The sequence below is a fragment of the Achromobacter insolitus genome (genome assembly GCF_002209555.1).
Classification (GTDB): Bacteria; Pseudomonadota; Gammaproteobacteria; order Burkholderiales; family Burkholderiaceae_B; genus Achromobacter; species Achromobacter insolitus.
This window is the reverse complement of record NZ_NJIF01000002.1, coordinates 394,910-451,413: the sequence shown is the minus strand read 5'-3', so window position 1 is coordinate 451,413 and position 56,504 is coordinate 394,910. Positions and strand designations below refer to the sequence as shown.

At 64.8% G+C, this 56,504-nt stretch carries 56 protein-coding genes (2 of these 56 running past the window's edge); 12 read left to right on the top strand and 44 right to left on the bottom strand.

All coding sequences use genetic code 11. The annotated features are described in order from the left end of the window. The 14 genes from CEY08_RS07620 to CEY08_RS07555 form a co-directional block, all read right to left on the bottom strand. Positions 1-987, bottom strand: the start of a protein-coding gene (locus CEY08_RS07620) for a primosomal protein N' (RefSeq protein ID WP_076817133.1). 1,101 nt of this gene lie to the left of the window's left edge; only the first 987 of its 2,088 coding nucleotides appear in the window; its start codon is at positions 985-987; the stop codon falls past the left edge of the window. Between the two features lie 304 nt (positions 988-1,291). Beyond that, positions 1,292-2,365 (bottom strand): uroporphyrinogen decarboxylase, encoded by a 1,074-nt coding sequence (gene hemE, locus CEY08_RS07615; protein ID WP_063639305.1) that lies wholly within the window; start codon positions 2,363-2,365, stop codon positions 1,292-1,294. Positions 2,366-2,540: 175 nt separating this feature from the next. Beyond that, positions 2,541-3,407, bottom strand: coding sequence for a helix-turn-helix domain-containing protein (locus tag CEY08_RS07610; RefSeq protein WP_232033782.1), 867 nt, complete (start codon positions 3,405-3,407; stop codon positions 2,541-2,543). Positions 3,408-3,593: 186 nt separating this feature from the next. Then, positions 3,594-4,019, bottom strand: a complete 426-nt coding sequence (locus CEY08_RS07605; protein WP_013391134.1) for a F0F1 ATP synthase subunit epsilon — start codon at positions 4,017-4,019, stop codon at positions 3,594-3,596. A gap of 9 nt (positions 4,020-4,028) precedes the next feature. Continuing rightward, a complete protein-coding gene (gene atpD / locus CEY08_RS07600; RefSeq protein ID WP_042795567.1) occupies positions 4,029-5,429 on the bottom strand; it encodes a F0F1 ATP synthase subunit beta in 1,401 nt (466 codons plus the stop codon). Positions 5,430-5,470: 41 nt separating this feature from the next. Further along, a complete protein-coding gene (gene atpG, locus CEY08_RS07595) occupies positions 5,471-6,376 on the bottom strand; it encodes a F0F1 ATP synthase subunit gamma (protein ID WP_042795568.1) in 906 nt (301 codons plus the stop codon). A gap of 98 nt (positions 6,377-6,474) precedes the next feature. Next, positions 6,475-8,016, bottom strand: coding sequence for a F0F1 ATP synthase subunit alpha (gene atpA / locus CEY08_RS07590; RefSeq protein ID WP_042795569.1), 1,542 nt, complete (start codon positions 8,014-8,016; stop codon positions 6,475-6,477). A gap of 28 nt (positions 8,017-8,044) precedes the next feature. Beyond that, a complete protein-coding gene (locus CEY08_RS07585; RefSeq protein ID WP_063639303.1) occupies positions 8,045-8,584 on the bottom strand; it encodes a F0F1 ATP synthase subunit delta in 540 nt (179 codons plus the stop codon). Positions 8,585-8,596: 12 nt separating this feature from the next. Next, positions 8,597-9,067, bottom strand: a complete 471-nt coding sequence (locus tag CEY08_RS07580; protein ID WP_013391129.1) for a F0F1 ATP synthase subunit B — start codon at positions 9,065-9,067, stop codon at positions 8,597-8,599. A gap of 144 nt (positions 9,068-9,211) precedes the next feature. Further along, complete coding sequence (gene atpE, locus CEY08_RS07575; RefSeq protein WP_003815363.1) at positions 9,212-9,454, bottom strand: F0F1 ATP synthase subunit C; 243 nt, start codon at positions 9,452-9,454, stop codon at positions 9,212-9,214. A gap of 118 nt (positions 9,455-9,572) precedes the next feature. Continuing rightward, entirely contained in the window at positions 9,573-10,454 is an 882-nt protein-coding gene (gene atpB, locus CEY08_RS07570) for a F0F1 ATP synthase subunit A (RefSeq protein WP_042795571.1), read from the bottom strand. An 84-nt stretch (positions 10,455-10,538) separates the two neighbouring features. Further along, positions 10,539-10,955 carry an ATP synthase subunit I gene (locus CEY08_RS07565; protein ID WP_076818091.1) on the bottom strand — a complete coding sequence of 139 codons (417 nt, stop codon included), beginning with the start codon at positions 10,953-10,955 and terminating at the stop codon, positions 10,539-10,541. A 467-nt stretch (positions 10,956-11,422) separates the two neighbouring features. Next, a complete protein-coding gene (locus tag CEY08_RS07560) occupies positions 11,423-12,973 on the bottom strand; it encodes a DUF1254 domain-containing protein (RefSeq protein WP_063961368.1) in 1,551 nt (516 codons plus the stop codon). 252 nt (positions 12,974-13,225) lie between these two features. Beyond that, on the bottom strand, positions 13,226-14,002 hold the full coding sequence (locus CEY08_RS07555) for an enoyl-CoA hydratase (RefSeq protein WP_006386761.1): 777 nt from the start codon (positions 14,000-14,002) through the stop codon (positions 13,226-13,228). Positions 14,003-14,033: 31 nt separating this feature from the next. Here CEY08_RS07555 and CEY08_RS07550 point away from each other — a divergent pair, with 31 nt between their 5' ends. After that, positions 14,034-15,812, top strand: coding sequence for a M61 family metallopeptidase (locus CEY08_RS07550; RefSeq protein ID WP_408609557.1), 1,779 nt, complete (start codon positions 14,034-14,036; stop codon positions 15,810-15,812). Positions 15,813-15,962: 150 nt separating this feature from the next. Here CEY08_RS07550 and CEY08_RS07545 read toward each other — a convergent pair whose 3' ends face one another. Further along, a complete protein-coding gene (locus CEY08_RS07545; RefSeq protein WP_076817129.1) occupies positions 15,963-16,844 on the bottom strand; it encodes a LysR substrate-binding domain-containing protein in 882 nt (293 codons plus the stop codon). Between the two features lie 236 nt (positions 16,845-17,080). On the opposite strand from CEY08_RS07545, the gene CEY08_RS07540 reads away from it, so the two are divergent. Further along, positions 17,081-17,842 (top strand): maleate cis-trans isomerase family protein, encoded by a 762-nt coding sequence (locus CEY08_RS07540; protein ID WP_042795572.1) that lies wholly within the window; start codon positions 17,081-17,083, stop codon positions 17,840-17,842. A gap of 16 nt (positions 17,843-17,858) precedes the next feature. Here the strand turns inward: CEY08_RS07540 and CEY08_RS07535 are convergent, their stop codons facing one another. The 11 genes from CEY08_RS07535 to CEY08_RS07485 form a co-directional block, all read right to left on the bottom strand. After that, the gene (locus CEY08_RS07535; RefSeq protein WP_042795573.1) at positions 17,859-18,488 is read right to left on the bottom strand and encodes an ANTAR domain-containing response regulator; all 630 of its coding nucleotides are present in this window, start codon (positions 18,486-18,488) and stop codon (positions 17,859-17,861) included. Further along, positions 18,488-19,642, bottom strand: a complete 1,155-nt coding sequence (locus tag CEY08_RS07530; protein ID WP_042797434.1) for a transporter substrate-binding domain-containing protein — start codon at positions 19,640-19,642, stop codon at positions 18,488-18,490. Before CEY08_RS07530 ends, CEY08_RS07535 begins: the two co-directional genes overlap by 1 nt. 97 nt (positions 19,643-19,739) lie before the next feature. Continuing rightward, a complete protein-coding gene (locus CEY08_RS07525; protein WP_232033781.1) occupies positions 19,740-21,719 on the bottom strand; it encodes a nitric oxide reductase activation protein NorD in 1,980 nt (659 codons plus the stop codon). Between the two features lie 2 nt (positions 21,720-21,721). Continuing rightward, the gene (locus tag CEY08_RS07520) at positions 21,722-22,528 is read right to left on the bottom strand and encodes a CbbQ/NirQ/NorQ/GpvN family protein (RefSeq protein WP_042795575.1); all 807 of its coding nucleotides are present in this window, start codon (positions 22,526-22,528) and stop codon (positions 21,722-21,724) included. 69 nt (positions 22,529-22,597) lie between these two features. Further along, positions 22,598-23,635 (bottom strand): aliphatic amidase, encoded by a 1,038-nt coding sequence (locus tag CEY08_RS07515; protein ID WP_042795576.1) that lies wholly within the window; start codon positions 23,633-23,635, stop codon positions 22,598-22,600. 25 nt (positions 23,636-23,660) lie between these two features. Continuing rightward, positions 23,661-24,350: an urea ABC transporter ATP-binding subunit UrtE gene (urtE, locus tag CEY08_RS07510; protein WP_063639296.1), complete on the bottom strand. Its 690-nt coding sequence runs from the start codon at positions 24,348-24,350 to the stop codon at positions 23,661-23,663. Positions 24,351-24,365: 15 nt separating this feature from the next. Further along, complete coding sequence (urtD, locus tag CEY08_RS07505; protein ID WP_084738691.1) at positions 24,366-25,127, bottom strand: urea ABC transporter ATP-binding protein UrtD; 762 nt, start codon at positions 25,125-25,127, stop codon at positions 24,366-24,368. A gap of 32 nt (positions 25,128-25,159) precedes the next feature. Further along, positions 25,160-26,206, bottom strand: a complete 1,047-nt coding sequence (urtC, locus tag CEY08_RS07500; protein ID WP_063639295.1) for an urea ABC transporter permease subunit UrtC — start codon at positions 26,204-26,206, stop codon at positions 25,160-25,162. Positions 26,207-26,210: 4 nt separating this feature from the next. Then, positions 26,211-27,113, bottom strand: a complete 903-nt coding sequence (gene urtB, locus CEY08_RS07495; protein WP_063961375.1) for an urea ABC transporter permease subunit UrtB — start codon at positions 27,111-27,113, stop codon at positions 26,211-26,213. A 72-nt stretch (positions 27,114-27,185) separates the two neighbouring features. Next, positions 27,186-28,379, bottom strand: a complete 1,194-nt coding sequence (urtA, locus tag CEY08_RS07490) for an urea ABC transporter substrate-binding protein (protein ID WP_042795579.1) — start codon at positions 28,377-28,379, stop codon at positions 27,186-27,188. 354 nt (positions 28,380-28,733) lie between these two features. After that, on the bottom strand, positions 28,734-29,657 hold the full coding sequence (locus CEY08_RS07485) for a LysR family transcriptional regulator (protein WP_076817124.1): 924 nt from the start codon (positions 29,655-29,657) through the stop codon (positions 28,734-28,736). Between the two features lie 101 nt (positions 29,658-29,758). On the opposite strand from CEY08_RS07485, the gene pcaD reads away from it, so the two are divergent. Then, positions 29,759-30,556: a 3-oxoadipate enol-lactonase gene (pcaD, locus tag CEY08_RS07480; RefSeq protein ID WP_076817122.1), complete on the top strand. Its 798-nt coding sequence runs from the start codon at positions 29,759-29,761 to the stop codon at positions 30,554-30,556. Between the two features lie 11 nt (positions 30,557-30,567). On the opposite strand, the gene CEY08_RS07475 is transcribed toward pcaD, so the two are convergent. The 5 genes from CEY08_RS07475 to CEY08_RS07455 form a co-directional block, all read right to left on the bottom strand. After that, on the bottom strand, positions 30,568-31,530 hold the full coding sequence (locus CEY08_RS07475) for a Bug family tripartite tricarboxylate transporter substrate binding protein (protein WP_042795582.1): 963 nt from the start codon (positions 31,528-31,530) through the stop codon (positions 30,568-30,570). A gap of 29 nt (positions 31,531-31,559) precedes the next feature. Beyond that, positions 31,560-32,255 carry a 3-oxoacid CoA-transferase subunit B gene (locus tag CEY08_RS07470; protein ID WP_076817120.1) on the bottom strand — a complete coding sequence of 232 codons (696 nt, stop codon included), beginning with the start codon at positions 32,253-32,255 and terminating at the stop codon, positions 31,560-31,562. A gap of 1 nt (position 32,256) precedes the next feature. Beyond that, entirely contained in the window at positions 32,257-32,922 is a 666-nt protein-coding gene (locus CEY08_RS07465) for a 3-oxoacid CoA-transferase subunit A (RefSeq protein WP_076817117.1), read from the bottom strand. Next, complete coding sequence (locus tag CEY08_RS07460; protein ID WP_088607622.1) at positions 32,923-33,891, bottom strand: Bug family tripartite tricarboxylate transporter substrate binding protein; 969 nt, start codon at positions 33,889-33,891, stop codon at positions 32,923-32,925. Positions 33,892-34,080: 189 nt separating this feature from the next. Beyond that, a complete protein-coding gene (locus CEY08_RS07455) occupies positions 34,081-34,983 on the bottom strand; it encodes an NAD(P)/FAD-dependent oxidoreductase (RefSeq protein WP_063961387.1) in 903 nt (300 codons plus the stop codon). Positions 34,984-35,107: 124 nt separating this feature from the next. Between CEY08_RS07455 and folB the strand changes: the two genes are divergently transcribed. Then, on the top strand, positions 35,108-35,467 hold the full coding sequence (gene folB, locus CEY08_RS07450) for a dihydroneopterin aldolase (protein WP_008164827.1): 360 nt from the start codon (positions 35,108-35,110) through the stop codon (positions 35,465-35,467). 2 nt (positions 35,468-35,469) lie between these two features. Beyond that, entirely contained in the window at positions 35,470-36,438 is a 969-nt protein-coding gene (gene ttcA, locus CEY08_RS07445; protein ID WP_042795586.1) for a tRNA 2-thiocytidine(32) synthetase TtcA, read from the top strand. A 65-nt stretch (positions 36,439-36,503) separates the two neighbouring features. Here ttcA and CEY08_RS07440 read toward each other — a convergent pair whose 3' ends face one another. The 5 genes from CEY08_RS07440 to apaG form a co-directional block, all read right to left on the bottom strand. Beyond that, a complete protein-coding gene (locus CEY08_RS07440; RefSeq protein ID WP_076817115.1) occupies positions 36,504-37,460 on the bottom strand; it encodes a D-2-hydroxyacid dehydrogenase family protein in 957 nt (318 codons plus the stop codon). A gap of 62 nt (positions 37,461-37,522) precedes the next feature. Beyond that, positions 37,523-38,320 carry a DsbC family protein gene (locus tag CEY08_RS07435; RefSeq protein WP_076817113.1) on the bottom strand — a complete coding sequence of 266 codons (798 nt, stop codon included), beginning with the start codon at positions 38,318-38,320 and terminating at the stop codon, positions 37,523-37,525. A 147-nt stretch (positions 38,321-38,467) separates the two neighbouring features. Further along, positions 38,468-39,637, bottom strand: a complete 1,170-nt coding sequence (locus CEY08_RS07430) for a UbiH/UbiF family hydroxylase (protein WP_063639285.1) — start codon at positions 39,635-39,637, stop codon at positions 38,468-38,470. Further along, the gene (mltA, locus tag CEY08_RS07425) at positions 39,634-40,935 is read right to left on the bottom strand and encodes a murein transglycosylase A (RefSeq protein WP_063639284.1); all 1,302 of its coding nucleotides are present in this window, start codon (positions 40,933-40,935) and stop codon (positions 39,634-39,636) included. Before mltA ends, CEY08_RS07430 begins: the two co-directional genes overlap by 4 nt. A 38-nt stretch (positions 40,936-40,973) precedes the next feature. Next, complete coding sequence (gene apaG, locus CEY08_RS07420; RefSeq protein WP_039882644.1) at positions 40,974-41,348, bottom strand: Co2+/Mg2+ efflux protein ApaG; 375 nt, start codon at positions 41,346-41,348, stop codon at positions 40,974-40,976. 129 nt (positions 41,349-41,477) lie between these two features. Between apaG and rpe the strand changes: the two genes are divergently transcribed. The 7 genes from rpe to CEY08_RS07385 all read left to right on the top strand — a co-directional run bounded on the left by rpe (position 41,478) and on the right by CEY08_RS07385 (position 48,122). After that, positions 41,478-42,206 (top strand): ribulose-phosphate 3-epimerase, encoded by a 729-nt coding sequence (rpe, locus tag CEY08_RS07415; protein ID WP_042795590.1) that lies wholly within the window; start codon positions 41,478-41,480, stop codon positions 42,204-42,206. Between the two features lie 15 nt (positions 42,207-42,221). Continuing rightward, positions 42,222-42,929, top strand: a complete 708-nt coding sequence (locus CEY08_RS07410) for a phosphoglycolate phosphatase (protein ID WP_042795591.1) — start codon at positions 42,222-42,224, stop codon at positions 42,927-42,929. A 260-nt stretch (positions 42,930-43,189) separates the two neighbouring features. Then, positions 43,190-44,788 (top strand): anthranilate synthase component I family protein, encoded by a 1,599-nt coding sequence (locus CEY08_RS07405; RefSeq protein ID WP_088607621.1) that lies wholly within the window; start codon positions 43,190-43,192, stop codon positions 44,786-44,788. 56 nt (positions 44,789-44,844) lie between these two features. Beyond that, positions 44,845-45,411 (top strand): aminodeoxychorismate/anthranilate synthase component II, encoded by a 567-nt coding sequence (locus CEY08_RS07400; RefSeq protein ID WP_042795593.1) that lies wholly within the window; start codon positions 44,845-44,847, stop codon positions 45,409-45,411. A 12-nt stretch (positions 45,412-45,423) separates the two neighbouring features. Beyond that, positions 45,424-46,455 carry an anthranilate phosphoribosyltransferase gene (trpD, locus tag CEY08_RS07395; protein WP_063639282.1) on the top strand — a complete coding sequence of 344 codons (1,032 nt, stop codon included), beginning with the start codon at positions 45,424-45,426 and terminating at the stop codon, positions 46,453-46,455. After that, on the top strand, positions 46,452-47,240 hold the full coding sequence (trpC, locus tag CEY08_RS07390; RefSeq protein ID WP_042795594.1) for an indole-3-glycerol phosphate synthase TrpC: 789 nt from the start codon (positions 46,452-46,454) through the stop codon (positions 47,238-47,240). The genes trpD and trpC overlap by 4 nt, the downstream gene beginning before the upstream one ends. Before the next feature lie 18 nt (positions 47,241-47,258). Further along, positions 47,259-48,122: a LysR substrate-binding domain-containing protein gene (locus tag CEY08_RS07385; RefSeq protein ID WP_042795595.1), complete on the top strand. Its 864-nt coding sequence runs from the start codon at positions 47,259-47,261 to the stop codon at positions 48,120-48,122. Positions 48,123-48,131: 9 nt separating this feature from the next. Here the strand turns inward: CEY08_RS07385 and CEY08_RS07380 are convergent, their stop codons facing one another. The 8 genes from CEY08_RS07380 to CEY08_RS07345 form a co-directional block, all read right to left on the bottom strand. Then, on the bottom strand, positions 48,132-49,304 hold the full coding sequence (locus tag CEY08_RS07380) for a thiolase (protein WP_076817111.1): 1,173 nt from the start codon (positions 49,302-49,304) through the stop codon (positions 48,132-48,134). Beyond that, on the bottom strand, positions 49,301-49,690 hold the full coding sequence (locus CEY08_RS07375) for a Zn-ribbon domain-containing OB-fold protein (RefSeq protein WP_042795596.1): 390 nt from the start codon (positions 49,688-49,690) through the stop codon (positions 49,301-49,303). The genes CEY08_RS07380 and CEY08_RS07375 overlap by 4 nt, the downstream gene beginning before the upstream one ends. Then, positions 49,687-50,931 carry a CaiB/BaiF CoA transferase family protein gene (locus tag CEY08_RS07370; RefSeq protein WP_076817108.1) on the bottom strand — a complete coding sequence of 415 codons (1,245 nt, stop codon included), beginning with the start codon at positions 50,929-50,931 and terminating at the stop codon, positions 49,687-49,689. The genes CEY08_RS07375 and CEY08_RS07370 overlap by 4 nt, the downstream gene beginning before the upstream one ends. 35 nt (positions 50,932-50,966) lie before the next feature. Next, on the bottom strand, positions 50,967-53,045 hold the full coding sequence (locus CEY08_RS07365) for a 3-hydroxyacyl-CoA dehydrogenase NAD-binding domain-containing protein (protein ID WP_042795598.1): 2,079 nt from the start codon (positions 53,043-53,045) through the stop codon (positions 50,967-50,969). 39 nt (positions 53,046-53,084) lie between these two features. Then, positions 53,085-54,062, bottom strand: coding sequence for a Bug family tripartite tricarboxylate transporter substrate binding protein (locus CEY08_RS07360; RefSeq protein WP_126389504.1), 978 nt, complete (start codon positions 54,060-54,062; stop codon positions 53,085-53,087). Positions 54,063-54,100: 38 nt separating this feature from the next. Continuing rightward, positions 54,101-54,493: a MaoC family dehydratase gene (locus CEY08_RS07355; protein ID WP_076817103.1), complete on the bottom strand. Its 393-nt coding sequence runs from the start codon at positions 54,491-54,493 to the stop codon at positions 54,101-54,103. Between the two features lie 10 nt (positions 54,494-54,503). After that, on the bottom strand, positions 54,504-54,938 hold the full coding sequence (locus CEY08_RS07350) for a MaoC family dehydratase (RefSeq protein ID WP_076817101.1): 435 nt from the start codon (positions 54,936-54,938) through the stop codon (positions 54,504-54,506). Positions 54,939-55,104: 166 nt separating this feature from the next. Continuing rightward, positions 55,105-56,504, bottom strand: the 3' portion of a protein-coding gene (locus CEY08_RS07345) for a sigma-54-dependent Fis family transcriptional regulator (protein WP_076817099.1). Its footprint extends 463 nt past the window's final position; the window shows 1,400 of its 1,863 coding nt (coding positions 464-1,863); the start codon falls outside the window, past its right edge — the gene reads right to left on this strand; the stop codon is at positions 55,105-55,107.

The following is a 56,504-nucleotide window of genomic DNA, read 5'->3' as shown; positions in this document are numbered from 1 at the left end:
CAAGTAGCGACCGCGCTCGGCGTGCTGCCAGGTTTCCAGCGACGGCGTGGCCGATCCCAACACCACCGGAATACCCAGGTCATGGGCGCGCCACACGGCCAGGTCGCGCGCCGAATAGCGCAGGCCGTCCTGCTGCTTGTAGGACGCATCGTGCTCCTCGTCCACCACGATCAAGCCCAGCTGGCTCAGGGGTGCGAACACCGACATGCGCGTGCCCAGCAGCATGCGCGCCTCACCGCGTTGGGCGCGAGCCCAGGCCTGCAGCCGTTCACCGTCGGACAGGCCGCTATGCATGACCGCCAGGCCCTCGGGTCCGACCAAGGCCTCCAGGCGAGCGCGTAGCGCGTTTTCCAGCTGCGGCGTCAGGTTGATTTCGGGCACCATCAACAGTACCTGGCGCCCGGCCGCCAGCACCTTCTCTGCCGCCCGCAGGTACACCTCGGTCTTGCCGCTGCCGGTCACGCCGTGCAACAGGACGGGCTTGAATCCTTCCAGGGCGCCGATGGTGTCCACCGCCTCGCGCTGGGCATCGTTGAGCGCCGGCGGCTGGTCAGCCTGGGCTGGCGTCCTCGCGGCTTTGCGCTTGCGCGAGTCCAGCCTCGCCACCGGCCCGCCAGCGGAACGCTTGCCCTGGTAGGCCGTGGGCTTGCGCAACGGCGGCGGCAGGGTCGGCAGCATCACCTCGCCCAGTGGCCGCTGATAGTAGTCCGCCGCAAAGCGCGCCAGACGCAGCCAGTCCTCGTCGAAAGGCGGCAAGTCATCCAGCACCTCTTCGATCGGCCGGATTTGCTTGGGATCGAAAGACGGCTCGGCCGGGTTATCCACCACTACGCCAATCAACTTGCGGCGACCGAAAGGCACGATGACCCGCAGGCCCACCGTCACCGGCGCCTCGCTGCGATAGTCGAAGGGGCCTGGCAGCGGCACGTCCAGCGCCACCCGCACCCAGCAAACCGCGGAGGGCGTATCCGGCAAGGCGTCAGACATGGGTGCTAGGACGGAGCATGTAGAAGGATGATCCCGGATGATGCCGGCGTGCTCCGTCCCTGGCCTGTGGATAACTTTGGGGAAAAGGCTGGAGCAACATCGGAAATTGGAATTTGACAAGATTGCGCAAACTTGCGAAATCTTGTGGAAAACCGACTTTTCATTATTAAAAACAATAACTTATGACGGCTTCCAAGATTGTAAACTAGCTTCTAAAGGGTTTTCCCCGAGAGCAATCCTGCTGTGCACAAGTGCCTAACGGGGCCCTCCCGCTTCGGCCCTCGGGACCGAAGCGTCCACTCACTTACCCCCGCAGCGAACGGCTGTGCCGGTGGACTTCATCCACCAATTCGGCTACTGCTTCTGGCGGAGTAAAGCGGGAAATGCCATGACCCAGATTGAACACATGGCCGCCCTTGCCCACCGGTCCAAAGGCGTCCAACACCCGCCGCGCCTCGGCGCGGATGGCGGCGGCACCACCGAAAAGCGCCATGGGATCCAGGTTCCCCTGGAACGCCACCGAATCCCCTGTGCGACGGCGCGCCGCGGCCAAGTCCACCGTCCAGTCCAGGCCCACGGCGTCCGCGCCGCAAGCGGCGATCTCTTCCACCCACTGGCCGCCACCCTTGGTAAAGACAATGGCTGGCACGCGGCGGCCTTCGTGTTCGCGGGTCAGGCCGGCCACCACCTTCCGGGTGTAGGCCAGCGAGAACTGCTGGAACAAGCCGTCGGCCAGGACTCCGCCCCAGCTGTCGAACAGCATCACGGCTTGAGCACCCGCGGCGATCTGCGCATTCAGATACTGCAGCGTGGCTTCGGCGTTGATTTCGAGGATCCGATGCAGCAGGTCGGGCCGGGAGTACAGCATGGTCTTGATCAGGCGGTAGTCATCGCTGCCCTGGCCTTCCACCATGTAGCAGGCAATGGTCCACGGGCTGCCGGCAAAGCCGATCAGCGGCACTTTGCCGTCCAGGTCGCGCCGGATCGTGCGCACGGCGTCGAAGACATAGCGCAGCTTGTCCATATCCGGCACTTCCAGGCGCATCACGTCTTCCTCGGTGCGCACCGGCCGGGCGAAACGCGGCCCCTCGCCTTCTGCGAAGTCCAGGCCCAGACCCATGGCGTGGGGCACCGTCAGGATGTCCGAGAACAGGATCGCGGCGTCCAGGTCGAAGCGCTCCAGCGGCTGCAACGTGACTTCCGAGGCGTAGTCCGGATTCTGAGCAAGGCCCATGAAGGAACCCGCGCGGGCACGCGTCTGGCGGTACTCGGGCAGGTAGCGGCCGGCCTGGCGCATCAGCCAGATCGGGGTGTAGGGCACGGGCTCGCGCAGCAGCGAGCGCAAGAACACATCGTTCTTCAGTACGGAAGCAGACACGACTATCCTCGATGATCGGAAGCCGTGATTTTACTTCCCCTGGCTGACAAGTCGTGGGAAGCCTTAGCGCGGGACTTGCCCGCGCGCAAGCGAGGCGCTTTCAATGTGCGAGGGCGGGCCCCAAGCCAAGAATAGCGCCCTGCCGTGCCGGGGAATCGCGACGCCGGCCCATGTGTCAGGCTTCCCGCTCCTGCGCCGCCTGGCGGTATGGCGCCGCCTCGATGCCGTGCTTGCGCATCAGCGCCCAGAACGCCCGACGGTGCTTGCAGCAAGCCCTTGCCGCCTGCGCCACGTTGCCGCCGTGGCGAGACAACGCAAGCCGGATGTAATCGCGCTCGAAGCCGTCCACCACCCGCGCCTTCGCCGTTCTGAAGGATTCATGCGCGGCGCGCAGATGCTGATGGCGCCAGCCGGCCAGAGTCTGCTCGACCAGATCAGGCGACACCCGGGCACGCAAGGCCCCGGGGCGCTGCGCTCCCGCCGTACCCGGCCGTGGCGCAGACTCTCGGTAGGCGGCCGCCGGCTCGCGTATGCCTGCGTGCGGCACGCCACGCCGATGCGCGTGGCTGGCCAAGCGACCAAGGCGCACCCGCAAGCTTTCAAGGCAGACCGGCTGCGCCACGAAATCTGAAGCGCCAAGGTTCAACAGGTCTTCGATGGCGGGGGCCTTTACGTCCGAAATCAGCAGCAGCACCGGCGTGGCCAGCGCGGGCTGCGCTTGCTGCAAGGCCGTCCGCGCCCAGGACAACGAGGCCGGCGCGACCGGCAGGATGCAGCAGTCATAGCGCTTGAGCGCCACCGCCAGCCGGGCCAGCGCCTGCACATCCGCGCCCGCGGCTAGGCTGTCCACCGGAGCCTCGACATCCGCCGCGGCGGCCTCCCCCTCAGGCGCCTGACCGGCAGCCGCGTAACGAATCGGACTCAGCGACACCAGGTGCAGCCGCACACGCGTCTGTCTGGCCGGATGCCTCGCGACCAGGTCGCGCATCGCCCCTTCGTGACCAGGCGCCAACAGGACTCCGCAATCCAGGACTTCTCGCACGCTTTCCTCCTCTGCTTGACCAGGAAAGCTGAAGGCTACTGTTGCGACTGTCGCCTCGCCATTCGTAGTGGTCGCATTGCGGCTAGCGCAAGCGTGCCCGCAATGCCGGGCGGCGGGCATGAAAAAAGCGGCCCGGGGGCCGCCTTTTTCGAATCCGGGGCGAACCCCGGGGCACAGCTTCGCCGCTTAGTGCGAACGGCCGCCTTGGCGCAGCTTGCGCGCCGCGATGGCTTGCGCAGCCAGCATGGCGAGTTCGGCTTCGACCACGGCGATGTCGGCCTTGTCCTTGGCGTTCGCCAGGGCCTGTTCGGCCTTCTGGCGCGCTTCCAGGGCGCGGGCTTCGTCCAGGTCGGCGGCACGGATGGCCGTGTCCGCCAGAACCGTCACGCTGCCCGGCTGCACTTCCAGAATGCCCCCGGCGACGAAGATGTTCTCCTCGCCTTGGTCGGCACGAACGATCTTGACCGTCCCGGGGCGTATGCGCGAGATCAGCGGGGTGTGGCCGGGCAGAATGCCCAGTTCACCCGCTTCGCCAGGCAGCACCACGAACTTCGCCTCACCGGAGAAGATCGCTTCCTCTGCGCTGACGACATCCACATGCAGGGTAGCCATATCGGTTCCTTATTGCAGTTTCTTGGCCTTCTCGAAGGCCTCGTCGATCGAGCCGACCATGTAGAAGGCCTGTTCCGGCAGCGCATCGCACTCGCCGTTCACGATCATCTTGAAACCACGGATGGTTTCGGCCAGCGGGACGTACTTGCCGGGCGAGCCGGTGAACACTTCCGCAACGTGGAACGGCTGCGACAGGAAGCGCTGGATCTTACGGGCGCGGGCCACGGCCTGCTTGTCTTCCGGCGACAGTTCGTCCATGCCCAGAATCGCGATGATGTCGCGCAGTTCCTTGTAGCGCTGCAGCGTTTGCTGCACGCCACGGGCAACGGCGTAGTGCTCTTCGCCCACGACTTGCGGGTCGAGCTGGCGGCTGGACGAATCCAGCGGATCCACGGCCGGGTAGATACCCAGGGCGGCGATGTCACGCGACAGCACGACGGTCGAGTCCAAGTGCTGGAAGGTCGTGGCAGGCGACGGGTCGGTCAAGTCGTCCGCAGGGACGTACACGGCCTGGATCGAGGTGATCGAGCCGGTCTTGGTCGACGTGATGCGCTCTTGCAGCTTACCCATTTCTTCGGCCAGCGTGGGTTGGTAACCCACCGCCGACGGCATACGGCCCAGCAGTGCGGACACTTCGGTACCGGCCAGGGTGTAGCGGTAGATGTTGTCCACGAAGAACAGGATGTCGCGGCCTTCGTCGCGGAACTTCTCGGCCATGGTCAGGCCGGTCAGCGCCACGCGCAGACGGTTGCCCGGGGGTTCGTTCATCTGACCGAACACCATCGCAACCTTGTCCAGAACGTTCGACTCTTCCATTTCGTGGTAGAAGTCGTTGCCTTCACGGGTACGCTCACCCACGCCGGCGAACACCGACAAGCCGCTGTGCTGCTTGGCGATGTTGTTGATCAGTTCCATCATGTTGACGGTCTTGCCCACGCCGGCGCCGCCGAACAGGCCGACCTTACCGCCCTTGGCGAACGGGCAGACCAGGTCAATAACCTTGATGCCGGTTTCCAGCAGTTCCACCGACGGCGACAGTTCGTCGAAACGGGGAGCCGGCTGGTGAATGCCACGCTTTTCGTCGTGCTGGATCGGGCCAGCTTCGTCGATGGGACGGCCCAGCACGTCCATGATGCGGCCGAGCGTGCCGGTGCCGACGGGCACCGAGATCGGGGCGCCCGTGCCGGTGACTTTCATGCCGCGACGCAGACCGTCGCTGGAGCCCAGCGCAATGGTACGCACCACGCCGTCGCCCAGCTGCTGCTGCACTTCCAGCGTCAGACCCTTTTCGGCGAACGAGGAACCCTCGTCGGCCAGAGTAAGCGCTTCGTAGATCTTGGGCATTTGATCGCGGGGGAACTGAATATCCACCACGGCGCCGATGCACTGAACGATGGTTCCGTTGCTCATGTCGATTCCTTGCTTGATAGCTTTTGACGGGATGCCGCGCCTCAAACGGCGGCGGCGCCCCCTACGATTTCCGAAATTTCTTTGGTGATCGCGGCCTGACGGGTCTTGTTGTAGACCAGTTGCAGATCGCCGATGACCTTCTTGGCGTTGTCCGACGCCGCCTTCATGGCGACCATCCGGGCCGACTGCTCCGAAGCCATGTTCTCGGCCACGGCTTGGTACAGCAGGCCTTCAACGTAACGCTGCAGCAGGTCGTCGATCACGCTACGGGCGTCGGGTTCGTAGATGTAATCCCAGCTGTATTCCGACTTCACTTCCGAGGTCTTGGCCAGGTTCTCAGCACCCGTCTGGTACGGATCATCCAAACCGCTGGCCAACGGCAGCAGGCGCAAGAACATCGGCTCCTGCTTCATCGTGTTGACGAAGCGGGTCGAAGCGACGTACAGCGCGTCGATGCGGCCTTCCAGGTAGGCGTCCAGCTGCACCTTGATCGCGCCCAGCAGGCGGTCGAGTTGCGGCTTGTCGCCCAGTTGCACTTCCTGGGAAACCAGTTTGGCGCCGATGCGGGTCAGCACGCCCACGCCCTTGTTGCCGAAGGCGGTCGCTTGCACGGCGATGCCGTTCTTCTCGAACTCTTTCAGCTTGGCCAACGTCACGCGGGTGATGTTGGTGTTCAAGCCGCCGCACAGGCCCTTGTCGGTCGTGACCATGATCACGCCGACCGCCTTGACGTCGCGCTCGACCAGGTACGGGTGGCTGTATTCGGGGTTGGCCTGCATCAGGTGCGCAGCAATCTCGCGCACCTTGGTGGCGTACGGACGGCCAGCACGCATCCGTTCCTGCGCCTTGCGCATCTTGGATGCGGCGACCATTTCCATCGCCTTGGTGATCTTGCGCGTGTTTTGCACGCTCTTGATCTTGGTTCGGATTTCCTTAATTCCGGGCATTGCGCTTTCCTGTGAAGACTGGCCGATGGGTTCCGCTGGCGCCTCATCCATCCGGGAAGGATGGGTGAGGCGTCGCGGACGCCTAACCCATCACTTTCTTAAAAAGCACCGTGCTTCTTGAATTCCTGGATGGCGGCGGCCAATTCGGCTTCGTCATCCTTGGACAGTTCCTTGGTGTCTTCGATGCGCTGGATCAGGGCCGCATGCTTGGCCTTCAGTTGATCCTTCAGCGACTTCTCGAACGACAGCACTTGGGCCACGTCCACTTCATCCAGGTAGCCGTTGTTGACCGTGTACAGCGTGACGGCCAGTTCCCACACTTGCAGCGGCTGGTACTGGGGCTGCTTGAGCAGTTCCACCACGCGCTTGCCGCGTTCCAGCTGGCGACGGGTCGCGTCGTCCAGGTCGGAAGCAAACTGCGCGAAGGCGGCCAGTTCACGATACTGCGCCAAGTCGGTACGGATACCGCCGGACAGCTTCTTGACGACCTTGGTCTGAGCAGCGCCACCCACACGCGACACCGAGATACCGGCGTTGATAGCGGGACGGACACCGGCGTTGAACAGGTCGGTTTCCAGGAAGATCTGGCCGTCGGTGATCGAGATCACGTTGGTCGGAACGAAGGCCGAAACGTCGCCAGCCTGGGTTTCGATGATCGGCAGCGCGGTCAGCGAGCCGGTCTTGCCCTTGACGGCGCCTTCGGTGAACTTCTCGACGTACTCTTCGTTCACGCGGGCAGCGCGTTCCAGCAGGCGCGAGTGCAGGTAGAACACGTCGCCCGGGTAGGCTTCGCGGCCCGGCGGACGGCGCAGCAGCAGCGAGACCTGGCGGTAGGCCCAGGCTTGCTTGGTCAGGTCGTCATAGACGATCAGGGCGTCTTCGCCACGATCGCGGAAGTATTCGCCCATCGTGCAGCCGGCGTAGGCGGCCAGGTACTGCATGGCGGCCGAGTCGGAGGCCGAAGCGGCCACGACGATGGTGTATTCCATCGCGCCGTGCTCTTCCAGCTTGCGGACCACGTTGTTGATCGTGGAAGCCTTCTGGCCGATAGCGACGTACACGCAGGTGACGCCCTTGCCCTTCTGGCTGATGATGGTGTCGACAGCGACGGCGGTCTTGCCGGTCTGGCGGTCGCCAATGATCAGTTCGCGCTGGCCACGGCCGATGGGAACCATCGAGTCGATAGCCTTGATGCCGGTTTGCAGCGGCTGCGACACCGAGCGGCGGGCGATAACGCCAGGCGCCACTTTTTCGATGATGTCGGTAGCCTTGGCATTGACCGGGCCCTTGCCGTCGATCGGCTCGCCCAGCGTGTTGACCACGCGGCCCTTCAGTTCCGGACCGACCGGGACTTCCAGAATGCGGCCGGTCGTCTTGACCTGGTCGCCTTCGGAAACGCCCGTGTAGTCGCCGAGAATAACGGCGCCGACGGAATCACGCTCGAGGTTGAGCGCCAGACCGAAAACGTTGTTGGGGAATTCGAGCATTTCGCCCTGCATCACGTCGGACAAGCCGTGGATGCGGGTAATACCGTCGGTCACGGACACGACGGTGCCCTGAGTACGGACATCAGCCGAAGCGCCCAGGCCCTCGATGCGGCTCTTGAGCAGTTCGCTGATCTCGGAGGGATTGAGTTGCATATTGACTCCTGGAATCCTGTTAGTTGCCTTAAGCGGCGAGCTGATCGCGCATGCGGGCCAATTGGGCTTGTACGGAAGTATCGAGCACCTGGTCACCGACGGCCACGCGCACGCCGCCGATCAGCGACGGATCAACGGTGACGCTGGGCTTGAGCTTGAGGCCGAATTTTTGTTCGAGCGCGGTAACCAGCTCTTTGACCTGGGCATCGCTCAACTCGAACGCGCTGGTGATTTCCGCCTGCGCCGTGCCGTCGTGACGATTCCGCAGCGCCGCGAATTGCGTGGCGATGTCGGGCAGCAGCAGCAGCCGGTCGTTTTCGACCAGCAGCTCGATGAAATTGCGGGCGGCTTGAGGCAGTTCGGCCTTTACCAGGCCGGAGAACAGCTCGACGCGCTGCTTGTCGCCCAGACGCGGGTCGGCCATGGCCTCGCGCACATCGGGGTTGGAGGCGACCTGCGACAGTTCGCTGACCAGGTCGGACCAGGCCGGCAAGCCGGCCTTGTCGTCGCATGCCGCGCTGAAGAGCGCTTCAGCGTAGGGCCGGGCAACAGTGGAAAGTTCAGCCATGACGGTCCCGGATTAAAGCTGCGCGCGGAGCTGGTTCAGCAGCTCGGCGTGTGCGCGGGCGTCAACCTCGCGCTTGAGGATCTGTTCAGCACCCTTGACGGCCAGCGCAGCGACGTCGTCGCGCAGCAGGTCGCGGGCGCGCTGGACTTCCTGCGCGGCATCCTGGGCAGCCTGAGCCACGATACGGGCGCGCTCGGCTTCCGCTTCACGGCGGGCCTGCTCGATCAGGGAGGCGGCTTGCTTCTCGGCCTCGATGATGCGGGCGTGGTTTTCGGACTTGGCAGAAGCCTCGATCAGACTAACGCGCGCCTGGGCTTGAGCCAGATCGGCTTTACCCTTCTCGGCGGCGGCCAGGCCGTCGGCGATTTTCTGGCGGCGCTCGTCCATCGCCTTCGTCAGGGGAGGCCACACGAATTTCATCGTGAACCAGCCCAGAACGAAGAACACGAGCATCTGGAAAATGATCGTCGCGTTCAGATTCACGGTCGTTCCTTTAACACCTTGCGGCTCCGACCGCACCCGGAAAGGGGCGTCACGGAGCACTCGATACTTTGCTTGGCGGCGACGGAGCTTGCACCCGCATCGCCGCCAGCGTCATGACCCGCCTTTTCGCCGGCGGGCGGTGCCTTAGCCGACGAACGGGTTGGCGAAGGCGAACAGCATGGCGATACCCACGCCGATCAGGAATGCCGCGTCGATCAGGCCAGCCAGCAGGAACATCTTCGTTTGCAGAGCGTTCATCAGTTCAGGCTGACGAGCCGAGGCTTCCAGATACTTGCCGCCCATCAGTGCGATGCCGATGCAAGCGCCGATAGCGCCCAGACCGATGATAAGACCGCAAGCGAGGGCAACGAAAGCGACGTTGGTCATGACAACTCCTTGGTTAGAAATCTGAAGTCAAAAATTGAAAAATAAGGGGTACTGCTCAATGCAAGATAATCTTGCTATCCCGTGCTGGCCGGATGGCCAGCGCGGGAAATTCGGGGGATCAGTGGCCTTCGTGAGCCTGGCCGAGGTAAACCAGCGTCAGCATCATGAAGATGAAGGCCTGCAGCAGGACGATCAGGATGTGGAAGATCGCCCAGATGGAGCCGGCCAGGATGTGGCCGACGCCCAAGCCGATGCTGGAGGCGTTAAAGCCGGTCCAGGCGCCGCCCAGCAGGGCGATCAGCATGAAAATCAGTTCGCCGGCGAACATGTTGCCGAACAACCGCATGCCCAGCGACACGGACTTGGCGGCGTATTCGATCAGGTTCAGCAGCAGGTTGAACGGGGCCAGCACGATGGCGCCGATACCGTGCGCGTGGAACGGCGCGGTGAACAGTTCCTTGACGAAGCCGCCCGGGTGCTTGATCTTGATGCCGTAATAGAACATCAGCAGCAGCACGCCCAGCGACATGCCCATCGGCACGTTCAGGTCGGCGGTCGGCAGAATGCGGTGGTAGTAGAGCGGGTCGCCGTGCTCAGCGCCCAGGCCGGTGAGGCGCCAGATGGAGGGCAGCAGGTCGACAGGCAGCAGGTCCAGCGCGTTCATCAGGATGATCCAGAGGAACACGGTCAGGGCCAGCGGGGCGATGAAGAGGCGGCTCTTGGCATTGTGGACGATGCCCTTGGCCTGGTCGTCGACCATGTCGACGATCATTTCCACGAAGGCCTGGAAACGGCCCGGAACGCCACTGGTGGCGCGGCGCGCGGCGCGCCACAGGAAGAAAATGACGATCAGACCCATCAGGCCCGACCAGAACAACGAGTCGTAGTTGATGATGTCGAACTGAGCGATAGCGCTCTGTTTCTCACCCGTATTGTTCAGATGCACCAGGTGGTGCTGAATATACGCGGACTGAGGCGACACGTCGCTGGCAGCAGCCATTTGAATCCTACCCTATTTGCTGTATGCCCGGCCCTTGCGAACCGGACGATTCCACGATTTCGTTTGCCGCAAACCTGCTCGGCGCTATGACAACTTGCGGAACATCATGAGCAGGAGATATCCCTTCAAGGTGAGTATCAGACCGAGCAGCACGGCAGGCCATACGAGGCTATCCTGCGCCACACGCGAAAGCAGCCACAACAGCAATGCCGTTGCGAACAACTTGATCAACTCACCAGAGAGAAAGGTAAAGGGACTGGCTTTACCGGTCCGTACGCTGACAGCAAGGCGCAATGCGAACAACGCATTGGGAATGAAATACGCTCCCGCCCCCGCCAGCGCCGACCAACCCGCCGCCGCCCCTCCGACAACCCCCGCAATCACTGCTGCTGCGAGCCCCATGGCACCTTGCGCTGCCAATGCCAACAGGAGCCCGCGGCTTGCTTGAGCATCCAGCGCCACGCGATCCGCGTCACTGAGAACCAGAACTTTATCCGTCATGTCGTGGTCAAACACTGCTTGCCTATGACCGTGACCTTCAACCGGACCCTGCCGCACTTCCTGCTGCATGGAGTTCTGTTGCATCAAACTTCCTCGCTTTGCTTCTTGCCCCTATCAGAACCGGCGCTGCCTTGCTGCCTGTAGCTGCTGCCCGTAGCTGCCTCCCATAGCCGGCGTGCCGTGCTCTTGCACTGGCTTTCGCATTGATTCCAAAAGCATTTTCAATGCGCCACCCGCTACTTGTCAGCCGCTACGTGTTCTTATCCCGCAAGCGTCAAACCCGCAGAGTATAGCGTGATTCTTTTTACCCTAGCAAATGAACTTTCGGCCGTTTGTAAGGTGCAAACAACGCTTGGTTGGAACGAAATTAGGGACGCGAATCAGCTTGCGCGGCCTGCTGCGCACACCCTGCGCGATGCAACGCGGCCTCCGCAATGGAGGCCGCGCTTTTTACCATCAAAACGGGATCAATCTTCCTTGACCGGCGGCGGCGCCCACTGGCCGTCCAGCGCCGTGTCCTGGGGCGAATACAGACGCATGCTGAGCAGGAATGGTGCATCGGCGGCAGGCGAGGCGATCCAGTTCGAGCGTTTGCGCTCGCCGGGATCGCGGCGCTGGATGTAGATATCCAGCGAACCGTCGGCGTTGTACTTCAGGCCGTCGGTGCTGCGCAGCACATAGCGGTTGGCCGGATTGTCGGCGAAGCCGTGCTTTTCGTCGTAGACGTGCAGCGACCAGAAAGCATTGGCCGGCGGCAGTTGCCCCTTGTCGAAATGCAGCACGTAGTCCTCATTGGAGTTCAGCGCGCGGCCCTTGGAATCCGACACGGTCACCGGATACAGCACATCCTCGGGCGTGGGCGCGCCCAGGCCTGCGTAGGCAATGGCGGCGCGGCGCGTGTAGTCCGTGCCATAGGTGCCGATCCCCGACAGGACCGTGCTCCAGCCGTTCATGGGCGTGCCCAGGCGCGACACTCCGTCGGCGATGCGCCGGCCCGCCAGCGGCTGCGCCTGCGTCAGGGCCTGCTGCACTGCCGGGCTCAGGCGGCCGTAGGAAAAAGGCTGCCGGCCATCCAGGCCGATGCGACGCATGCGGTCCAGGATCGGCGTGTCATTGGCGTGCGGCGGGTTGTTGCGCAGCACGTCGAAGAACAGCGTGAAGAACGAGGCTGCGTCCATGCCGGCGGCCTGTTCGGCCGGCGTGCCGTCGGGCACGGTCACGGGCATGGGCGGCGGCAGGTCGCTGCCGATCGGCGCCGAGCCGACGCCAGGCCCGGTCTGCGGATAGGCGCTACGGGAATTGCGCATGCCGGCGGGCCGGGTCGTGACGGTTGCAGCCAGCGGGCTGGCGGTCATGCCGGCCTGGATCTGGTTCACGGCCGCATAGTCCTGCGGACCGCCCGCCTGGGTCCAGCCGATCAGCCAGCCGGTGGCGGTGGGGCTATGGATCACGTCCATGCCGGGCGGCACGCTGCCCTGCCAGCCCGGACCGACGATCACGAACGACTGGGCGCCATTGCCATTGGTCCGCGTGCCGCGCGAGGCGAACACGTCGCTCCACATGTCCAGCGCCGACAACACTATATAGCGGTCGCCGGTCGCGGGCAGGTTCACGATCAGCGGCGCGCGCGACACGTCAAACCACAGACTGGAATACAACGCGTCGGCGCTGGGCCAGGGCGTGTCGCCCGCGCGCGGATCGGGGAAGGCGGCCTTGTGGCCGAACTGATTGACCGGCGCCTTGCCATCCAGCGGCGTCTGCACGGCCGTCGCCTTGCGGCGGGCCAATTCCATCAGGACCATCGGATAGGCGTAGACATAGGCGTCGATGGCGATGTCGCGCAGCTCTTGCTCGCTCATCTGCGGCGCGGGCGCGGAGGCCGCCGGGTACGGCGTCTCGGACACCAGGCGCAGGGACGGACGCGGCGATTGCGCCTGGGCGGCGCTCAGGAAGCAGGCGCTCAGCGCACCGGCAAGGACCGCGGCGGACCACCGGCGGGTAGCGATAGATGTACGCATGCAAGGCTCCTTATTGATTTTGTCTGCAAGCGAGCCGCCGCGCCGGACTTGCCAGTTCGGGCAAGCCTCTCTGGCGCGGCACCTCGAGGTGACGCTTTTTCAGGATAGGACCGAACACTGCAACAAGGTGCTGCCGAACCGTTTCAAGGCGCAACGCCCGGGCGAGGGGTCGCGCAAAAGAAAACGCGCCCTGGCAGGGCGCGCGGGGCAAATCCAGAGTCGCCCGGGCAGCGGACCCGGGCGTAACAAGGATTAACGGTGTTTGAAGTCCGGTTTGCGCTTTTCGGTGAAAGCGGCCATCCCTTCCTTCTGGTCTTCCGTGGCGAACAGCGAATGGAACACGCGGCGCTCGAACAGCAGGCCCTCGTTCAGCGAACCCTCGAATGCGCGGTTGACGCATTCCTTGGCCATCATGACCGACGGCAGCGACATCGAGGCGATGACGGTGGCCGCGTCCATGGCCTCTTCCATGAGTTTGTCGGCCGCGACCACGCGCGACACGAGGCCCGCGCGTTCCGCTTCCTCGGCGCCCATCATGCGAGCGGTCAACGCCAGATCCATGGCCTTGGCCTTGCCCACCGCGCGCGGCAGGCGCTGGGTGCCGCCGGCGCCCGGGATCACGCCCAGCTTGATTTCGGGCTGGCCGAACTTGGCGGTATCGGCGGCGATGATGATGTCGCACATCATGGCCAGTTCGCAGCCGCCACCCAGGGCGTACCCGGCCACGGCGGCGATCACGGGCTTCCTGATGCGCTTGAGCGTTTCCCAGTTGCGCGTGATGTATTCGCTGCCATACACATCCATGTAGGACCAGTCTTTCATGGCGCCGATGTCGGCGCCGGCGGCGAAGGCCTTTTCGCTGCCGGTGATGACGACGGCGCCGATATCGGCGTCGGCTTCAAACGCCAGCAGCGCCGCGCCGAGCTCATTCATCAGTTGATCGTTCAAGGCGTTCAGGGCCTTGGGGCGGTTCAGCGTCAGCAGGCCGACGCGGCCCCGGGTTTCGACCAGCACAAACGACTCGCTCATTGATGTCTCCGAAGAAGTATGAAAGTAAGATATGGCCATGGAAAAAGACAACGCTCTGCCGCTACTTTACCGCCTTGCGCCCCACGATCCGGCCGGACACCGCTACCGGATAACCCTAAGCATCGCAGCCCCCTCCCCCGACGGTCAGCGCCTGTCGCTGCCGGCCTGGATTCCGGGCAGCTACCTGATCCGGGATTTCTCCCGCCAGATTGAATCGCTGACGGCCCATTCGGGCACGCGACGCGTGCCTGTCGACAAGATCGACAACCACACCTGGCAAGCCGCGCCCTGCGAGGGTCCGCTGCGCGTGGAGTATGAGGTTTACGCCTGGGACCTGTCGGTGCGCGGCGCGCATCTGGATGAAACCCACGGCTTCTTCAACGGCACCAGCGTGTTCCTGCGCGTACACGGCCAGGACCATCTGCCCTGCCTGATAGACCTGGCACCGCCACGCTCGACTCCAGACTGGAAGGTCTATACCAGCCTGCCGGAAGCCCGCGGCCACAAGGGCGCCGCCCGCCGTCACGGCTTCGGGCTTTATCTGGCACCGGACTACGACGCGCTGATCGACCATCCGGTGGAAATGGGCACGCCCCAGGTGTCGCGCTTTGTGGCGCACGGCGCCGAGCACGAACTGGTGTTCACCGGGGTCGCGCCCAATCTGGACCTGGCCCGCATCACCGAAGACGTGCGCAAGATCTGCGAAACCCAGATCGCATTCTTCGAGCCGCGCAGCAAGCGCGCCCCCTTCCTGGACAGTTCAGACCGCTACGTATTCATGACCATGGTCACGGGCGACGGCTATGGCGGACTGGAGCATCGTGCCAGCACGGCGCTGATGACCGCCCGCAAGGACCTGCCCGTGATCGGCCAACAGGGTCAGGGCGAAGGCTACCGCGGCTTTCTGGGCCTGGTGAGCCACGAGTATTTCCATACGTGGAACGTCAAGCGGATCAAGCCCGAAGCCTTTGTTCCCTACGATCTTTCGCAACCCGACCTGACGCGGCTGCTGTGGGTGTTCGAAGGATTCACGTCTTATTACGACGATCTGCTGCTGCTGCGTTCGGGCGCGATCACGCAACCCGACTACCTGCGCCTGCTCGCCAAGACCATCACCAGCGTCGCGCGCACGCCGGGCCGCAAGAAACAATCGGTGGCGGAGAGTTCCTTCGACGCCTGGACTCGCTATTACAAGCAGGACGAAAACTCGCCGAACTCCCTGGTCAGCTATTACACCAAGGGCGCGCTGGTGGCGTTGGGACTGGATCTGCTGATCCGCCGGGAAACGGACGGCGCGCGCTCGCTGGACGACGTGATGCGTCTGCTGTGGAGCCGCTATGGGCGTGACTTCTACCAGGGCAAGCCGCAAGGGTTGCCGGAGGATGGACTGCCGGCGCTGATTCTGGAAGCCACGGGCGTGGACACGCGCCGCTTTATCGCGCGCCACGCCTACGGGACCGCGGATGTGCCTTTGGCGGAACTGCTGGAGCCCCAGGGCATCAAGCTGCAATGGAAGCCCACGGCCAATATTCCTTCACTGGATGTGCGTACGCGCAAGCAGGGAGAATCGCTGGTGCTGGCCACGGTGCTGGAAGGCGGTGCGGGGCACAAGGGTGGATTGTCGGCCGGGGATGTGCTGGTGGCGGTGGATGGCTTGCGGGTGGATGCGCCGGCCGGGCTGGAACTGCTGTTGGCGCAGTACCGGGCGGGGGATCGCGTGACCGTGCATGTGTTCCGGCGGGATGAGTTGCGAGAGTTCCGGGTGCGGTTGGGTGCGCCGGAGGCGTTGGATTGTGTGTTGACGAGTTGAGATTGCGGGTTTTTTGGGAGGGTCCGTCTTTGGGCGGCCCTTTTTTCTTGGTCCGTCCGGCACGGCGGCCCGCCCCCGGCCGGCCGCGCGGGCGGCCTTTGGGGGCTTACGCAATGTCTTGCAGTTTCGGAGGACGCTGCGCGGTTGCCATCATGCCTCCTTCATTTGCGCGGCGGTTTGCAGGAATGTATCCAGCGCTCGTCTACGTCCTTGCCGACGGGTCACGGCGTAGACCATGGCGCGGGCGATGTCGGCGGGCAGCGTGCAGACGGCAATGCGGTCGGTAGTGTGGCGGCACGTGGAGCGCGGGACCAGGGCCACCCCCAAGCCTGCGGCAACCAAGGCCAGTTGCGCCGGGACTTCGGCGACCGTTTGCGCGACTGACAGGGTCACGCCAGCGCGGGCGCAGGTCTGGGCCAGAGCTCGGGCAAACGCGGAGGTGTCCTGGCGCAGCATGACGAAAGCGTCGCCCGCAAGGTCGCTCAGTTCCAGCCGCTTGCGTGTCGCCAGAGTATGGCCCTTGGGGAGCACGGCCACGACGGGATCGGGCCATAGGGGGATGGACTGCAGTTCCTCGTCGTCGACGGCGGTGCGGGAGATGCTGACGTCGATGCGGTGCCCACGCAGCGCGTCCAGTTGCGCGGCGGGGTTCATTTCGTTGAGCAGGACCGAGACCTGGGGATGGGAGGCTTTGTAGCGGGCGATCAGCGCCGGCACGGGGCCCATGAAGTGCGAACCGGACAGGCCGACCTCGATGCGGCCGGCCAGGCCCTGGTCCACGGCGCGGGCACGCACGGTAGCGTCTTTCAGGCTGGTGAGCAGCGCGCGCACGTCGTTCAGGAAGGCTTCGCCGGCCTCGGTCAGGGTTACGCGACGGTTGTTGCGGTCGAACAGCTTGACCTCGAGTTCGCGCTCCAGTTGCGCGATCTGCAGGCTGAGCGGCGGTTGCGAAATATGCAGGCGCGCCGCGGCCCGGGTGAAGTTCAGCTCTTCGGCCAGCACGGCGAAATAACGGAGTTGGCGGATTTCCATGGCGGCCAGTTATTTGGAAAAGATATCAAACCAGATAAAAACTATATTGGAAAATATCGTTCCCGGCGACCAGAATAAGTCTTGCCAATAGCGCACACGACAACATCCGGGGACCCTGCAACAAGACAAGCGCGTGCCGTCGCAGGCACTGGCCCCGGCTGATACCCGCATTTCGCAGCTGGCTGCCCGCGCACCGCGGCGAGCCGGCCCTCTTACGCCTTCCGAGGAGCATCGCCATGACCACATCTCCCCGCGCCCTGCGCATCGGCCAGATCGTGCCCAGTTCCAACACCACCATGGAAACGGAAATCCCGGCCATGTTGCGCCTGCGCGAGACCATCGCGCCCGAGCGCTTCACGTTTCACTCCAGCCGCATGCGCATGAAACAGGTGACGGCTGCGGAACTGGCTTCGATGGACCGCGAGTCCGACCGTTGCGCGCAGGAGTTGTCCGACGCGCGCGTGGACGTGCTGGGTTACGCCTGCCTGGTGGCGATCATGAGCCAGGGCCTGGGCTACCACCGCGTTTCGCAAGAGCGCCTGCACCAGGCCACCGTGGACAACGGCGCGCCGGCGCCGGTGATCTCCAGCGCCGGAGCGCTCGTAGAGGGCCTGCACGCCATTGGCGCGCGCAAGGTCTCCATCCTGACGCCTTACATGAAGCCGCTGACCAAGCTGGTGGTGGACTACATCGAAAACGAAGGCATCGAAGTGCAGGACAGCCTGTCTCTGGAAATTCCCGACAATCTGAAGGTCGGCGCGCAGGATCCGATGGCGCCGGCCAGCCATGTAGAGCGCCTGAACACGCGCGGCGTCGATGCCGTGGTGCTGTCCGCCTGCGTGCAAATGCCATCGCTGGCGTCGATCCAGCCGGTACAGGACCGCCTGGGCCTGCCGGTGGTGACCGCAGCCGCGGCGACGGTCTACCGGATGCTGAAGGTGCTGGACCTGGAAGCGCGCGTGCCCAACGCGGGCGAACTGCTCACGGGCAAGTACTAAGCCCGCGCGGCGCGTCCTACTTGCCCAGCGACAGGATCTCGTTGGCGTTGACGATGGCGCCCGCGATCTCCTCGGTGGTGACGCGCTTATTCATGGCTTGCTCGCGGATCAGGTCGTAGGCCTGGTCCTCGGTGACGTTGCGCGTGCGCATGAGGATGCTCTTGGCTTCCGCGATGCGGCGCACGCCCAGGAGCTTGCCCTCGAGCTTACGCAGGCGCCGGGCATGCGACTTGATGTCGTCGTATACCTGGCGCGCCACCACCAGCGAAGACAAGAGGCCGAATGAGCGCACCGGCGACGGCAACACCGCCTTTGCGCCGATGCGCAGCACCGCCTCGACGATGGTCGGATTCTCGTAGGTGACAATAGCGATGACCATGGGCGCGTCTTCGCTCTTGGCCCATTCGAACCCCAGGTCTATTACGTCAGGACGCACTGCCAGGAACACGGCATCCAGCCCCACCGGCAACGTGGGCGCCGGCGGCCAGAAGGTCTGGACCTGGCAGCCTATCCGTTGCAACTGCTGCGTCAATTGGCGGCCGTCGGCATCGTCGGGATGATAGACGGCGATCCGCAGCGTGCGCAGGTCCTTGAGCAAGGAAGGCGTCGCGCGCTCCGCGCGTTGGCGGCTGGCGGTATCGCCCATCAGATATCCAGCGAGCTCAAGGTGGCCGTCCAATCGCCCAGCGAATGGGTGACCAGGTACGGATCGGGATGCACGGGCCGCGTAGCCTCGCGCACGATGGTGAACTGGCCCTTGGCGTTGACCCGGCCGACACGGGGATACAGGCAGGTGTGGTGATTGGTCGGGTCGATGCGCACGCGGCCTTGCGGCGCCTGGAATTCGCTTTGCAGCACGCGCGGCAGAATCTGCGCGATTTCGTCGGTGCCGGTGTCGCGAAAGGCGTTGGCGAAGATGTGCATCTGGAAATATGCCGCTTCCCAACAAAGGTTGGGCACGCAGTCGTGGCCGAAGCGCCGGCGCAAGCGTTCCAGGCAACGCCGATTGATGTCGGAATCAATGGACTGGAAGTAAGGCGCGGAGGTGAAGTGGCCGGCCGCCACCTCGGGTTCCATCTGGGAGATTTCCGCCTCGGACGTCGTCAGGCTGGCGATAGGCATCGTCTTCGGATCGAAGCCCGCGTCCGCGTAGGCGCGATACAGGCAGGCCGTGGAGTTACCCACCACGGTGGAGAAAATGAAGTCCGGCCGCTTGTTGCGGATGTCGTCCAGGATCTCCCGGTAATCGCGTTCCGTCGCGGTCAAGGGCACGTAGCGTTCGCCGAGCTTGGCGCTGTCCTGCCGTTGCAGCACCAGCTCGCCCATGATGCGATTGGACTCGTAGGGATAGATGTAGTCCGACCCGATCAGATAGACCCGGGCGCCGAAGTTCGCGGTCATGAACTCCGCCAACTGCACGCTGTTCTGGTTCGGCGCGGCGCCGGTGTAGATGATGTTGTTCGAGAACTCGAACCCTTCGTACAGGGTCGGATAGAACAGCAGGCGGTTCCACTTTTCGACCACGGGCAGCACCGCCTTGCGGCTGCTGGACATATAACAGCCGAATATGACGTTCACGCGGTCTTGCGTGATCAGTCGTTCCGCCAGCACGCTGTAGGTGGCGGGATCCGACCTCGGGTCGTACCGCAGCGGCACGATTTCGCGGCCATCGACCCCGCCCGCCTCATTGATCTCGTCGATGGCCAGCAAGGTGCCATGCAATTGGGACCGGCCTATGGTCGATGTGGCCCCTGTTTCGGAAAACAACACGCCTACGCGGATAGGATCTTTGTTTGCCATGATCGAGACGGCCGCTGCCGCGGCCATCCATCCTTTTTCGAGTTCATCAGTTTCAGCACAGTCGCAGCCGCCGTCAACACGTGGATTCCTGGGGTCGTCATTGCGCTGTCCTGGCATACGCACGAACCAAAGCCTGCGGCAACGCCGCCGGATTCGTCACGATGCGGTAGCCGCGGAACCCGAACATGGCGCGTAACTGGGGCTCGGCTTTCGCGTCCAGCGCCACGCAATACACGCTCACCCCCTGGCGGCGCAGGTCCAGCACCGCCTCGCGCGCGTCGTCCGTCAGATAGCGCGGATCATGCGCATCGACATCGGAAGGCTCGCCATCGGTCACGACGATGATGGCGCGCCGCTCTCCCGGAACGCGCAGCACCTGCGCGCCGGCATGCCGCAACGCTGCGCCCAGGCGCGTCGAGTAGCGGGCCTGGGCCGCGCCAATGCGCCCCAACGCCGCGGCTGCGAGGTCGCCGGCATCCAGCAAACGGTAGTAGTACACGGCCGACCGCGTATCCGAGCAGAATCCATGCACGGCGATCCGGTCGCCTTCTCCGGATGTCGCCTGCGCCAGCAACATCGCCGCCTGCTTCTCCAGGTCCAGCACCGTGACGCCGCCATCCGCCGCCCGGTCATTGGCGGAGGCCGAAAGATCCAACAGCACCAGGGTGCTGCTGGCGCAGGGCTGGCTCCCTGGCCGCATGAAGAAACGCGCGTCCGGGGCCAGATCCAGGCGCCGGTCGATAAGGACCTCTATCGCGGCGTTCAGGTCGATATCATCCCCTTCCCACTGCCGCCTCAGGCGGCGCGCGCGGCTCAGCCGGCGCGACTGCGGCAAGGCCAGGCGGTGAGCGCGACCGGCCGGCGTGGGCGGCGAAGCGCCACTCCAACCAGGCAGCTTCTCGATCACGGTGCACCAGTCCGGGCGGTTGCGACCCAGCTTGTAATCCCATTCGGGATAGCGATAGCGGCCCAACTCCGTTTCTCCGCCGGCTTGCGGAAGGCCCTCCTGGTCCTGCGGCGCCGCATCGCCACGCTGGGGCGCGATCCCTTGCGTGCCCAAGGCCAGCGCGGGCGGCGGCTCGGCCGCATCCCCGTAATTCCACAGATAGGCGTTGTCGTCACGGTAGGGAACCGGCACGGCGTACTGCTGCGGATTGAAGCGCACCCGCATCTGGCCCAGATCGTTCGCGAGTATCGACGCCAGGCCACGAAAAGCCGCCACATCGCGCAGATTGGCTGACTGCGCCTCGAACAGCATCCGCGCCTTGTTCACCCAATGGTTGTCATCGCGCAGCGTCGGGTCCATCAACAGCCGGCTCATGCGTTGCACCAGCGCTGCGAACCCCAGGTCGGCCGGCTCGGGCGGAGGCGGCACGAAAGGCAGGAACCAGCGGCGCACGCCGGGATAGTCCGCCATCAGCAGCCGCTCCACCCGCGCATCCTCGATGGCGGATACCACCGCCACGCCCATCGGTTTCAGGCTCAGGACCGGCTGAGCCGCCGGCGAGTAACGCAGATGGGCCGCTGCATGCGCGACGGCGGCGCGATACAGCGCCCAGCGGTCGGCGCCGTCCAGCACGGTATAGCTGTCCGGCACCAACAGGTGGGCCTGCGCAAGAATGGGACGCGAGGGCGGACCGTCCAGCGCCGGACGCCTCAAGGCCTCGACGGTCATCGCCCTGCCCGACAGGCCGCACAGCAGCCATGACAGCCTCGCCTGCGCGGCTTCCAGCTCCTGCGCGCCCGCCTCGCCATTCAAGGCCTCGCGGGCGTAGGCGTCGCGCAACTCGAAGTAGGCGCGCAAGGGGCCAGGCTGACGTTCATAGCGTCTCAGGCCTGCCAGCATCCAGCGCCCCAGCCCGCCGGCCGTAAGCGTGGCCATCAGCTGGTCAAGCCGGTCAACCACCGCCGCGCCGCATTCGGCGTCCTCTTTGTACAGCGCTTCAATCCAACGTCGAGCCTCGGCCGCCTGATCCTCGCCGCTGCGCGCAGCCAGGCGACGCAGCTTTTCGTCCAGCGCGCCTGTCAGGCGACCGCCGGCGCCGGCCCCTTCCCCCTGGGACAGGACGATTCGCATGTTCATTCCAGGTTTGCGTCGACCAGCGCGCTCAGCGCCGCCGCCATGTCAGGATCATCGGTCAGGGCACGCGTCATCGTCATGTCGCAGCTCTCGGCGGGGCTGACGCCGTCGCGGATCAAGATGCCGGCGTAGATCAGCATGCGGGTCGATACTCCTTCGTCCAGGCCGTGGCGCTTGAGCTCGCGCGAACTATGCGCGATCCGCACCAACCGGTCCGCCAGCTCGGTATCGATGCCGGCTTCGTGCGCCACGATTTCCGCCTCGCGCGCGGGCTCCGGATAATCGAAATCCAGCGCGACGAAGCGCTGCCGTGTGGAAGGCTTGAGATCCTTGGCGCTGCTCTGGTAGCCAGGGTTGTACGAGACCACCAACTGGAAATCCGGATGGGCCCGCACCACCTCGCCCTTCTTGTCCAGGGGCAGGATGCGCCGCGCATCGGTCAGCGGATGGATGACCACCGTGGTGTCCTGGCGAGCTTCAACAATCTCGTCCAGGTAGCAGATGCCGCCATGGCGCACCGCCAAGGTCAGCGGGCCGTCGTGCCACGCGGTACCGTCCGCATCCAGCAGATAGCGGCCGACCAGATCCGAGGCCGTCATATCCTCGTTGCATGCCAGCGTGACCAGCGGACGGCCCAGCTTCCAGGCCATGTATTCCACGAAGCGTGTCTTGCCGCAGCCGGTGGGCCCCTTCAGGATCATGGGCAACCGATGCGCGTATGCATGCTCATACAGCGCGGTTTCCCGCCCCGTGGAGCGATAGAAGGGTTCTTGCGCAATCCGGTAGGTATCGAGCGGAGACGGCACGGTTCAAGTCCTTGGCAAGCGCCCGTCCAGCGAGGGAGGCCGGACGGACGGGATAGTGGGCAAGCGCGCCTAGCGATGCTTGGCGGCCTCGTTGGGAATGCCGTCCATGGGGCACTCCGGCGTGCCCACCGTGGACCGGGTGAAGGACTCGACCATCTTGCGCGTGCCCTCCGGATCGTTGATCCAGTTGGCGTAGAAGTTGTATGGGCAGGCCGCGACGCCTGTGGCTTCTTCGCCCGAATTGATCTTGCCGGTGTAGCCGCGGTGCACCAGCTTGAACAGATGGTTCTGCGACTGCATGTTCTTGCGCGCGTCGCGAATCAGGCTGGTGGAGAGCTCCGCGTACTGCACGCCCATGTCTTCCTCGCCGCATTCGCCCAGCGTGCGGCCGTCAAAGCCAATGATGGCGGAATGGCCGAAATAGGAGTAGACGCCGTCGAAGCCGGCGGCATTGGCCACCGCCACGTAGACGTTGTTCATCCACGCCATGGCCTTGGACACCATGACCTGCTGGTCCTTGGCGGGGTACATATAGCCCTGGCAGCGCACGATCAGTTCGGCGCCGCGCATGGCGCAATCGCGCCAGATCTCCGGATAATTGCCGTCGTCGCAGATGATGAGGCTGATCTTCAGGCCTTTGGGACCTTCCGATACATAGGTGCAGTCGCCCGGGTACCAGCCCTCTATCGGCACCCACGGCATGATCTTGCGGTACTTCTGCACGATCTCGCCCTTGTTGTTCATCAGGATGAGCGTGTTGTACGGCGCCTTGTTCGGATGCTCTTCATGGCGCTCTCCCGTCAGCGAGAACACGCCCCACACGTTGGCCTTGCGGCAGGCATCGGCGAACACCGCGGTCTCTTCGCCCGGAATCGCCGACGCGGTTTCGTACATTTCCTTGGCGTCGTACATGATGCCGTGGGTGGAGTACTCGGGGAAAATGACCAGGTCCATTCCGGGCAGGCCGCGCTTCATGCCCACGACCATGTCGGCGATCTTGCGGGCGTTCTCCATCACCTCCGCTCGGGTATGCAGCCGCGGCATCTTGTAGTTCACGACGGCCACGCCCACGCAATCGTTGCTGCTGGAGATATCTCCGTGTCTCATGACAATGCTCCTCGGTGATTGACGGTCATACCGTCAGGAAAGATCTGACTTTGTCCTGGTCGAGGCTCTCGCGGCAGGCCTCGTGCACGATTCGGCCCCGGTCGATCACCAGGAACCGGTCGGCCAGATCCAAAGCGAAACTCAGCATCTGCTCCGACACGACGATGGCGAAGCCGCGCTCCTCGCGCAACGCGTTCAAGACCCGCGCGATGTCCTTGATGATGGAAGGCTGGATGCCCTCGGTGGGCTCGTCCAGGATCAGGACGCGCGGGTTAGAAATCAGCGCCCTGGCAATCGCCAGTTGCTGTTGTTGTCCTCCGGACAGATTGCCGCCCTTGCGCCGCCGCATCTCCTGCAACACAGGGAAAAAACGGTATAGGTACTCCGGCACGGCTTTCAGTCCACTGCGTTCGGCGCCGGCCAGGATGTTCTGCTCCACGGTCAGGAACGGAAAGATCATCCTGCCCTGAGGCACGAAGGCCAGGCCGTTGCGCACGCGCTGGTAGCTCTCCATGCCCGCCAACTCCACGCCGTCCAGCCGTATGCTGCCCGAGCCCGAGCGCAGCATGCCGATCAGTGCCTTGAGCAAGGTTGTCTTGCCCATGCCGTTGCGGCCCATGATGGCCACGGATTCCCGCGGCGCCACGTCGAAGCACACGTCGTGGACGACATGGGACTCCCCGTAACTCACGTTCAGCCTGTCGATCTGAAACATGGCGCATCCTCCTCTTCAATGGCCCAGGTACACGTCCAGTACGCGGGGATCGGCCTGCACCTCGGCCACCGTGCCCTCGCTCAGCAAACGCCCCTGATGCAACACGGTGACTTTGTGCGCGATGCGCTTGACGAAGTCCATGTCATGTTCGATGACCACCATCGATCTGCCGCGCGAGATACGCGCCAGCAATTCCGCCGTCTGTTCGCGTTCGCGCGGGCTCATGCCGGCCACGGGCTCGTCCAGCAACAGCAACTGCGGGTTCTGCATCAGCAGCATGCCGATCTCCAGCCATTGCTTCTGGCCATGGCTAAGCCGTCCCGCCTTCTCCGCCAGGCGGTCTTCCAGGAACACCTGTCCAGCCATGTCCTGAATGCGTTCGCGGATTTCCTGCGTGCGCCGAAACCGCAGCGAACGAACCACCCCGTGCGCGTTAGGCAGCGAGATCTCGAAGTTCTCCAGCACCGTCAGGTCCTCGTAGACCGAGGGCGTCTGGAACTTGCGCCCCACGCCGGCGCGCACGATGTCGAATTCCGCCATCCGCACCAGGTCGCGGCCCTGGAACATCACGCGGCCCGCGGACGGCCTGGTCTTGCCGCAGATAATGTCCAGCAGCGTGGTCTTGCCCGCGCCATTCGGGCCGATGATGACGCGCAGCTCATCCTGCGCCACACGCAGGCTCAGGCCGTCCACTGCCCGGAATCCATCGAACGAAACGGTCAGCTCCTCGACGCTCAGGATGGCGCCAGGCGCCGGGCGGTCGCTGCTCATATTCATGCTGGCGGGCTCCTGCAGGTCCAGGGTGGCGCTCATCGTGCGCTCCCCGCGGCGCGGCGCGCCTGAATCTGGCCGAATACGCCGGCCAGCCCATTAGGCATGATCACGACGACCGCGATGAAGATGGCTCCCAGGAAGTAAAGCCACACTTCTGGAAAGGTCTCGGACAGATAGGACTTCAGGAAGCCGATCAGCAAGGCACCGACCACGGCGCCCGGAATCGACAGGCGGCCGCCGACCGCCGCATAGATCACCATCTCTATCGAGGCCACCACGCCGATCGCTCCCGGAGAGATCAGCCCCACCTGCAAGGTGAAGAAGGCGCCGCCGATGGAAGACAGGACGGCGGCCACGCAAAAGATGCAGGCCTTGACGTGCGCCGTGTCGTAGCCTGAGAAGCGCACGCGGTCCTCGCGGTCGCGGATCGCGATCAGGATCTTGCCGAGCCGGCTGCGCACGATCGCCAGCGCCGCCAACATCGCCACGACCAGCGCTCCGGCCTCGATGAAGTACAAGCCCAGCTTGCCCTCGTCGCCGACGATGTCCCACCCCAGGAGCGTACGGAAGTCGGTGATACCGTTGGCGCCGCCAGTGTCTCCCTGCTGGCCGACGATCAGCACGGTAAGCGTCATCGCCAAGGCCAGGGTCACAATGGCGAAATACACGCCGCTTACCCGCTTGCGGAAAATGGCCAGCGAGAAAAGATAGGCGGCCAGGCCAGGCAAGGCCACGATCAACAGCAGCGTCAAGGTCAGCGAATGAAACGGCTGCCACCACACTGGCAGGCTTTCCACGCTGCTCCACACCATGAAGTCGGGCAGTTCGGGCGCGGAGGCCTCCAGCTTCAGGAACATGGCCATCATGTACCCGCCCAGGCCGAAGAATATGCCTTGTCCAAGGCTCAGCACGCCGCTGTAGCCCCAGGTAAGCACGATGCCGATGGCGACGAATGCGAACGCCATGTACTTGCCGACCAGATTCAGCCGGAACGGATCCAGCGACAGCGGCAGGACGGCCAGGATCAACGCCGCGACCAGCAGGATCGCGAGTTCTTCGGTTCTCCGATGCAGGGCCTTCATTGCGTCACCCCCGAGTCTTGTTGGCGAACAGCCCGTTCGGGCGGAAATAGAGCACGAGGATCACCAGGACCAGGATCGTGACCTTGGCCATCGAGCCGCTCATCAGGTATTCCAGCGTGGTCTGGGATTGCGCGATGGCCAGGCCGGAAAATGCCGTTCCCAGCAGGCTTTGCACGCCACCGAACACCACCACGATGAACGAATCGACGATATAGAGCTGGCCAGTGCCGGGATTGGTCGACCCGATCATGGTGAAGACGCACCCGGCAATGCCCGCCAGCCCGGAGCCCAACGCGAAAGTCAGCGCATCCACGCGCCGCGTGTTGATGCCGACAGCGCCCGCCATGGCACGGTTCTGGGTGACGGCGCGCACGCGCAGTCCCCACGCGCTGCGGTAGAGCAACAGATACACGCCTACGGCCACCAACAGTGTGAGGCCCAGGATGAAGATGCGGTTCAGCGGAAACTGGAGATCGGGGGTCGGCTCCCATGCGCCGCTGAGCCAGGAAGCCAGCGGCACGCTGACCTCCTGCGCCCCGAATATCGAGCGGTAGGCCTGTTGCAGGATCAGGCTTAGCCCCCAGGTCGCCAGCAGCGTGTCCAGCGGACGGTTGTAGAACCAGCGGATGAAGCCGCGTTCCAGCACATAGCCGAATGCGAACGTAACCAGGAATGCCAGCGGAATGGCCGCGAACAGATAGACGTCCATCCAACCCGGCGCCCAGTGCTGGAACGCGACCGAAACCAGATAGGTCGTGTAGGCTCCCATGGCCATCAACTCGCCATGCGCCATGTTGATGACGCCCATCAGCCCGAACACAACGGCCAGGCCGATCGCCATCAGCAGGAGAATGCTGAACAGGCTGATCCCGTTGAAAAGCTGCATTGCGGCGATATCGAGATTCATGGTCGGGTTCCTGGCTGCGCCGGCGGCAAGGCCGCCGGCCAAGGGCCTGGCGCATATCCGCGCAGGCGTGGTCTACAGCTTTGGGAAGGGATTGGGTTCGATCAGATCCGCCGACTCCCAGACGATGTCGAACTGCCCATCGGGCCGCGCCCGGCCCACGCGCACCTTCTTCCAGACGTGATGGTTGGTTTCATGCACGCGCACGGTGCCCTCGGGCGCCTGCAGCGTGAGCCCCGCCGATGCCGCGATCACCTTGTCGGGTTCGAAGGAGCCGGCCTTCTCCACGCCCAGCTTCCACAGGTAGACGCTGTTGTAGGCGACCTCCATGGGATCGCCGATGACGCGGTCCTGGCCGTACTTTGCTTTGAAGGCCTTGACGAATTTTTCGTTGGCCGGATTCTGCAGGCTCTGGAAATAGCCCATGCAAGCGTAGTAGCCCGCGGCATTGTCCTTGCCGATGCCTTCAATCTCATTCTCGGAAACCACCGTGGATAGCAGCACGACACGCGTGCCATCCAGGCCGGCTGCGCGCAGCTGCTTGTAGAACGCCACGTTAGAGCCGCCCACCACCGTGCTGTAGATGCACTCTGGCTTGGCTGCCTTGATCTTGTTGATGATGGAAGAGAACTCAGTATGTCCCAGGGGTGCGTATTCTTCACCCACCACCTTGGCGTTCATGCGGGCGATGGCCGGCTTGGCGATCTTGTTGCAGGTGCGCGGATAGATGTAGTCGGAGCCGACCAGGAAGAAGGTCTTGCCCTTTTCACGCGCCATCCATTCCACTGCCGCGATCACGGACTGCGTGGCTTCCTGCGACGGGTAGAACACTCGCGCGTCCTGCTCCTGTCCCTCGTAATAGGTGGGGTAGTAAAGCAGGCCCTTGCTGCGTGACAGCACTGGCAGCAGCGCCTTGCGCGAGGCCGAGGTGTAGCAGCCCACGATGGCCGCGACTTTGTCCCGGTCCAGCAGCTTGCGAGCCTTTTCGGCAAACACGGCGTTTTCACTGGCGCCGTCCTCGACCACCGGTTCGATCTTGCGGCCCATCACGCCGCCAGCGGCGTTGATCTCTTCAATCGCCAATTTCTCCGCATCCACCAGAGACGCCTCGGCAATGGCGATGGTGCCGGACAGCGAATGCAGCAGGCCCAGTTTGACGGTGTCTTGGGCGTATGCCTGGCGGGGCAAGGCTGCCATCCCCGACGCGGCGCTCAGTATGACCATGGAGCCGCTGTGCTGCAGAAAGCGGCGGCGGTTGTATACGCTCATCATTGCGCTCCTGTGCGTTTCTGAAGGCAAGCCTCCGGCTAGGGCTTGCAAGCAAGCCCTGAGCTGCCCGGGATTGGGCAGGCGCCTTTGCCGACCACATCACGACGACTGCCGTCCGCCCGCAGCGTCCTCGTTTCTTCAGGCAAAGCTCCGCCCACGGCGCATCGAAACGCCATTCGAAGAAAAGCGATAGACAAACGGAAAACGAAAAGGCCCGAGCCGGATATTCCGGCTCGGGCCCTTTTGCCCTACGCCTGACTGGCAACACTGGCAGTCGGCGAAAATTTGAAGACGAACTCGCGTCTGGAAGGCATTCTGAAGAAGCGTGTGGCGCTATGCCATGCGTATTTTCCCTTAGCGGCCGCGGCTCGATGCCAACGCGCGGCGCAGCGCTGGCGCGGCGTCCCGCAGGTATTGCCACAAGCGGGTCGAGACCGGGCCTTGCGCCCGGTCCGCGCGCCGCGCCATGACCAGTTCTTCGACGCTGCCCGGCAGTTGGCGGTTTGCAATGGAAAGCAAGCTACCATCACGCAGCTCGTCTTCGATGAGAAAACGCGGCAAGTGCCCCCAGCCCATGCCCTGCAGGATGATCTCTTTTTTCATCAACTGATCCGCCACCGTGCATTGGCGCGCGCCTTCCACCGTGAAGTAGTCTTGCGGCGGCGTGTGCCTCGCGGTATCACGCATGACGCATTGCGTATAGTCGCGCAGCAGCGCGGGCCGGAGGACGCGTGGCACGGACTCGCGCAGAAAGCCCGGCGCTACCACGGGCACGAAAGACACCTTGGCGAGGTCCACCCATTCGATGCGGGCATCCTTCTTGTCCACGCGATGCAGGATAAGGTCGGCCTCGCCGTCATGAAGGCGTTCCTGCGGGCCGGACACCGCCTCGAAGTAAAGATCCAGGCGCGTGGCGGGGCAGTCCGCAAAAAAGCGGCTCAGCAAACCCAGCACATACGGGCGCGGACAGAAATCGCCGATCACGACACGAAGCTCGGTTTCATCTCCCATGGCGAGCTGTTCGGCGTGCGCGCGCAAAGCTGTCAGCTCATGCAGCAGCGACTGCGCGCGCGCATGGAAGGACTGCCCCGCGGCAGTCAGGGCCACGCGATAGCCACTGCGGTCCAGCAGGGCCAAGCCCAACTGCCGCTCCAGCTTCGCGATCGCGGCGAATACGGCCGGATGCGACCGGTGCAGCGATGTCGCGGCCGCCTGGAAGCCACCGGCGCGCACCACAGCGTCGAAGCATTGGAGATCATGCAACGTGAATTCGCTCATGTCCGTTTTCCAAACAATGATTTTGCGAACTTTGTAATTTTTTCTTTTAGGGCGCGCAACTACGATTTGCCTCACACCTGTCAAACGCGAGGTACACCATCATGCAAGACGTTTCCTTCTTCACCGCCGGCGACGGCGCCCGCATCGCCTACCGTTACGAAGGCCGCGCAGACCTGCCCACGCTGGTGCTGGCCAACTCCATCGGCACCAGCCTGCATATGTGGGATGCTCAGATCCCGGCCCTGACCCGTCATTTCCGCGTGCTGCGCTACGACTACCGCGGCCATGGCGCATCCAGCGTGCCTCAGGGCCCCTACTCGCTGGACCGCCTGGGCCGCGACGTGCTGGAGTTGCTAGATGGGCTGAGCATCGCGCGCGCCCATTTCCTGGGGCTATCGCTGGGCGGCATTGTCGGCCAGTGGCTGGGGGTGCATGCGCCGGAGCGCATCGACCGCCTCATCCTGAGCAATACCTCGGCCTATCTGGGGCCGGCGCCGCAATGGGACGAGCGCATCGCCGCCACACTACGGGCTCAGGACATGTCGGAAACGGCGCAGACCTTCCTCAAGAACTGGTTTCCCTCGTCATGGATCGAAGCCGGCCACCCCGCCCTGGAACCGTTCCGCGCGGTGCTGCTGGGCATCGACAAGCATGGCTTGGCGGGTGCGTTTGCCGCCGTGCGGGACGCCGACCTGCGCCGCACCGTCGCCCTTATTCCCAACCCGACACTGGTCATCGCTGGCCAGCACGACACGGTCACCGCGGCCAGTCATGGAGAGCAGATAGCCGCGACCATCCCCGGCGCCAAACTGCTGACGCTGCCGGCCGTGCATATGCCGAACATCGAAGTGCCGGAGGCGTTCGAGACCGCAGTGGTGGAGTTTCTGCTCGCGGCCTGAGCCCACGCCGATCAGTTCAGCTTGGCGCCCGAGGTTTCGACTGCCTGTTTCCAGGTTGCGAGTTCACGGTTGATGTGGTCGGCAAACACTGCGGGCGAGGAGCCCACCACCTCATACCCGTAGCCCTCCACCTGCTGCTTCAATGCGGGTACTGCCAGTGCTTCGGCCATGCCGCGGCTCAGGATGTCTATGATTTCGGACGGCGTTCCGGCTGGCGCCAACACGCCGTACCAGCCGTTGACGACGAAGCCAGGCACGCTTTCGGCCACCGTCGGCACATCGGGCAGCAGGGGGGAGCGGCGCTCCCCCGTCACGGCGATGGCCTTCAGCTTTCCTGCTCGAACTTGAGGCAGCGACGTCGAGATGCTGTCGAACATCAGTGACACCTCGCCGCCCAGCAAGGCCACCACGGCGGGGCCGCTGCCCTTGTACGGCACGTGCATCATGTCGACTCCCGTCTGGTTCTTGAACATCTCGGCAGCCAGGTGACTGGTATTGCCGTTGCCCGCCGACGCGAAGCTGAGTTTGCCCGGATGGGTTTTGCCATAGGAAACCAACTCGCCAATGGTATTGGCCGGCGTGCTCAACGGCGCCGCCACCAGCATCGGCAACGTGGCCACCAGCGACACCGGCGCAAAATCACGACGCGTGTCGTAAGGCAGGGACGGATACAGGCTGGGGTTGATCGCGTGAGCTGCGAGCACCATCAGCAGCGTGTAGCCATCGGGCTTAGCGCGCGCCAACTGCGCGGACGCGATGGTTCCGCCGGCGCCGGGCTTGTACTCCAGCACGACGGGTTGACCCCACTTCTTCTGCAGCTCCGCGCCCAAGGGACGCGCCAGCATATCCGCGCTGCCGCCGGGCGGATACGGGATCAAGAGAGTGATCGGCTTGTCGGGATACGAGGGTGCGGCATGCGCCGCGGCCAGGCAGACCACGCCGAGCAGCGCTGCTGCCGATAGGGAACGGATCATCAGGATCTCCTTGGTCCGGGGTCCGGACATCAGGCGTAGCGGGGCGTGCCGACAGCATCCAGCACGATGCGGCGCGGCGCCGAAAAATGCAGCCGCGCCTCGGTAGCCGAACGCAGGAAGGCTTCATCAATGCCAAAATGCATGGCGTGGACATTCAGGCCTTGCGGCGTCACGTCGATTACCGCCAGGTCGGTGTAAATGCGCGCGACCACCCCCTTGCCCGTGAGCGGATACGAGCATTGCCTCACCAGCTTCGGCGAGCCATCGCGGCCGCGATGCTCCATCATGACCCACACTTGTCTCGCGCCAACCGCCAAGTCCATCGCGCCGCCCACGGCAGGAATGGCGTCTTTCGCGTCGGTCTTCCAGTTGGCCAGGTCGCCTCGTTCCGACACCTGAAACGCGCCAAGCACCGCATAGTCCAGGTGGCCGCCGCGCATCATGGCGAAGGAGATCGTGTGCTCGGTGATGGATGCGCCTTCCCGCAGCGTGACCGGCTGACGGCTGGCGTTTATCAGATCCGTATCCACATACTGACCGCTGGCGGCGGCGCCCATGCCCAGGATTCCGTTTTCACTGTGCAGGAGTATGTCCTTGTCCGGCGGCAGATGGTCGCCCACCAGGGTCGGCATGCCGATGCCCAGGTTGACGATGGAGCCGTCCGGCAGATCGCTGGCCAGCAGCTGCGCGATCTGCTGTCGGGTCAGGCCGATGGTTTCTTGCATGTCAGGCCTCCACGCGTACGACGGACTTCACGAAGATTCCCTGCGTCATGACCTGTTCGGGCACGAAGGTCCCGAGGGGCACCACCTCATCGACCTGCGCGATGGCATGCCCTGCAGCCATGCACATCACCGGGTTGAAGTTGCGCGCGGCGTGCCGATACATCAGGTTTCCCCAGCGATCGCCCTGATGGGCGCGGATCAGCGCATAGTCACCGCGCAGCGGCTGTTCCAGGACGTAGCCCACCCCGTCGATCACCTCCTGGCGGCGGCCTTCGGCCAGTTCGGTGCCGTAGCCAGTAGGCGTGTAGAAAGGCCCCAACCCCGCGCCCGCAGCGCGCAGGCGTTCGGCCAAGGTGCCTTGCGGCACGCATTCGAGTTCGACTTCGCCGGCACGGTAGGCGCGCGCGAAGACTTCGGAATTGGGCGGACGCGGGTGCGAGCAAATGATCTTGCGCACTTGCTTGCGGATCAGCAACGCGGCAATACCGCGTTCGAACGTACCTGCATTGTTCGAGATGATGGTGAGTTCGCGCCGCCCCAGTTCTGCCAGGCAATGAAGCAGTTCATAGGGAACGCCAGCCTCTCCAAAGCCGCCGACCAGCACCGACGCGCCATCCGGAATCACCGCCACGGCATCGGCCAAGGACGCTTGAATCTTGTCGATCACTTATTGCTCCTGGACCAGGCCCGCCGCATCCACGATCTGCATCCAGCGGGCGCGTTCCTGATCGATGAATGCGGAGAATTCCGCGGGAGTGTTGCCGCCCGCCTGCCCGCCCATAGCCTTGAAGCGGTCGCTGATGTCGGGACTGCGCACGACATCGCGCGTAGCGATGTAGAGCTTGTCCACGACATCCTGTGGCGTGCCGGCTGGCGCCACCAGGCCGAACCAGGCGGTGACCACCATGTCCTTGACGCCGGCTTCGGCCATGGTCGGTACGTCCGGCAGCTCCGCCAGGCGCTTGTCGCTCGTGACGGCCAGCGCGCGCAGCTTGCCTGACTGGATGTAGGGCATCGAACTGGGCAGGTTGTCGATCATGAAGGTGAACTGCCTGCCCAGAAGCGCCGCCACCGCGGGCCCCGCTCCCTTGTAGGGAATGTGCGTGCCGGAAATCTCCGCGCGTTGTTTGAACAGCTCGGCCGACAGATGCGGAGACTGGCCGGCGCCGGAGCTGCCAAAAGACACCTTGGCGGGATCCCGCCGTGCTTCTGCCCGCAGGTCTGCCACGCTGCGGACCGGCGAGGCTTCATTCACCACCAGCACGTTGGGCACCGAGATCACCAGCGTGATCGGCGCGAAGTCGGCCGGTTTGTAAGGCAACGTCTTGTACAGCGCGTAGTTGATGGCGTTAGGGCCGATGTTGCCCATCAGCAGGGTGTAACCGTCGGGTTTGGCGCGTGCCAGCGCCTGGGCGCCGATGATGCCGGCCGCCCCCGCGCGATTCTCCACAATGACCTGCTGGCCCAGCTTGGCGCTAAGTTTGTCAGCAATCAATCGCGCGGAGATATCGGTGGTTCCGCCGGGCGAAGCCGGGATAATCAGCGTGATCGGCCGTTCAGGCCAAGCGGCCTGGGCCGGACAGGCGAAGGCAAGCGCCATCGCGCTGGCAGCCAGCCAGCGATATGCGTGCAACATGTTTGTCTCCCAATGCAATCATTGTTCGATCAACTTGTGGCACAGAGTGTGGTCGCCGCGCGGGCAAATGACCATTCTCGAATCTGGATGAGAGGCTTCGCCTGAGCTGAACGCCGCGCCCGCCGCCCATTGGCAACCTGAGGCGAGGTCCGCCATCCGCGTTCCGCGGCGGGCAAGGCCATCCATCGCCTACACGCCGCCGCGCTCCCAGCGGCGCTGGATGGCCTTGGCGGCCACCACGCCGTCGGCCATGGAGGTCACGACGCAGGGATGCATGCGATGGGCCACTTCGCCCACGGCGTAGATGTCCGGCACGCTGGTCTCGGCGGTGGCAAAGTCCGTGCGGATGTAGCCACGTTCGTCGCGAGCCAGGTGCAGGCTGTCGGCAAAGCCGGCCTGGGGCTCCCAGCCGTAGAAGACCAGGATCAGGTCGTACTGCCGGCCATCCACGCTGCGAGTGGCCGGGTCTACTTTGTATGGCCCTATGCGCACGCCCTCGCGGCCGGCGCGCGTCACCCATTGCTGCTGGGCGCGGACGCTGCGGGCATAGAGATGCACGCTGCGGGCGCCACGGTTGCGCACATAGACGTAGTTCTCGAAGGCGTTGTCGCCCCCGCCCAGCACCGCCACGGACAGGCCCGAATAGTCCTGCGCCACGATGGGCGAACCGGGTCCGATGAGCACGCCGGGCCAGGATGCGCCGGGCGGATGGTCCGGCAGCCCCTTGGCGCGCACGCCCGAGGCAATGACCAGGGTACGGCCGCGCGCCAGGGATTCCGCGCCTTGCGGGCCGGTTAGCGTGGCCTCGATGCCGCCCTTGCAGGGACGCACCCCCGTTACGCGGGTCTGCAAGCGCACCGGCACGCCGGCGGCCCGCACGCTAGTGTCGATATTGGCGGCCACCTGCTGCCCGGTCACGCCGGGCAGCACGGCGATCCAATCGTCGGCAAAGGGATTGTCATTGCCCAGCCCGCCGAGCCGGGGTCCTGCCTCGACCAATAACGGGGACAGGCCCAAGCGCGCCAACCACAGGGCGCAGGAGGCGCCGGCCGGGCCGCCGCCTACAATGACCGAATCGTGCAACTGTTGCATTTCACCCCTTATTGACTGCGCCGGCGCCTCGCGGGCGCCCGGACATGGCCGGATTGTAGCCAGCGCGCTGCCCCCGTTCCGCTGTCGCCTTACAATTCCGGGCTATCCCACCCAGGTTTTCATCATGCCTACACGCCGCATCATTCTTTCCGGGCTTGCGCTCGACGCCCGCATCGGCATCCTCGAGCACGAGCGCCGCGCCACCCAGCCCCTGCATGTCGACGCCGACTTCGACGTGGACATCCAGCGCTCGGTCGACGACCACGACATCCATAGCGTGCTGGACTACCGCCGGCTGCGCGAGGCCATCGTGGAAGAGTGCACGCAGGCGCACGTAAACCTGATCGAAACCCTGTCCGAGCAGGTCGCGGCGCGCCTGCTGGCCGATTTCCAGGAAATCCGCGCGTTGCGCCTGCGCATCAGCAAGCCCATGGCCTTCTCCGACTGCGCGGCGGTGGGCGTGGAAATCCAGATCACGCGTTGACCATGAACGACATTGCTACCCCCGAGGTGCGCTTTCGCACCGAAGCCGAGGAAAAGCGCCGGCACGAAGGCAACAAGCTGACCAAGCGCCTGGCCCGCGAAACCACGCGCGCCCTTTCCGACTACAACATGATCGAAGACGGCGACCGCGTGATGGTCTGCCTGTCGGGCGGCAAGGATTCCTACGCGCTGCTGGACATCCTGCTTCAGCTGCAAAAGCGCGCGCCCTTCAAGTTCGAGCTGATCGCCGTCAACCTGGACCAGAAGCAGCCGGGCTTTCCCGACCATATCCTGCCCCAGTACCTGACGGAGCTGGGCGTGCCTTTCCACATCGAGACGCAGGACACGTATTCCATCGTCACGCGCGTGCTGGAAGAAGGCAAGACCATGTGCTCGCTCTGTTCGCGCTTGCGCCGCGGCATCCTGTACCGCGTCGCATCGGAACTGGGCGCGACCAAGATCGCGCTGGGACATCACCGCGACGACATCCTGGGCACCTTCTTCCTGAACCTGTTCTACGGTGGCAAGGCCAAAGGCATGCCGCCCAAACTGGTGTCCGACGATGGCCGCCACACGGTGATCCGCCCCCTGGCCTACGTGCCGGAAACCGACTTGATCGCCTACGCGGAACTCAAGCAGTTCCCCATCATTCCCTGCAATCTCTGCGGCTCGCAAGAGAACCTGAAGCGCAAGGAAGTAGGCCGCATGATCAAGGAATGGGACAAGCAGCATCCTGGCCGCTCATGGAACGTGTTCAATGCGCTGTCGCGCGTGGTGCCCTCGCACCTGATGGATCGGGACCTGTTCGACTTCGTGGGCCTGAAGCCCAGCGGCATGCCGGACGCCAACGGCGACACGGCGTTCGACGCCGAGGACCCGCAGGAAGATGCGGGGGAAGCCTGCGGCGATGCGCCGCAAGCGCAGGAGCCTGGCGCCATTGTCGAGAAGAAGATGACGTTCACGCGCAGCTAAACCGGCGCGGGCAAAAAAAAGGCTGCGCAAGCAGCCTTTTTTTGCGGCCCCGGCGGGCGCCTACATCAGGCATTCAATACCCTGATGGGCTTGCCTGCCCTCCATGCCTTCACCGCTTCGAGCGCGTTCTGGTAGAAGGCTTCGAAATTCTCGCGGCTGACATAGCCCAGATGCGGAGTCAGGATCACGTTGTCCAGGTCACGCACGGAATCCGTGGGCGACAGCGGCTCTTCGGGATAGACATCCAGGCCGGCCCCGGCAATACGGAACTTCACCAGCGCGTCCATCAGGGCTTCCTGGTCCACCAGGCCGGCGCGCGAGGTATTGACCAGGTATGCGGTGGGCTTCATCGCGGCCAGCGCCGCGGCGTCGACGACATGCCGGCTGCGCGCGGACAGGATCAGGTGCAGGCTGACGACATCGGAGGTGGCAAATAGCTCGTGCTTGTCCACCCGCTTCACGCCCGCCGCCTCGGCGCGTTCGTCCGTCAGGTTGGGGCTCCAGGCCACCACGTCCATGCCGAACGCCAGCCCCACCTTGGCCACAGCCGTTCCCAGCTTGCCCAGGCCCAGCACGCCCAGGCGCTTGCCCGCCAGCGGCTCGGGCATGGCAGTCTGCCACATGCCGCGGCGCATCGCCGCGTCTTCAGCGGGCAGGTGCTTGAACAGGCCCAGGATATGCGCCCAGGCCAGTTCGGCCGTGGCGGTGTTGGCGTCGGCGCTGCCAGGCGCGCCGCAAACGATGATGCCTTGCTCGGCGCAGGCTTGCATGTCGATGGCATTGTTGCGCATGCCCGTGGTGACCAGCAGGCGCAGATTCGGCAGGGCGCGGATCCGTTGCGCGGGGAACGGAGTGCGCTCGCGCATGGCGACGATCACATCGAAGGGTTCGAGCGATGCCTCGACCTGCCCTTCGGGGATGAAATTGTTGAAGATCCGCACCTCGGCGTCACCGCCCAGCGAGGTCCAATCCGCGTAGCGCTGGGCTACGTCGTGGTAATCGTCGAGAATTGCGATTTTCAAGAGGTGTCTCCGGGTGGCGTGGCGCCTGTGGCGCCAGCCTCCCGGCCGGCGCACCGCGCCGGTCAGTTCAAGCGGGCTTTGAATTGCTCCAGGGGCAAGGCGCCGCTGGCGCGCGAGCCGTCTTCAAAAAACGTGGTCGGCGTGCCGCGCACCATCAGCTTCTGGCCCAAGGCCAGCAACTTGTCCTCGGGCACATCGCAATTCGCCGTCGCGGGCTTCTTGCCGCGCAGCATCCAGTCGTCCCAGGCAGCGCCCGGATCCTTCGAGCACCACACATCGCGCACCTTGTCCTTGGAGTCCGGCGACAGGATGGGATAGAGGAAGGTGTAGACGGTGATGTTGTCGACGTTTTCCAGGGTCTTGCGCAATTGCTTGCAATAGCCGCAGTTGGGATCTTCGAAGATCGCAACCTTGCGCGAACCGTCGCCCTTGACCTGCTTGATGGCCAGGTCGAGCGGCAGTTGGTCAAACGATACGGCGCTCAGCCGTTCCTGGGATTCGCGGGTGACATCGCGGCGCGTCATGGCATCGATCAGCGGACCTTCCATGACCCACGTCACCTTTTCATCCGTGTAGATCAAGTCCATGCCCAATTGAACTTCGAACAGGCCGTAGGGCGTGCGGCGCACAGCCGTCACATCCATGCCGTCGAAACGCTGGCGAAAACGATTCTTGACCGCGTCCGCCACGGGATCGGCCGGCGCCACCTGGGTGGTGGAATAGCTCTTGTCGCCCTTGCCGGGTTGCCCGACAGACTGCGTGGAGACGGACTTGTCTCCCTGGGCCGCCGCGCCGGCGGACAAGCCCAGGCCCGCGGCCAGGAAACAAGCCGCCAGCGTGGCGGATATGCGGAAATTCATCGGTACTCCTGTACTTGTCTATCGTGTTCTTGTGCGGAAAGGGTAACCGATCCACGCCTGGGCGAATCCGACCTGCACGAGCAGGCGCCCCCTGTGAATCAGACAGCCCACCGACGGGCGAGGTTCCGCCCGCGGCGCCGAAAGCGCCTAGTTGGCGGAGGCGCCGGTAATCAGGCGGCGCTTGATCAGCGGGGTCCGTTCCACCCAGTGCATGCCGGCATTGCGCAACCAGACCAACGGCGTCGCCCGCGAGGCGAACAGCTTGTGCAGGCCATCCGTCGCCAGGCGCATGGCCAGGACCGGTTCGGCCCGCGCGCGCTGATAGCGGTGCAGGACGCGCAGGTCGCCCGCCGCGCGGTAGGCCTCGCGGCCCGCCACGATGCGGGCCAAGGCCTCGACGTCTCCCAGGCCCAGGTTCAGCCCCTGGCCCGCCAAAGGATGCAGGCGGTGCGCCGCATCGCCTGCCAGCGCAATGCCGGGCGCAACCATCTGGGCGCGTTCCAGGGTCAACGGAAAACCGTGCAGCTTGCTACGGACCTTCAGCGCCCCAAGGCGGCCTTCGGCGGCATCGGCCAGCAAGGTTTCCAGGCGAGCGGCCTGTTCCTCGGGCGGCAGGGCCAGCAAAGCCTGGGCAGGCTCGGCGCGCATGGACCAGACCATGGAGACCTGCGGGCCGGCCGAGGTGTCGGGCAGCGGCAGCAGGGCCAGTACGCCGTCGTCGCGGAACCACTGGAAGGCAGTGCCCTGGTGCGGACGTTCGGCATCCAGGTGCACCACCAGGCCCGTGTCATGGTAGGACACGGATTCATGCTTCAGGCCCGCGGCCTCGCGCAGCGGCGATGCGGCGCCATCCGCGCCGACGAAGAGCTCGGCCTCGATGCGAGCGCCGCTTTCGGTGTCGATGGCGCCGTCCCGGTACCCCGTGCAGCGGTCCTCAAGCCAGGGAATTCCGAACATTCGGACGGCCTGGATCAGCACCCGCTCGATTTCGCCGGATTCGACGATCCACGCCAACTGCGGCAATGCGGCCTGCCAGGCGCTCAGGTTTACCTGGCCATCAGCGTCGCCGTGGATCTCCATGCCAGTGACCGGGGTCAGCCGGGACGCCGGCATGGCATCCCACACGCCCAGCTCGGCCAGAAAGCGCTGGCTGGCGGGCGAAATGGCATAGACGCGCGGATGGTAGCGGTCGGCATCGGCCGGCGGCACGTTGGCGCGCGGCGCCAACACCGCCACGCGCTGGCCGCGGCGGGCCAGCGCCAGCGCGGTGGACAGGCCGACGATGCCGGCCCCGCAAACAACGATCTGATGGCTCATCTTGCGCTCGGTTCCCCGGCCTGTTTAGGCCACAGCACCCACATCTGGCCGCGCTGCTTCATGCGGCCGGCCTGCTGGCCGGCTTCGTCGCCGTAGCCCCAGTAAAAGTCGGCGCGGGCAGCGCCGCGGATGGCCGTGCCCGTATCCTGGGCCAGGACCAGCCGTTGCAACGGCCGGTCAGACGCGGGATAGGTCGTGGCCAGGAACACCGGCGTGCCCAGCGGCACGAAACCGGCGTCGACGGCGATCGAGCGCATGGGCGCCAACGGCACGGCGTAGGCGCCCTTGGGGCCTTGTTCCGGATCGACCACCTGCTCTTCCCGGAAGAACACCACGGCCGGATTCGCATTGAGCATTTCCGGCACGCGCTTGGGGTTGCGCTGGGCCCAGGCGCGGATGTTCTGCATGGAAGCCTGGTCGGCGGAGAGCTCGCCGCGATCGATCAACCAGCGGCCGATGGATGCGTACGGCTGACCGTTGTGGTCGGCGTAGGCCACGCGGATGGTCTTGCCGGAGTCGGGCCCGTCGGTCAGCTGCACACGGCCCGACCCCTGTACCTGCAGGAAGAAGTTGTCGACGGGGTCGTCCACCCAGACCAGCACGGGCGGGCGGCGACCCGAAGATTCTATCGCCGCGCGCGTGTCGTAGGGAACCACGCGCTTGCCATCCAGCTTGCCGCGCACGCGCTTGCCCGCCAATTCCGGATAAATCGAGCCCAGGTCGATGGTCAGCAGATCAGAGGGCACGGCATACAGCGGCCATTGATGGCTGCCGCCCTGGCGGCGCGAACCGCGCACCAGGGGCTCGTAATAGCCCGTCACGGTATTGGTGGCCGGCTTGCCGTCGGCCGCGTTCAGGCGCCAGGGCTGCAGGTACGTCTGGAGAAAGCGGCGCACGCCTTCGCCGTCGCCAGCGGCCGGCGCGCGGGCCGGATCCGCGGCGGCGGCGCAGACCGGCTGCCAGGCCCGCGGCGTGGCACGCGCGGGTGCGGCCAGGTTGCCGCTGGTCGGCCGCATCAAACCGCGGCAATTACGCAGGAACAAGGGCCAGAACCGCGACAGGTCGTCGTTGGTCCAGCCGGGCATCTCGGCCCAGTTGGCCGCCTTGAACTTGCCTGCCAGCGCACGCGGCGGGGAGTCGGGCAGCGCCGACAGCGACGGCACCACCAGAGGGCCGTCGGCTGCGGGCGCGGACGGGCCGGGGAGTCCGGACGAACCGGAATCGGGGGGGATGTCGGAAGGGGTGGAACATGCCGCCAGCAATACGGACAGCACGGACAGACTGAGAATGCGCTTCATGAGCAAATGAAAAAACGGGCGACGGGCGGCCTGGCCATTCAATGCAGGGTGCGTGGCATGGCCAGGACGAATTCGGAGATCGGCACTTCGAACGGAATGCCGTTCTCGCCGACGCAGTGGTAGGTGCCCCGCATCGTTCCCACCGGCGTGGGCAGGGGACAGCCGCTGGTGTATTCGAAGGTTTCGCCGGGCGCGAGCAAGGGTTGTTGCCCCACGATGCCCAGCCCGCGCACTTCCTGCACGCGCTGGTTGCCGTCGGTAATGATCCAGTGACGACTGATCACTTGGGCGGGATGTTCGCCGGTGTTGGTGATGCGAACGGTGTAGGCAAACACGAACTGCTGCTCGCCGGGATCGGACTGTTCGGGCACGAAGCGCGGAGAGACAGAGACGCTCAGGTCGTAAGGTTTCACAGTCCTTCCCTGTGTAGTGCTGGCGGGCGGCCGTGGTACGGCGCCGGACGCTGGAAAAGACGCGGTTCCCGGACCTGCCGGGCCGGGCCATTCCCGGTACCGCGCCTCAAACTGCAATAATGGCACATTATGCCCTCCCCGATCCCGAACATCATGTCTACCCAACAGGCTTCCACCCGCATCACCCCCAGCATCCTGTCGGCCGACTTCGCCCGCCTGGGCGAGGAAGTCCGCAACGTCGTCGCCGCCGGCGCCGACTGGATCCACGTGGACGTGATGGACAACCACTATGTCCCCAATCTGACGATCGGCCCCATGGTGTGCGCGGCCATCCGCCCCCACGTCCAGGTGCCCATCGACGTGCACCTGATGGTGGAGCCGGTGGATGACCTGGTGCCGATGTTCGCCAAGGCTGGCGCCGACTACATCAGCTTCCACCCGGACGCCAGCCGTCACGTGGACCGCACCCTGTCGCTGATCCGTGAAAACGGCTGTAAGGCCGGCCTGGTGTTCAATCCCGCCACCCCGCTGTCCTACCTCGACTACGTGATGGACAAGATCGACCTGGTCCTGATCATGTCGGTCAACCCCGGCTTCGGCGGCCAGAGCTTCATCCCGGCTGCGCTGACCAAACTGCGCGAGGCGCGCGCCAGGATCGACGCCTGGACGCAGGCTGGCGGCCAGGAAATCATGCTGCAGGTCGACGGCGGCGTGAAGATCGACAACATTGCTGAAATCCGCCGCGCCGGCGCCGACACCTTCGTGGCCGGCTCCGCCATCTTCGGCAAGCCGGACTACGCGGGCATCATCAAGTCCATGCGCGAACAGATCGCCATCGGCGAAACCACCGCCATCTAAGCCCCGGGAACCGTCATGACCGTTTTTCGCGCCGCGCTGCTGGACCTGGACGGCACCCTGCTGGACTCCATCCCCGACCTGGCCTTCGCCGCCAACGCCATGCGCGTGGAGCTGGGCATGTCCCCGCTGCGCGAAGACGTGGTGGCCACCTTCGTGGGCAAGGGCGTGGACAACCTGGTGCGCCGCAGCCTGGCCGGCAGCCTGGAGGCGGCCGATCCCACCGCCGCCGAGTTCGATGTCGCCCGCGCCGCCTTCTATCGCCACTACCACCTGTCCAATGGCGAAAAAGCGCAGATCTACCCGGGCGTCATCGACGGCCTGAAGCTCATGCGCGAGCAAGGGCTGAAGCTGGCCGTCGTCACCAACAAGCCCACCGAATTCACCCTGCCGCTGCTGCAGCGCACGGGCCTGGCGGGCTTTTTCGACGCCGTGGTGTGCGGCGACACCTGCGAGCGCCGCAAGCCCGATCCGGATCAGGTGGTGCATGCGTGCGACCTGCTCGGCGTGGCCCCGCACGAAGCCGTGACCATCGGTGATTCCATCAATGACGCACAGGCGGGCCGCAGCGCGGGCACCCAGGTCCTGGTGGTGCCTTATGGTTACAACGAAGGACGGGACGTGCGCGAGCTGGATGTCGATGGTATAGTTGACACGCTAGTCGCCGCCGCCCAGTGGGTCACGCTCTGGAATCAAAACCAGAACGCGGCCAAAACAGGCTCCTGAACATCCCGGCGGCTGACCGCGAATTCAATACTGAACAAAGCTCAATGAACGTTTCCATCCAGAACCAAATGCTCGGCGCCTCGTGGCGCTGGTGGCGTTTGTCTTCCGGGTGGCGATGATCCCTCCCGGCCCTGGACGCGTATGCCGCCTAGTGCCGTAGCTGTGTAAACACAGAGCCAAGCCCGGAACCAGTAACCTGGACCGGGCTTTTTCATTGCGCGCCTGGTCCGATAGCAGATAAACCGCTTACGAGACCCGACATGACCGAAATCGAATTCAAGGCCCTGGCCGCACAAGGCTACAACCGCATTCCGCTGGTCGCCGAAACCTATGCCGACCTGGACACCCCGCTGGGCATCTACCTGAAACTGGCGCATGCCGGCCCCCAGGGCGGGCGCATGACCTGCCTGATGGAATCGGTGGTGGGCGGCGAGCGCTTCGGCCGCTATTCCTTCATCGGCTTGCCGGCGCGCACGGTGATCCGCGCCAGCGGCACCCGCACCGAAGTCCTGCACGACGGCAAGGTCGCCGAAACCCATGACGGCGATCCACTGACCTTCATCGAGCAATACCAAAGCCGCTTCAAGGTCGCCCTGCGTCCGGGCATGCCGCGCTTTTGCGGCGGCCTGGCAGGCTACTTCGGCTATGACACGGTGCGCCACATCGAGCCCTGCCTGGGACCCGCGGTCAAGCCGTTTCCCGCCGGCATGGAAGGCGGTACCCCCGACCTGATGCTGATGCACGTGGACGAGCTGGTCATCGTGGACAACCTGGCCGGCCGCATCTACCTGATGGTCTACGCCGACCCGAGCCAGCCCGAGGCCTACAGCCGCGCGCAGCAGCGCCTGCACGACTTGCGCGCCCGCCTGCGACGCCCCGTTGAAATTCCCTATAGCCACGCCAGCATGCAGACCGAAGAGCGGCGCGACTTCAAGAAGGAAGACTATCTGGCGGCCGTGCTCCGCGCCAAGGAACACATCGCCGCAGGCGACCTGATGCAAGTGCAGATCGGCCAGGTCATCGCCAAGCCCTTCCGCGATTCCCCCCTCTCCCTCTACCGCGCCCTGCGGTCGCTCAACCCCTCCCCCTACATGTATTTCTGGAACTTCGGCGACTTCCAGGTGGTCGGCGCGTCTCCTGAGATCCTGGTGCGCCAGGAGCGCGTGGTGGAAAACGGTGAACCCAAGTCGCAGATCACCATCCGTCCCCTGGCTGGCACCCGCAAGCGCGGCGCTACGCCCGAGGAAGATGCCGCCCTGGCCGCCGAACTGAAGGCCGATCCCAAGGAGGTCGCCGAGCACGTAATGCTGATCGACCTGGCGCGCAACGACGTGGGCCGCGTGGCCGAGGTGGGCTCGGTCAAGGTCAGCGACACCATGGTGATCGAACGCTATTCGCACGTGATGCACCTGGTGTCCAACGTCACCGGCACGCTGAGCTCCAAGAAAACGCCCCCACGCCCACTGCGCGAGGTGCCCCCCGAGGGGGCTGCCAGCGCCTTGGGGCGGCCCGGCGACGCTGGCCTGAGCAGCATGGACGTGCTGCGCGCGGTGTTTCCCGCCGGCACCCTGACCGGCGCGCCCAAGGTCGAGGCCATGAAGATCATCGACGAACTGGAACCCGTGCGCCGCGGCATCTACGGCGGCGCGGCCGGCTACCTGAGCTATGGCGGCGAAATGGACGTGGCCATCGCCATCCGCACCGGCGTCATCAAAGACGGCACGCTGTACGTACAGGCCGCCGCCGGCATCGTGGCCGACTCCAATCCCGAAGCCGAATGGGCCGAAACCGAAGCCAAGGCCCGCGCGGTGCTGCGCGCGGCGGAGCAGGTGCAGCACGGCCTGGACGAACCCATCTGAGGCCCGGCCCCCCACGGACACATCCGGGCCGCCTGACGGCCCTTCAGGAGAATTTAATGCTGTTGATGATCGACAACTACGACTCTTTCACTTACAACCTGGTTCAGTACTTCGGTGAACTGGGCGAAGACGTGCGCGTGGCGCGCAACGACCAGATCACGCTGGAAGAGATCGCCGCCATGAACCCGGACCGCATCTGCGTGTCGCCCGGCCCCTGCTCTCCGGCGGAGGCGGGCATCTCGGTGCCCGTGATCCAGGCCTTTGCGGGCAAGAAGCCCATCCTGGGCGTATGCCTGGGCCACCAGGCCATCGGCGCGGCCTACGGCGGCGATATCGTGCGCGCCCAGCAGATCATGCACGGCAAGACCGTGCAGATCTCGCACACGGGCACGGACATCTTCACCGATCTGCCCACCCCGTACACGGTGATCCGTTACAACTCGCTCACCATCGATCCTGCCACCCTGCCCGACTGCCTTGCCGTCACCGCGACCGCCCCGGACGGCGACATCATGGGCGTGCGCCACAAGACCTTGCCGCTATACGGAGTACAGTTCCATCCCGAGTCGGTGCTCAGCGAGCACGGCCACGCCCTGCTCCGCAATTTCCTGAACCTCGCCTAAGAAGGACGCATCGTGACGATTTCTCCCGCCGAAGCGCTGACGCGCTGCATTGAACACCGCGAAATTTTCCACGACGAAATGCTGCATCTGATGCGCATGCTGATGCGCGGCGAAATGTCGCCGCAGATCGCAAGCGCCCTGCTGATGGGCCTGCGCGTGAAAAAAGAGACCATAGGCGAAATCACCGCGGCCGCGCAGGTCATGCGCGAGTTCGCCACGCCCGTGGTCACGCCCAACCCCGCCGACCTGCTGGACATGTGCGGCACCGGTGGCGACGGCAGCCACACTTTCAACATCTCCACGACCGCCATGTTCGTGGCCGCGGCGGCCGGCGTGCCGATCGCCAAGCATGGCAACCGCAGCGCCTCGTCCTCCAGCGGCAGCGCCGACGTGCTGGAAGCCCTGGGCGCCAACCTGACGCTGACCCCGGAACAGGTGGCCGAATGCATCCAGGCAACCGGCATCGGCTTCATGTTCGCCCCCGCCCACCATGGAGCCATGAAGAACGTGGCCGCCGTGCGCAAGGAGCTGGCTGTACGGACGATCTTCAACATCCTGGGCCCCCTGACCAACCCGGCCGGCGCCGCCAACCAGCTGATGGGCGTATTCCACCCCGACCTGGTCGGCATCCAGGTGCGCGTGCTGGAACGCCTGGGCTCGCGCCACGTGCTGGTGGTGCACGGCAAGGACGGCATGGACGAAGCCTCGCTGGGCGGCGCAACCATGGTGGGCGAACTCAAGGACGGCAAAGTCCTAGAATACGAGATCCATCCCGAGGACTACGGGCTATCCATGATGTCCAACCGGAGCATCAAGGTGTCCAATCGCGAACAATCGCGCGAGCTTGTCATCGAGGCGCTGGAAAATGTCGAGGGAACCGCCCGCGACATCGTCGCGCTCAATGCAGGACTCGCCATCTATGCTGGCAATAAGGCCGATTCCATTCCCGAGGCATTGGCTCTAGCATTTGAACTTATCTCCACCGGCGCGGCTCGAGCCAAGCTGGAAGAATTCTGCGCATATACCCGGAAATTCCTGAAATGAACGATATTCTCGCGAAGATCCTCGCCGTCAAGGCCGAGGAAGTCGCCGCCGCTCGCCAGATGCGCAGCGAAGCCGAAGTCCTGCGCGAAGCGCAGGCGCGGCAAGACGTCCGTGGCTTTGCCCAAGCCATCGAAGACAAGATCGCCCAAGGCAAGCCAGGCGTCATCGCTGAAATCAAGAAAGCCTCGCCCTCCAAGGGCGTGCTGCGCGACCCCTTCAATCCCCCGGAAATCGCCTCCACCTACGCGGTGCACGGCGCGGCCTGCCTGTCGGTGCTGACCGACGTGCAGTTCTTCCAGGGCTCCCACGACCACCTGCGCCAGGCGCGCGCCGCCTGCTCGCTGCCGGTGCTGCGCAAGGACTTCGTGATCGATCCCTACCAGATCATCGTCGCGCGCGCGATGGGCGCGGACTGCGTGCTGCTGATCGTGGCCGCGCTCAGTCCCGCGCAACTGCGCGACTATGAAACCCTGGCGATGGAACTGGGCATGGACGTGCTGGTGGAAGTGCACGACGCCAAGGAACTGGACATCGCCCTGACGATGAAGACGCCGCTGCTGGGCATCAACAACCGCAACCTGCGCACCTTCGAGACCAGCCTGTCGAACACGCTGGACCTGCTGCCCCATATCCCCGCCGGCAAGCGCGTCGTGACCGAGAGCGGCATCCTCAAGCCCGAAGACGTGCAACTGATGCGCAAACACAAGGTAGACGCCTTCCTGGTGGGCGAAGCCTTCATGCGCGCCAAGGACCCCGGCGCGGAACTCGCTCGCCTGATGGGCTGACAGCCCGTTCAGGAGCACATGGACACCACCTTCCTGCTCAATTTCATCCAGGTCATCGAGCAGGGTTCGATCGCTGAAGTTGCGCGCAAAAATGGCCTCACGCCCGCGGCGGTCAATCAGCGCATCAAAAAGGTCGAGGACGAGCTGGGTTTCAAACTGGTGGTGCGGTCCGGCCGCACCGTCAAACCCACGGTCGAGGGCGCGCAGATCCTGGCGCAGGCCAAGCACGTCATGGAAGAGGTCCGCAACCTGAAGGCGGCCTCTCAGGGGCCGGTGGTGTTCGGCCACCTGACCCTGGGCGCATTCGATTCCGCCATGACTACGCTGATGCCGACGCTGCTGGCGCGGCTGATCAACCGGCATCCCAACCTGGAGATCAGCCTGGTCAAGGGATATTCCGTCAATCTCTACAGCAAAATATGCGATGGCGAAATGGACGCTGCGCTGATACTGCAGCCCCAGTTCCAGATGCCCAAGAATCTGGAATGGCGGCGGGTGCGCGACGAGCCCCTGGTGGTCCTGGCCCCCGCGTCGCTTACCGAGGATGATCCGCACCAGCTGTTGCGCGCCAATCCGCTGATCTGCTATGACCGCAAACTGTGGGGCGGACAGCTGGCGGCCAACTACTTCCGCCAGCACAGCATACGGCCCAAGATACGCATCGAAACCGCGTCCATCGAGGTCATCGCCCTGCTGGTCAGCCAGGGACTGGGAGTGTCCCTGGTGCCGGATGGCGCGGGTGAGCTGCGGCCGGACTCTGGCCTGCGCAAAATCTCGTTGCCCGGCAACGAGCACTACCGCAGCGTCGGGTTGCTATGGAACCGGCAATCGGTCCGCGCGGCTCTCATCGAGGAAATCTACGAGATCGCGCGGGGCTCTTGAGACGCACCGCTAGCAGGTTTCGGCGCTTCCCAGGATGACGGAGGACTGGCTGGACAGCGTGCCGCCGTTGCCGTGCGCCAGCGCCAGGCGTGCATCCCTGACCTGACGCTCGCCCGCCTGCCCGCGCAGCTGGCGCACCGCCTCGATCACCAAAAACACCCCATACATGCCCGGGTGCACGCAGGACAGGCCGCCTCCGTTCGTATTCACGGGCAAGCGGCCGCCCGGAGCGATGCCGCCATCGCGCACAAAGCCCCCTCCCTCGCCCTTGGCGCAAAATCCCAGGTCTTCCAGGAACAGGATCGTATTGATGGTGAATGCGTCGTATAGCTGCGCCACGTCGATGTCGGCCGGGCGGCACCCCGCCATCTCGAACGCCAACGCGCCCGATTGCTTCGCGGCCGTGGTGGTCAGCGTCTCCATCGAGGAAATCTGGCGATTCCACACCGCGGTGGCGCTGCCCAGGATATAGGCGGGCGCCTGCGGCAGATCCGGGGCTCGGTCGGCCCGCGTCATGACGAATGCCCCCGCGCCATCGGTCACCAGGCAGCAATCGCGGACGGTCAGCGGATCCGACACCCTGCGGGCGCTCAGCACATCATTGATCGACAGAGGATCGCGAGAGTACGCCTCGGGATTGAGCTGAGCCCAGCGGCGAGCCGCGACGGCAACTTCGGCCAGGTCCTCGCGACGCGTGCCGAACTCGTGCATATGGCGCTTGGCGGCCAGCGCATAGGCGCTGGGCGGATTCAGCGGTTCATACGGCATTTCATAGGGTTGGGGGTCCAGCGCCTTGCGCGTAGCGGCAATTGCCGAGCGCCCTACGGCCGCCGTCTTCTGCGCGCTGCCATAGCAGACCAGCACGGCATTGCACTGTCCTGAATCCAATGCGTGGGCAGCGGCCAGAATGTAGGACATGAAGCTGGAACCGCCCAGGCAGGTGCCGTCGATATACGTAGGGCGGATGCCCAGGGTCTCGATGACGGACATCGGCCACATGCTGGCTGCCACGCTGGATGTCGCAATGCCGTCGATGTCCCGCATTTCCAGGCCTGCGTCCCGTACCGCCGTGTGGGCGGCGCGCACCAGCAATTCCATATCGGTGTAGCCCGGTGCCTGGCCTAGGCCAAAGTGGCCCACGCCGACGATGGCGGTCTTGCCCCGCAGTTGTCGATAGTTCATCGCGCCACCTCCTCGAACAGCACCGCCGGAGCGCCGTCGCGCTCGCCGATCACGGCCCTGACCGCCATGCCGATGCGTACCTGGTCGGGCGGCATGCCCACTACGCTGGACATCATCCGCACGCCTTCATCCAGATCGACGAGCGATACGTTGTAGTCACCGCCCGCCTCGGGCTTGCGCGCGACGGTGGTGCAGCTGTAGACAGTCGCCCGGCCCGCCGGCGCGATCCAGGTTAGCGCGTCGCTGCCGCAATGCGGACATATCTCGCGCGGATAGAACACGTGCCGTGCGCAGTCCGCGCAGTGCTGGATCAGGAAGCGGCCCTGTGCCAGGTTGTCGAAATACTGCTTTTGCGTGCCCGCATTGGCGGATGCTGCACTGCTCATCTTGATTCTCCAGGATTGGCGGGCTGCTGCAGCGCCGCGATCTCGGCTTCGCTGCATCCAAGCTTGGTGCTCAGCACGCCGTGGGTGTCGGCACCCAGCAACGGCGCCGCATTGCGATATGCGACGGGGCTTTCCGAAAAACGCATCGGGCTACGGACCTGCGGAACGCTGCCGCAAACCGGATGCGGCAGCGAGAACTTCAGGCCCCGGGCCCGCACCTGCGGGTTCTCGTGGACCTGCGCGATGTCGTTAATCACGCCCACCGGCACGCCTGCTGCGTCCAGCAGACTGACCCACTCGTCGCGGCTGCGCGTGCGAAACAGGCGCTCCAGCTCGGGAATGAGCGTCCCCTTGGCAAGCACGCGGCCGGTGTTGGTCCGGTAGCGCTCATCTTCGGCCAGGTCGGTGCGTCCGGCTGCCACGCAGAATTTCTGGAACTGGCTGTCGTTGCCGACCCCAAGCACGACATAGCCATCCGCCGCCTCGAAGACCTGATAGGGCGCAAGATTGACGTGAGCATTACCCTCGCGCCGCGGCACGTCGCCTGACAGGAAGTAGTTGAAATTCTGCACGCCCAGCGCGGCCACCTGGCAATCCAGCATGGAAATATCGATGTGCTGGCCAAGGCCGCTGCGGCTGCGCTCATGCAGCGCCGCCAGAATGGCGCTGGTGGCATACATGCCGGCCATCAGGTCCGCGGCGGCATTGCCTGCCTTTTGCGGGCCGCCGCCGGGTAATGCGTCCTTCTCGCCAGTGATGCTCATCAGTCCGCCCAGCGCCTGGATCACGAAGTCGTAGCCGGGCTTTTCCGCATAGGGACCGTCCTGCCCAAAGCCCGTGATGGAGCAATAGATCAGGCGGGGGTTCAGCTCGCGCAGGCTGGCGTAGTCCAGGCCGTACTTGCGCAGGCCGCCCACCTTGAAGTTCTCGACGAAGATGTCGGACTTGGCTGCCAGCCGGCGCACCGCTTCTGCGCTCGCCTGACTGGCGATGTCCAGTGCCACCGAGCGCTTATTGCGGTTGGCGGCCAGGTAGTACGCCGACTCCTGCGTGCGCCGCCCTTGGGCGTCCATGAGGTTGGGCGGCCCCCATCCCCGCGTATCGTCGCCCGACAGCGGGCGTTCAATCTTCAGCACTTCGGCGCCCAGATCGGCCAGGTTCTGGGTGCACCAAGGGCCCGCCATGATGCGGGTCATGTCCAGCACGGTGATACCGCTAAGCGGAGGTTCTCTCTTAGGCATAGGAAATGTGTACGTGGATGACGGAAGGGGAAACCTCAGTGGGCGTAGAAGCCGCCGCCATCGCGCGCCTGGGCGAGCAGCAGCGGCGCGGGCGTCCAGTACTGTTCGCCCGCCTGGCTGGCGTAGTGGCGGATGCGCTCGCAGATGCGCGCCGCACCGATCCGGTCCGCATGGAACATCGGCCCCCCGCGAAACCGGGGAAAGCCGTAGCCGTTGAGCCAGATCGTGTCGATGTCCTCCGCTCGGGCGGCCACGCCTTCCTCCAGGATCAGCGCCCCTTCGTTGATCATGGCGTAGAGGCAGCGCTCCAGGATTTCCTCATCGGAAATGACGCGCCGCGTGATGCCTCGACTTTCTGCGTTGCGCACGATCAACTCGGAAATGGCCGGGTCCACAGACCGGGCACGCTTGGCGTCATAGGTATAGAACCCCGCGCCCGTCTTCTGCCCCAACCGGCCAGCCGCCACAATTTCATCAAGGATGTTGCAGGCGGCTTCGCGTTCACTCAATCGGTCCAGCCGGCTCTGCCGGTTGCGCCACGCAACGTCAAGACCGGCCAGGTCGTTGAGCTGGAATTGCCCCATCGGAAAGCCGAACTCGCACAACACGCGGTCGACCTGCTCGGGCAGCGCGCCCTCCTCCAGCATGAAATAGCATTCGCGCGTACGCCTGGCCAGCATCCGGTTGCCCACGAAGCCATCGGACACCCCCACCATGACCGCGACTTTGCCCAGGCGCTTGCCCAATGCCTGGATGGTGGCCAACGCCCGCGGCGAACTCCGCGCGCCACGCACGTTTTCCAACAGCTTCATGATGTGAGCAGGGCTGAAGAAATGCATGCCGACCACGTTCTCGGGGCGGCGCAAGCCCGCCGCCAGCGCGTTGACATCCAGGAACGAGGTATTGGTGGCGATCAGCGCGTCAGGCCGCAGGTTCTCTTCGATGCTGGCCAACACTTGCCGCTTGACCTCGATGTCCTCGAAGACCGCTTCCACCACGAGATCGCAATCGCGCAGCGATTCGTATTGCAGCGTAGGTGTCAGGGCGTCGCACCGGGCGCGTTGCGCTTCTTCGGTGATGCGTCCCTTGACAACATCGTTGCGGTAGGTCTTGCCAATATTCTCGACGCTGGACGCCAACACGTTGTCGTTCTGCTCGACCAACACGACGGGGATGCCTGCATTCAGGAAGCACATGGCAATTCCCGTGCCCATCGTGCCGGCACCGACCACGCCAACCTTGCGGATTGGCGCCGCATCCTCGGCAGGCAAGCCGGCAGGTTTGGTCGCAACGCGCTCGGCGAAGAATGCATGACGCAAGGCTTGCGCCTGAGGCGAGGCCACCAGTTCGCGGAAGCGCTCGCGGCCATAAGCCACGCTGTCTTCAAAACTTGAGGCAATGCTGCGCGCGGCCACGTCTACACAGACCTGCGGCGCCGACTGCCCTCGATGGCTGGCCTGGAACCTGGCGCGCGCGGCCTCGAATGCACCGGCGGGCGTGGCCGGCACGGGCAATTCCCGCGTGCGGCGCACGCCACCGCCCTGAGCAATCAGGCGCTGCGCAAACGCGATCGCCGCGGCCCTGACATCGTCCTGCGCCAGCGCGTCCACCACTCCTGCTTCCAGCGCTTGCGCCGCGTCTATGGGCTTGCCGGTCCCGGCCATGTCCAGCGCCTTTTCCACGCCAACCAGGCGCAGCAGCCTGGGGATGCCACCAGCGCCCGGAATGATGCCAAGCGTGGATTCGGGCAAGCCCAGGCGCCCTTGTGCCTGCACCACCCGGTAGTGGCAGCCCAGCGCCAGCTCCAGCCCTCCGCCCAGCGCCGAACCGTGGATCGCCGCAACGACGGGCTTGGCGCTGGACTCAACGGCGTGGATCACCACCGACAGGTGTGGGTCCAGCGGCGGCTTGCCGAACTCCTTGATGTCCGCCCCCGCGACGAAGGTCGCGCCTGCGCAGGCGATGACGACGGCGCGCGTGTTGCCATCGTCCGCCGCCTGCTCGAGGGCTTGCAGCAGACCGGCGCGCACTGCCTGAGAGGTGGCATTGACCGGAGGGTTGTCAATGACAATGACGCGGATGTTTCCGCTAAGCGTGGAAGATACGACTTGCATGGTTTTCCTGGAGTGATGGCGGCGCATTGCCGCCGGTATTCAGCGCGATGCCTGCTGCGGCACCTTGGCCGCCTTGATGACCTGCGCCCACTTGTCCTTTTCCTGCCCGATGTAGCGTCCGAAGCCTTCGGGCGTATCGGTTTGCGGCTCCATGCCCTGCTGCTGCAGCCATTGCGTGAAGTCGGGTTTGCCCACCATCTCGCGCAGGGCGGCGTTGAGCTGTGCCACGATGGGCTGTGGCGTCCCGGCGGGCGCGAGCAAGCCATACCAGCCTGCCGCCTGGAATCCCGGATATCCGGACTCCGCCACCGTAGGCACCTGCGGCAGCGACTGGATCCGCTTCGCGGTCTCCACCGCCAGCGGCACCAGTTGTCCCGACTGGATCAGTGGAACCAGCGTGATCGCGTTGTCGCTGACTGCGGATATCAACCCTGACTGCACATCGACCAAGGCGGCAGAACTCCCCTTGTAGGGCACGTGCAGCATGTCCACGCCCGCGGTCGACTTGAGCAGTTCCATGGAAAGATGCTGTGTCGATCCCGTGCCGGCCGACCCGAAAGTCAGCTTCCCGGGCTCCTTCTTTGCCAGAGCCAGGAATTCGCTCAGGGACTTCGGCCCCAATTTGGGACTGACGGCGATGACCAAAGGCGATACCGCCACGATGGTGATGGGCGCGAAGTCCTTCACGGGGTCGTAGGGCAACTGCTGGTACAGGGAAGGATTGATGGACATTGCTCCGGAAAAAGTCATGCCCAGGGTGTAGCCGTCGGCGGGCGACTTGGCGATGGCGGACATGCCCACGATGGCGGCCGCGCCAGGCTTGTTCTCGATGACGACAGGCTGGCCAAACTTTTCCGTCAGCCCGCGGCCTATCATGCGCGCCAACGTGTCGGCAGCGCCGCCTGCCGCCGCGGGCACGATCATGCGGATGGGCTTGTCGGGATATGGCGCGGCCATCACGAGCGTGGCGCTCATTGCCGCCCAAGACAGGGCAAGGCTCTGCAGAATGCGTTTCAAGATTGTCTCCCTATGCTTGTTTTGTATTGCGGCCGAGTTCAGCCGCGGCGGTGGGTGATGGTTCCCACCTGAACCTTCTTGCCGTCAGGCAGCGTGCAGGCATAAGCCAGCTCGAGCCATCCGGGTTCGCTCCGGGTCACTTCGAACTCCACATCCACCGCGTCTCCGGGCCGCGTGAACGCAACGAACTTCGCCTCGATCTCGCAACCGTCGAACCTTGCGTCGCCCAGCAAGTCGGCCGCCATGTCCAGCACCGGCGCCATCACCAGCGCCCCCTGCACGATGACGCCGCCAAAAACGCTATCGCGCGCATACTCCGGATCGGTGTGGGTCCTGCCGGTGGTGCCGTGCAAGGCGCCGAAACGGTTGATGTCTTCCTGTGCCACGCCGCGGGCCGCGGAACGGAACGTGTCGCCTACCTTGAATTCCATGCGGGCCTCCTCAGTTCGGCCAAACCAGGCTGCGCTCCGCCACCAGGGCCACGCGCGCGTTTTCGAGCTTGCGGATGGTGATTTCCAACACCACGAACCGCTTGTCGTTCTTCAGGTACTTGTCTTTCACCAGCACGCTGGCCTCCAGCTCCTCGCCCGGATATACCGGCGCGAGCAGGCGGACTTTCTCGCGGGCGTGCAGTACGCCCGTCGGCCAGGCAAATGCTGCGTGCTGCGGCTGGAAGCTACCGACCAGAACGGGATGCACGCTGCGCACGGCCGCACCACCGCGCGTCGCTACGGCGCGGCCGCTGCCGTCGACGATCGGAGAATGTTGGAAGGTGCCGATGAATGCGTCGCTGTCGGCGGCGCCGATGCTGTAACGGCAGGGAGGAAAGAGACGGCCTATTTCGAAGTCGTCGTAGAACAGCTCGTTGCTTGCCATGTCATCGCCTGGTTTGTAGGGGATGGGGGCATCGTAAGCAGTTCTTCCCTTGCGCTGGGATAGTTAACTTATCTTCAAAAGATAGTTTTTGTGCACACCCTGCGCGCATGCGGCAGGCGGCGGCGCCCAGCCGGGTCGGCGCGCGCGGAAAAGCCGGAAGACGCCGTCAGGCCGGACGCGGCAGGCGGCGGTATAGCGTGCTGCGATGCACGCCCAACGCGCGCGCCGCGCGGCTGACGTTGCCGCCATGGGCGGCCAGCGCGTCGCGGATCGCTGCGTCCGTCATGGCCTGCAGGTTGGCCGGATCCGCATCGCCGACAGACTGCGGCACCGCCGACGCGCTGCGGATGTCGGCAGGCAGCATGTCCATGTCGACCATGCCGGCAGGTCCGGCCAGCACATGCAGCGTGCGCAGCACGGCCACCAATTGGCGGTAGTTTCCGGGCCAGGCGTAAGCGGCAAGAATGGCTTCGATGTCGGCCGGCAGAACCGGTCCCGCGCCTTGCGCCGCCCACAGGCCGCGCAACAACTCAAGACGGTCGGCGCGTGCCCGCAGCGGCTCCAGCGTGACGGTGTATTCGGCGATGCGGAAATACAGGTCCGGGCGCACCGGCGCGTCGGGCCCTTCGTGAGCCAGCGGACGATGGGTCGCGCACACCAGCGCGAAGTCCACGGATACCGGCCGCGCCGCGCCCAAGGGCGAGACTTCACGCGTCTGCAGCACGCGCAGCAGACGCGATTGCAGTACCAGCGGCATGTCGCCAATCTCGTCCAGGAACAACACCCCGCCATGCGCCTGGCGCAGCAGCCCCTTGCTGCCCTGGCGGCGCGCCCCGGTGAAGGCGCCTTCTTCGTAGCCGAACAGTTCGGATTCGATGAGGCTTTCAGGCAGCGCTGCGCAGTTCACCGCCACGAATGGCCCCGAGGCGCGCTTGCCCCGGGCATGCAGTTCGCGCGCGAACACTTCCTTGCCCACGCCGGTTTCGCCTTGCAGCAAAATGGACACGCCCGCATCGGACAGGTGCACGGCACGCGCCAGCGCTCCAAGGGTCGCCGCGTCGAAATTCGGCGTTGCGGGACGCGCCCCGGTCGCGGGCGGCAGCGCTGGCCGCGCCGGCGCCTGGGGCGCGCGAGAGCGGGGCCAGCGCAGACGCGCGTGATACACGGCGCCTGAACGCGCCTGCACCCTGCCGGCCGCGTCGGGACCGCGTTCCATGTCGCCGTCGAAGACGTCCCCATATCGGTATACGCCCAGGGCAGTGGGAGCGAGGCCCAGCGCCTGCAAGGCGCGGCGGTTCGCGCCGATGAGCAGGTCGCCCTGGAAGGCGAGCAGCCCCTCGCCGGGCGCCCCCAACCCCGCATGGTCCACGTGCAGGCGCAATACGGCGTGCTGCTCGTAGGCCTGTTCAAACAAACGGTGCTCGCTCAGGTCCACGGCGGCCCGCACCAGTTCCAGCACATCGGGCCGTAGATCCCTTGCCGGGCTGGACAGGTCCAACACCCCGAGCGTGCGGCCTTCGCTGTCGGTAATGGGGACGGCGGCGCAAGTCAGGATGCGGTTGGGTT

Bases quoted from the DNA above. Each gene is read 5' to 3' on its own strand.
- CEY08_RS07605 (WP_013391134.1), bottom strand. From the start codon at position 4,019: ATGGCTACCCTGCATGTGGATGTCGTCAGCGCAGAGGAAGCGATCTTC.
- atpD (WP_042795567.1), bottom strand. From the start codon at position 5,429: ATGAGCAACGGAACCATCGTTCAGTGCATCGGCGCCGTGGTGGATATT.
- atpG (WP_042795568.1), bottom strand. From the start codon at position 6,376: ATGCCCGGAATTAAGGAAATCCGAACCAAGATCAAGAGCGTGCAAAAC.
- atpA (WP_042795569.1), bottom strand. From the start codon at position 8,016: ATGCAACTCAATCCCTCCGAGATCAGCGAACTGCTCAAGAGCCGCATC.
- CEY08_RS07585 (WP_063639303.1), bottom strand. From the start codon at position 8,584: ATGGCTGAACTTTCCACTGTTGCCCGGCCCTACGCTGAAGCGCTCTTC.
- atpE (WP_003815363.1), bottom strand. From the start codon at position 9,454: ATGACCAACGTCGCTTTCGTTGCCCTCGCTTGCGGTCTTATCATCGGT.
- atpB (WP_042795571.1), bottom strand. From the start codon at position 10,454: ATGGCTGCTGCCAGCGACGTGTCGCCTCAGTCCGCGTATATTCAGCAC.
- CEY08_RS07565 (WP_076818091.1), bottom strand. From the start codon at position 10,955: ATGACGGATAAAGTTCTGGTTCTCAGTGACGCGGATCGCGTGGCGCTG.
- CEY08_RS07560 (WP_063961368.1), bottom strand. From the start codon at position 12,973: ATGCGTACATCTATCGCTACCCGCCGGTGGTCCGCCGCGGTCCTTGCC.
- CEY08_RS07555 (WP_006386761.1), bottom strand. From the start codon at position 14,002: ATGAGCGAGTCGTTTGTGCTGGTCGAAACCCGGGGCCGCGTCGGCCTG.
- CEY08_RS07550 (WP_408609557.1), top strand. From the start codon at position 14,034: ATGGCCATGGAAAAAGACAACGCTCTGCCGCTACTTTACCGCCTTGCG.
- CEY08_RS07545 (WP_076817129.1), bottom strand. From the start codon at position 16,844: ATGGAAATCCGCCAACTCCGTTATTTCGCCGTGCTGGCCGAAGAGCTG.
- CEY08_RS07540 (WP_042795572.1), top strand. From the start codon at position 17,081: ATGACCACATCTCCCCGCGCCCTGCGCATCGGCCAGATCGTGCCCAGT.
- CEY08_RS07535 (WP_042795573.1), bottom strand. From the start codon at position 18,488: ATGGGCGATACCGCCAGCCGCCAACGCGCGGAGCGCGCGACGCCTTCC.
- CEY08_RS07530 (WP_042797434.1), bottom strand. From the start codon at position 19,642: ATGGCAAACAAAGATCCTATCCGCGTAGGCGTGTTGTTTTCCGAAACA.
- CEY08_RS07525 (WP_232033781.1), bottom strand. From the start codon at position 21,719: ATGCGAATCGTCCTGTCCCAGGGGGAAGGGGCCGGCGCCGGCGGTCGC.
- CEY08_RS07515 (WP_042795576.1), bottom strand. From the start codon at position 23,635: ATGAGACACGGAGATATCTCCAGCAGCAACGATTGCGTGGGCGTGGCC.
- urtE (WP_063639296.1), bottom strand. From the start codon at position 24,350: ATGTTTCAGATCGACAGGCTGAACGTGAGTTACGGGGAGTCCCATGTC.
- urtD (WP_084738691.1), bottom strand. From the start codon at position 25,127: ATGAATATGAGCAGCGACCGCCCGGCGCCTGGCGCCATCCTGAGCGTC.
- urtC (WP_063639295.1), bottom strand. From the start codon at position 26,206: ATGAAGGCCCTGCATCGGAGAACCGAAGAACTCGCGATCCTGCTGGTC.
- urtB (WP_063961375.1), bottom strand. From the start codon at position 27,113: ATGAATCTCGATATCGCCGCAATGCAGCTTTTCAACGGGATCAGCCTG.
- urtA (WP_042795579.1), bottom strand. From the start codon at position 28,379: ATGAGCGTATACAACCGCCGCCGCTTTCTGCAGCACAGCGGCTCCATG.
- CEY08_RS07485 (WP_076817124.1), bottom strand. From the start codon at position 29,657: ATGAGCGAATTCACGTTGCATGATCTCCAATGCTTCGACGCTGTGGTG.
- pcaD (WP_076817122.1), top strand. From the start codon at position 29,759: ATGCAAGACGTTTCCTTCTTCACCGCCGGCGACGGCGCCCGCATCGCC.
- CEY08_RS07475 (WP_042795582.1), bottom strand. From the start codon at position 31,530: ATGATCCGTTCCCTATCGGCAGCAGCGCTGCTCGGCGTGGTCTGCCTG.
- CEY08_RS07470 (WP_076817120.1), bottom strand. From the start codon at position 32,255: ATGCAAGAAACCATCGGCCTGACCCGACAGCAGATCGCGCAGCTGCTG.
- CEY08_RS07460 (WP_088607622.1), bottom strand. From the start codon at position 33,891: ATGTTGCACGCATATCGCTGGCTGGCTGCCAGCGCGATGGCGCTTGCC.
- CEY08_RS07455 (WP_063961387.1), bottom strand. From the start codon at position 34,983: ATGCAACAGTTGCACGATTCGGTCATTGTAGGCGGCGGCCCGGCCGGC.
- folB (WP_008164827.1), top strand. From the start codon at position 35,108: ATGCCTACACGCCGCATCATTCTTTCCGGGCTTGCGCTCGACGCCCGC.
- ttcA (WP_042795586.1), top strand. From the start codon at position 35,470: ATGAACGACATTGCTACCCCCGAGGTGCGCTTTCGCACCGAAGCCGAG.
- CEY08_RS07435 (WP_076817113.1), bottom strand. From the start codon at position 38,320: ATGAATTTCCGCATATCCGCCACGCTGGCGGCTTGTTTCCTGGCCGCG.
- CEY08_RS07430 (WP_063639285.1), bottom strand. From the start codon at position 39,637: ATGAGCCATCAGATCGTTGTTTGCGGGGCCGGCATCGTCGGCCTGTCC.
- mltA (WP_063639284.1), bottom strand. From the start codon at position 40,935: ATGAAGCGCATTCTCAGTCTGTCCGTGCTGTCCGTATTGCTGGCGGCA.
- rpe (WP_042795590.1), top strand. From the start codon at position 41,478: ATGCCCTCCCCGATCCCGAACATCATGTCTACCCAACAGGCTTCCACC.
- CEY08_RS07410 (WP_042795591.1), top strand. From the start codon at position 42,222: ATGACCGTTTTTCGCGCCGCGCTGCTGGACCTGGACGGCACCCTGCTG.
- CEY08_RS07405 (WP_088607621.1), top strand. From the start codon at position 43,190: ATGACCGAAATCGAATTCAAGGCCCTGGCCGCACAAGGCTACAACCGC.
- CEY08_RS07400 (WP_042795593.1), top strand. From the start codon at position 44,845: ATGCTGTTGATGATCGACAACTACGACTCTTTCACTTACAACCTGGTT.
- trpC (WP_042795594.1), top strand. From the start codon at position 46,452: ATGAACGATATTCTCGCGAAGATCCTCGCCGTCAAGGCCGAGGAAGTC.
- CEY08_RS07385 (WP_042795595.1), top strand. From the start codon at position 47,259: ATGGACACCACCTTCCTGCTCAATTTCATCCAGGTCATCGAGCAGGGT.
- CEY08_RS07380 (WP_076817111.1), bottom strand. From the start codon at position 49,304: ATGAACTATCGACAACTGCGGGGCAAGACCGCCATCGTCGGCGTGGGC.
- CEY08_RS07375 (WP_042795596.1), bottom strand. From the start codon at position 49,690: ATGAGCAGTGCAGCATCCGCCAATGCGGGCACGCAAAAGCAGTATTTC.
- CEY08_RS07370 (WP_076817108.1), bottom strand. From the start codon at position 50,931: ATGCCTAAGAGAGAACCTCCGCTTAGCGGTATCACCGTGCTGGACATG.
- CEY08_RS07365 (WP_042795598.1), bottom strand. From the start codon at position 53,045: ATGCAAGTCGTATCTTCCACGCTTAGCGGAAACATCCGCGTCATTGTC.
- CEY08_RS07355 (WP_076817103.1), bottom strand. From the start codon at position 54,493: ATGGAATTCAAGGTAGGCGACACGTTCCGTTCCGCGGCCCGCGGCGTG.
- CEY08_RS07350 (WP_076817101.1), bottom strand. From the start codon at position 54,938: ATGGCAAGCAACGAGCTGTTCTACGACGACTTCGAAATAGGCCGTCTC.